Source organism: Deinococcus betulae (genome assembly GCF_020166395.1).
Classification (GTDB): domain Bacteria; phylum Deinococcota; class Deinococci; order Deinococcales; family Deinococcaceae; genus Deinococcus; species Deinococcus betulae.
This window is the reverse complement of record NZ_JAIQXU010000001.1, coordinates 1-54861: the sequence shown is the minus strand read 5'-3', so window position 1 is coordinate 54861 and position 54861 is coordinate 1. Positions and strand designations below refer to the sequence as shown.

Here is a 54861-nt window from a genome sequence, read left to right as displayed (position 1 = left end):
ACTCGGCCAGCCAGCGGGTGAGGTCGTCGGCGGGCATGGGGCGCGCAAAGAGAAACCCCTGTACCTGGTCGCAGCCCAAGGCGCGGACCATGTTGAGCTGGCGCTCCGTTTCCACCCCCTCGGCCACCACAGCCAGATTCATGGCGCGCGCCACGGAGGTAATCGCCTGAATCAGCTGCTGTCCGCCCTCGTGAAACTCGGCGTTCTCCACGAATTCGTGGTCAATCTTCAGAGCGCTGATGGGCAATTTCATCAGCGAGCTCAGCGCGGAATGGCCCGCGCCAAAGTCGTCTAGCGACACCAGAACGCCCAGGCGGCGCAGCTGCCGGATTTTGTGGGCGGCGGCCTCGATATCGCGGACGACTAGGCGCTCGGTGACTTCCAGTTCCAGCCACTCGCCGCGCAGGTGGTGCCGCGTCAGGGTGCCCTGCACCCGCTCGACAAAGTCACTCTGGGCAAATTCGCGGGGCGAGACATTGACCGCCACCCGCAGCGGGGTGCCTGCCGCCTGCCAGCGCGCGGCCTGGGCGGCGGCCTGGTCCATCACCCAGGCGCCCAGCGGCAGGATGACGGCGCTGTCCTCGGCCACCGGAATGAACTGGTCGGGCGGGACTTCCCCGAGGTCGTGGTGGGTCCAGCGCAGCAGCGCCTCCACGCCGGTCACGGCGCTGCCCCGCACCTGCGGCTGATAGTGCAGCGTAAACTCCCCACGGTCCAGCGCGCCGCGCAGGGCCGATTCAAGGCGCTCCTGGGCGTGGACGGTGGCTTCCATGTCGGGGTGAAAGACGCGGTAGCTGTTCTTGCCCTGGGTTTTGGCCTGATACATGGCCAGGTCGGCGCGGCGCTGCAGGGCGCTGGCATTCGGGGGTGGCCCCGTCTGCTCAGTTGGCGCGTGGCCGTCGTACACGCTCAGGCCAATCGACGCCGTCACCACCGCCAGTCCACTGTCCTGGCCCCCTTCGCCGGCCAACTCGAAGGGCTGGGCCAGCGCCCCAACCAGGCGACCAGCCACCAGTTCGGCATCTTCAGGTTGCCCCAGATGCGTCAGGATGACCGTGAATTCGTCGCCGCCCATGCGCGCCAGGGTGTCACTCTCGCGCAGGCAGCCCCGCATCCGGCCAGCGGCCTGCACCAGCAGTTCGTCGCCCGCCGCGTGGCCCAGCGTGTCGTTGACCAGCTTGAACCCGTCCAGGTCGAGGTACAGCACCGCCACCCGCTGGCGGTAGCGGGTGGCGGTGGTCAGCGCCTGTTCCAGCCGGTCACGGAACAGGGCGCGGTTGGGCAGCCCGGTCAGGGCGTCGTGAAACGCCTGATGGCTCAGCAGATTGCGGCTGGCCTCCAGCTTCTGGGCAAAGGTGCGCAGCTCTTGATTCAGGCGGGCGTTTTCCACAAACGACACAGCTTGACGGCACATCACCAGCGCAAACAGCGCCACTGTTCCCCAGGCCACGCCGCGCGCCGCCGGGGTTGAGGTGCCGAAGGTCAGGAGCAGCAGCCCGCAGGACAGCGCCACCGCCAGGTAGGGCAGGGCGCGCAGCAACCTCCGCAGGCCTGCGGGGGGAGGGGCGCCCGTCTCTTGAAGGGGCGCGCGGCGCAGCCACCATCCCGCCAGTGCCTGGGCTGCGGTGCCCAGCGTCCACAGAGCGTCCAGCCACTGCCCGGACTCGTAGTGGCCCCGGCTGCTGTGCAGGGCGTAAGTCAGGTCGGCGGCGGCGTAGGTGGCCAGGCCTGCGGCCAGCAGCAGCACCGGAAACCGCACGTCGCGCCCGCGCACCGCCAGCAGCACCAGGGTCAGCAGGCCCAGGTCCAGTGTGGGGTAGGCCAGGGCCACCAGGCGCTGGGACAGCGGGGTGCTGGTGTCGGTCGCCAGCTCGCCCAAAAAGCCGTACCAGGCGTAAATGCCCACCACCCCCACGATGATGGCACTGTCCAGCAGCAGCCCAGCCGTTTCCAGGGGCCGCAGGCTCACGCGCGCCAGGCGCAGCAGGGCCAGGCCCAGCAGCACGTAATACGCGCCGTACAGCAGGTCTGCCACCGAGATGGGCGGCACGGTGGCTGTCAGTAGTTCGGCCGCCACCCACACGCCCTCGCCCAGCGTCAGGGCCAGCAGGGCCAGGGTCAGGAGGCGCAGCCCCCCCCGTTGCGGCGCCGCGCTGCGCCGCCAGGCCAGCCCCGCCAGCGCCGCCGACAGCGCAATCACCAGCAGGTAGGGCAGGTTGATGTACCAGGCCGCCTGCTCGGGGGGGCCCCAGCGCCAGACCAGCCAGGCCACATGCAGTCCCGCCGTCAGCAGGAGGGTCAGCAGCAGTGTGGCCGGCAGGGCAGAAGCGCGCAGGGCAGGCATCGGGTGAAGCTATCGTACAGGGGCGCGGCGGGCAGTGCGGGCGCCCCTTAGCCTCCCTCCATGAATAAACCCATCGTAAGCCCCGTGCCATCTGTGTCAGACGCGGGTCTCTAGAATGGGTCCATGAAGGGCCTGCGCGAATTTGTCGAGTGGCTGCGCGAAGTGCTTCAGGGCAATCCGCAACCTCAACCCGTGCCTGTGCCTGTTCGCGTGCGCGAGCGCCGCTAGCAGAAGCAGCCGACCACCACACTTCACTGATCCCCGGCACCCACCGCCCCCGGTGGGTGCTGTGCTGAAAGGTGCGCGCCGCAGCAGCCCCAGCGCAGCCAGGCGCTATTGTGCAGGGCGTGGTCGCTGGCGAACATGGAATGGGAGAGCTGCGCGCCCTGGTCGCGTCGCGCCCGGCAGAGGACGGGGCGCGCATCGAGCGGGCCTATGAGTTTGCGCGCGACGCCCACGAGGGGGTCAACCGCAAGAGCGGCGAGCCGTATATCACGCACCCGGTGGCGGTGGCGGTCGTGCTGGCGCGGCTGGGCATGGACACCGAGAGCATCATGGCCGGGCTGCTGCACGATACGGTCGAGGATGTCGAGGGCGTCACCTTCGAGGGCATAGAGGGCCAGTTTGGCCCCGACGTGCGCCGCATCGTGGAAGGGGAAACCAAGGTCAGCAAGCTGTCCAAGCAGGGGTCGCAGACCGCCGAGGTCAGCGAGACGGGCCGCGACGTGCAGGCCGAGAACCTGCGCCAGATGCTGATTGCCATGACCGGCGACATCCGCATCATCGTGGTCAAGCTGGCTGACCGCCTGCACAACATGCGCACCCTGGGGTCCATGAAGCCCGAGAAGCAGGTGCGCATTGCGCGCGAAACGATGGACATCTTCGCGCCGCTGGCGCACCGGCTCGGGATAGGGCAGATGAAGTGGGAACTGGAAGACCTCAGTTTTCAGTACCTGCACCCCGACGATTACGCTTACCTCCAGTCGCGCCTGCGCACCCGCCAGGAAGAGCGCGAGGCCCTGATTACCCGCGCCGTGGCCGACCTGCGCGCCGCGCTGGAAGACGACCTGGAACTGCCCGAATGGGTGTCCGACATTGATATCGCCGGGCGCAGCAAGCACCTCTGGAGCATTCACAACAAGATGAAGCGCGAGGGCAAGGCCCTGGAGCAGATTTTTGACCTGCTGGCCATCCGCGTGATGCTGACCCCACGCGACCTTGTGGTGCCGCCCGGCACCGATGAAGCGAGGCGCGAACGGGCCGAAGCCACCCGCGAAAAGCGCATCTGTTACCACACGGTCTCTATCGTGCATTCCATCTGGACGCCGCTGCCGGGCCGTTTCAAGGACTACATTGCGGTGCCCAAGCCCAACGGCTACCAGTCGCTGCACACCACAGTGATCAGCCAGAGTGGCCAGCCGATTGAGGTGCAGATTCGCTCGCGGCGCATGCACGAGGTCGCGGAATACGGCATCGCCGCACACTGGATGTACAAGCAGGGCAGTCAGCTGGCCCAGAAGGACCGCGAAAACTGGATTGCCCAGCTGCGCGAGCTGCAAAACGAGATCAACGACGCCTCGGACTACATGGACGCCGTCAAGGTGGACATCCTGTCTCAGCGGGTGCGGGTCTTTACCCCCAAGGGCCTGGCCATCAGCCTGCCGGCGGGCAGCACCCCGGTGGACTTTGCGTACCACATTCATACGCGCATCGGGGAAACCACGGTGGGGTCGCGGGTCAACGGCTCGATTGTGCCGCTGTCTCACAAACTGGGCAACGGCGACATGGTGGAAATTGTGACCAGCAAGAACGGTCACCCCAGCAAGGACTGGCTGAACTTTGCGGTCACCCGCAGCGCGCGCGCCAAGATTCGCCATCACTTCCGGCAGCAGGAACGCAGCGAGGCGCTGCAACACGGCCACGACCTGCTGGAACGGTATCTGCGTAAGCGCCAGCTGGCCGTGCGGCAACTGATGCGCACCAAACTGCTTGAAGACGCCACCCAGAAGTTGCTGGGCACCCGCAACCCCGACGACCTGTATCAGGCGCTGCACGCGGGCAAGCTGACCCCCAGCGGCGTGGGCCGAGTGCTGTCGCCGCAACTGGCCCAGGAACAGGCGGCGGCCACCAGCCGGCGCGTGCCGGTGCCCCGCACCCCCGAACCGGGCGGCGTGTACGTGGAAGGCTTTACCACGACGACCAAGCTCAGCCAGTGCTGCAACCCCATTCGCGGCGATCAGGTGATGGGCTACCTCACGCGCGGGCGCGGCGTCTCGGTTCACCGCATTGACTGCCCCAACATGATTCGCCTGCTCAAGGACGAACCCGAGCGCTGCGTGGCGGCCTCCTGGGAGGCGGGTACGCCCGGCACCACACTGATAGATGTGGACGTGATTGGACCTGACCGCGCGGGCCTCCTGGCCGACGTGCTGGGTGTCCTGGCCCGCGAGAAACACAGCCCCACGAAGGTCGAAGCGGTGGTGGGACAAGAGGAGGTCGCCGTGATTCACCTGCGCCTGCATGTCACGGGCCAAAGCGACCTGGAAGCGGTGCGCCGCGCCATCCTGGGCGTGCCGGGCGTCAGTGACGTGGTGCGCGTGGGCGGGCGCAAACGCAACGGGGCGGGCGCCTGACCGTGCTGACCCTGGTGCCTGACCTGGGTGACCTGCTGCGCCTCCAGCCGCAGTTCAATGCAGGCACCGTGGTCGAAGTGCTGCGTGAACTGGGTGCCCCTCAGGTGCTGTGGGCCTCTGGCCCCGACCCGGACCACCCGCTGCGGGACGCGCTGCCGGCGGCCCGCATTGCGGTTCAGGACGGCCTGGCCCCCGAGTGGCACTGGGCTGACGCCGAACACGAAGCGCTGGTGGGCTTTCTGAGCCAGTACCCCCAGGGCCGCGAGCGGCTGAAGGCGGCGGCGCAGGCCCAGTCGGCGCTGGCTGCCCTGGTCACCGCCCCGCTCAGCCTGTCTGGCGCCCTGGCCCCTGATTTTCTGGCCCAGCTTCAGTCGCAGGCCACGGCCGAACGCGCCGTTCTGGATGAAGGCCCCGGCACCCGCTGGCGGGCGCGTCGCCTGACCGAGCTGGCTGCTGCGCTGGCTGGCCAAAGCGGCGCCGTTCTGGTGCCTCTTGATGATCTGCCCGACCTGCTGCGCCTGCTGCCTCAGGCCAGCCTGCCCGACATCACCTCGTTTGTCCCTGGTGACCTCAGCCGCCGCCGCGCGCTGGCCGACCGCGCCTGGCAACTGCGCGAGGAAGATGACCTGTCCGCCCTGCTGGCGGCCCTGGAACGCGAGAGCGGTGACGAGATCACTCCGCGCGCCGAACTGGACGCCGCCGCCGCTGGGGTGTATCTGGCTGTGGGCGAGCTGGCACCGGCCCGCGCGCTGCTGGAACAGGCCGCCCACGCCCTGACCGACGACCTGCCGCGCAGCCTGGCAGGGCTGGTGCTGGCCCGGCTGGGGCAGGTGCGCGACGCCCAGGGCAACCGCAACTTGGCGCAGCGCACCTACCGCGCGGTGCTGGCGCTGAATTACGCCCCCCAGGTGGCGCGCGAAGCGGCGCAGGCAGGCCTGGAGACACCATTTGCGCTGACCCTCCAGTGAGACAGGATTAGGGCGCATCGAAGTCGCAGAGTGTATGAACTGACCAGGCGGCGAAACAGGCGGGAGAGCACCCAGAATAGGTCGCTGAGGTGGCGCGGTCCTCCGACTAAAGGCGCCCCAGCTAAGGGCTGTTCTCCTCGGAATGGAAGGCTCCCTCGTTCCCTATGCTGCCAAGGCATCTGTTTTCAAGCAGGCACTTGCCTCAGTATCGGGCGCTCATTTCCTCCTGGCGCTAAGTCCCGGTATGGAGCCAGAGCAGCACGCTCTTCTGAATGTTGAATGGGTCCTCTGATCTGGTCACTGGATAAATTTCTCTTGCTCCTCGCCTCATTACGTCAGCCGGTCTCTCCACCATGCCCGCACCTCAAGGCGCTCGGCGTGCAGGGCGTGGGGTGGGCCGTCCAGGGTCAGGCCCAGCGGCTGCGCCAGTGTGTTGACGCGCACCTCAGCCTCGGCGCGGCGCAGGGGCCAGGGGTGATGGTGAATGCGGCCCCGGTAGAGGTGACCTGCACGGTCGGCGCTGAACAGCCGCAGGTGATCGGTCAGCCAATGCTCCAGACTGTCTGCGGCGGGCCTCAGGGGTTGGCCCACCGGGCGGTAGGCCCCGGCAAAAGCCCCGGCGCCCGTTCGCTCATCGGTACGGACGCTGGCATAGCGGGTCACGTCGCCTTCCCGGCTGACCCACATGCGCGCCTCGCGGTAGGGCAGATGAAACAGGCGGCGCGCCAGGGCGGCGGCCAGCGGCTGCGTCACGTCCAGGCTGTAAAACCAGACGCCGCGTTCGCCGTTCACCTTTACGTAGGTGCGCAGGTTTAGCTCAGGAAAGGCGCTCAGGCCCGGCACCGCTGGGCAGCCACGCGGGGCCACGTCTTCCATTCGGAACGGCACCACGCCCAGGTAGGCCTGACCCTGCCAGGTGTCGACCTCCACCCCGGCCGGCAGGCTGGCCTGAATGGTCTCAGCCGGCACCGCCCAGTGCAGAAAACAGAGGTCTAGCCAGCGCATCCTCAGAAGCCAGGGCGTCATGACGGCAGCAGAGCACGTCCGGCGGGGCCAGATGTGAGATGGGGCAAGCCTGCGCCAACTGACGGTAAAGGACGCCTTGGCCGAACTGTCAGGTGGCAAGCGGGGCCGCCCCCTACGCTGGGGCCGTTCAACCTTGCGGCGCCTGCGCAAGCCGCGCGGCAGACCCCATCACACCCCCATATCAGACTGGAGGATGCACCCATGACCATGAACAACGAGACTGTGCTGGACAAATTGCAGTACCTGCTGGGCACCCTGCGTGACGGCGAGAAGGGCTTTAAGGACGCGGCCGAACACGCCACCGACGCTGGCCTACGCAGCCTCTTTATGGAGCGCAGCGTGCAGCGGGCCCAGATGGCCGGCGACGTGGAGTCACACATCAGCCGCCTGGGCGACAAGCCCCGCGAGAGTGGCAGCGTGGGCGCGGCCCTGCACCGCACCTGGCTGAACGTGCGTGACGCCCTGACCGGCCGCGACGACTATCAGGTGGTGGCCGAGTGCGAGCGTGGCGAGGACGTGGCCGTCGAGAACTATCAGGATGTCCTGAAAGAAGCCGAGCTGCCCGCCGATATCCGCTCCTTCGTGGAAGGGCAGTACGCGCAGGTCAAGGCCAGTCACGACCAGATTCGTGACATGAAGCACAGCATGCAGGCCAGCTGAGCGTCATCACAGCAAAGCGTTGGGCCGCCCTTTGCGGGGCGGCCCAGTTTGCTGTGTCGCTTAGCCTCGGCGGCGGCGGCGCAGACGCTCCATCGCCGAGTCCAGGCTCAGGCGCATGCGCTCCAGGGCCTGGGCCAGGTCACCGATCTCGTCGTTGCGCTCGGCCTGCACGGGGCGCGACAGGTCACCCATGCTGATGGCGTCGGCGATTTTCACCAGTTGCTCGATGGGCTCCACCACGCGGCGGGCGGCGCGCAGCGCCAGGTAGGCGGCCAGACCCAGCGCCAGCAGCGACACGAACAGCACCAGGAAAATGGTGTTGCGCAGCTGCGCCTGCTGCTGGGCATTGGACACGCCCACGGCCACGGTATAGAGCAGGTTGTCGTTGCCTTCGACGTTGCGCCCGGTCTCCACCACGCGGCGCCCGTTCTGCTCCGAGACGGTGATTTGCTGCACGATGTAGTTGATGGCCGTCTTCTGCTGGTTCTTGGGGTCATTGGCCTGCGCCTGCAACTTCTCCACGTCGTTGGCCGTGCCGCCCAGTTCCTTCAGTTCGTCGGCGCGGGCCTGGTAGACGCTGGCCGGCGAGATGCTGCCCACGTAGTTGTTCTTGGTGGGGTTGTCGGTCAGCCAGTTGCTGACTTCGGCGTTCAGAATGTCGTTGATGTCGGGCGTCTGGCTGGAGAAGAAGCGCGAGCCGTCGCGCAGTTCCACCTGTACAAAGCCCACGCTGGAGCTATTGACCAGCGACTCGATTTGCGGTGCGATGTTGCCGTACCCACGGTTGGGGTCAATGTTGCCGCTGACGGCCACGGCCACGGCCTGCGCGTTGCTCTGAATCTGATTTTGTTGCAGGCGTGGCAGGGTCAGGGACAGCACGGTCAGGGTCAGCAGGCTGGACACGCCCAGCGGCACCAGTGCGCCCAGGGCCATCCGCTGCCCCAGGCTGGTGCGCCGGGCGCTGGCCTTGGGCGCCTCGTCGGTCAGGGGCGTGACCACCATGGTGTCCAGAGGCTGCTGCGGCACCTCGGCGGCTGTGGCCGTTTTGGTGGGGGTCGAGTCGTGGATGGTCAGGGCGCCAGTAAAGTCCGACCACACGTCGGCCCCGGCCTCAGGCGCCGCCGGGAGGGGTGCGGGCGCCACCACCGGGTCAAGCACTGCTGTTCCCGCGCCGCCGCTGCTGCCCCAGCCGCCCGGTGTGGTGTCCAGATTCCCCAGGGCGCTGGCCAGACTGCTGTCCATGCCTCCCGCGCTGGCGCCAGGTGCCGCAAACGGATCGTTCAGGGCCGCGAAGGGATTGGCGGCGCTGGCGTCGTCAGCGCCAAAGGGCACGGCGGGCCAGATGGCCGAGGCGCGCAGGTCGGCCATGTCCTGCGAGGCGGTGGCCTGCGTCTGCAGAGGGGCCAGCGGCGCGTCGTCGGCGGCAAAGGGGGTAGGCGCCGGGCGGCTGGGGGCGGGAGTGACGCCCTGAAACGGCTCGCTGACCAGGTCGGTTTCGTCGCGCACCTCTTCCAGGGCCACGCTGGCACCCACCTGCTGAAACATGGACATCAGCAGTTCGGCGCGCGGGCGCCCTGTGGGCTTCATCAGCCGGCCTGAACGGCGGCTGCCCAGGCGCTGCGCCTGCTCGGCGTTCAGCCCAAACCGCTCCTGCAACAGGGCCTCAAGCGTGGCCCGTTTGTCCTGCGCGACAGCTTCTCGGATGACAACGGTGTACTTCATGTGTGGGCTCCCAGGGTGAGGGGGGTCGTAGGGCGGCGGGTCAGGGCGGCGCAGCGGGGCCGGGCGGTCATGCCAGGCCCCTGGCGCGGAGGTTACGGGCAAACTGCTGCACCCGTTCAGGCGTGAGCTGGCGGGCCACATGAGACAGCAGGGCGTTCAGGGTGGCGCCGTCGCCCAGGTCGTCCAGGGCCTCGTCCACCATCACGGCGGCCATCGGGCCCACCACGGGGGTCAGACAGGCGGTTACGGCGTCGGCGGTGTCATCCGAGACCTGCTGGTGGTTCTGGTTGGCGCGCTTGACCCACTCGCCGGCGGTGCGCAGGCGCTCCTGGGCGTCAGGCACCGTCATGCCGGCCAGGCGCGCTACCTCGGTCAGGTCACGCAGACCATCCACATGCGTCATGACGCGCCAGATGTTGAATGGCAGCGGCGTCTGGTCGGTCAGGCCGTCGGGCCAGGTGGGGGCAGTCAGGGTCATGAGGTCTCCAGGCCAGAGGCGGCCCACTCGGGGCGCTGGCGCAGGGCGTCCAGCGGCAGGTCACCCAGCCGCACGCCCAGACGGGACAGGCTGGCGCGCAGGGCGGCGTTCAGGGCCGGCCGGAATTCCCGGACCGGCACTCCCTCTTCGATAGTCAGGACGCCGTCACGGAAGCTGACATCCTGCGCGAACGGGTCCAGGCAGGGGTGGTCGCCCACCAGCCGCACCGTGACCTGTTGCCAGACGGTATCCAGCGGCTGGGCGCGGTGAACAGTGGTCAGCAGCTCCTGCCAGAAGCTGGCAAACTGGGCGCGGTTGTCCTCGGCATTGGTGGCGAAGAGCGCGCACGGTGCCCCCTGGTCAGGCAGCCCGCCCCCGATAAAGCGGCCATACGACCAGAAGCTGCAGTTCAGCCCCGAGACCAACAGGCCGTGAAAAGACTCCTGCTCCAAGAGGGGGCGCAGCGCGGGCCAGGGGGCCGGGGCCGCCTGGCCGGGCGCGGCGCGTGTGGCCCACAGCAACTCGGCCAGATTGGGCTGCAGCGCCGCCAGGCTCACGCGGGCGCGCGGCACACCCTGCATCGCCACGTGCCAGGGAACGGCCTGGCCGCCGTGCGTGTACCCGCCCAGCAGCGCGCCGCGCGACCACACAAACCGCACCCAGCGTCCTTTTTGCCAGGCGTCGAAGGTGCCGGTGAAGCCCTGCGTCTGCCGCAGGGTCAGGTCCGTCATGACCTCGGTCCAGGGATAGTGGTCCGTGCTGAGGCCGGCGTAGACAGCGTCACCTTGCGGCACGGCAACGGCGTGGTTCAGGGGGGGCATCTGGGGGGCTGTGGGTTCTGGCATGGAGGTTCCGGTGAGTCTAACGTGAGGGCGCACAGAGCGTGCAGTGGGCAGGGCGAAGCTCGGGAAACACCCCCATGACACCCCATACCCTCTTACGGGCCGCTTACACAAATGCAAAACCTCACGCGCAGGGCCCGGAGGCCGCGTGAGGTTGGTCTGAGAAAGGGGTCAGAGGGTCAGGAATTACAGCTCGTCCAGCAGCGCCTGAACCCGGTCGCGCAGGTCACCGCGTTCCTGCGGTGCGCCCAGCTGGTGCAGGCCGCCGTGGTAGGCGTCGGGGTCACCGAACAGGCGCGACAGCAGCTCGAATTCGCGCTGGCTGCGCAGACTGGCGTCATCACGGAACAGGTTGACGTACTGGTCCTGAAAGGCCCACTCGCTCAGGGTGCCGTCCAGGTAGGCGCGCATCAGGCGGCGGTAGGGCTCCACGTTGTCGTCGGTGGCGACGCTGGCCGTGCCCTGGCGGGCGGGCACCTGGGCCTGAAACACCGGGGTCAGGGCCTCTGGCGTGATGTCCCAGTTGTTGACCTCGTACTGCGCCTCACCGTCTTTGAACAGAATGAACTGCGGGCTGTGGTGAATCAGGCCGGTGCGCTGCGCGACGTGATTGCTGGCCGGGCGCCAGTCCACCACCCGGATGTAGCCCACGGGCAGGTCAAAACGCTGGAGGAAGGTTTCCAGCACCCCAAAGCCCTGCATGGTTTTGTGGCAGGTGCCGGCCTTGAAGACGGCGGCCAGTGGGTACTCGGTCAGGAACTGCTCGACTTCTTCTGGGGTGGTCAGAGGAACAAGCACCTGGGCCTCGGCCTGGGCGGTCTGCGGGGTCTGGGTCATGCCCACAGCATACCGCCTGCTTTAGAAAATGAAGTGAGGCGACGCTTAGTTGTCCGGCTTGCCCGGCTGCCCGCGCCACAGCATGACGGCCCACGCGGCGGCGGCCAGGGTCAGGCACAGCAGAAAGACGCTGCGGTAGCCAAATGCCTGGGCCCACGCGCCCGCCGTGACGCCGCTGAGCATGCCACCCAGGCTACTGGTGTTGGCAAAGAGGGTGGTGGCGGCGGCAAAGCGTCCTGGCATCAGTTCCTGAAAGTAGGCCATCCCCAGGCCCGCCAGCAGGGCCAGGACGACGGCGCGCAGCACCTGGGCCGCCACCAGCAGCGCCTGGCCCTGGGCCAGAAACAGCAGCGCGAAATGCACGGCAAACAGCGCCATGCCCGCCGCCACCAGCCAGGCCACCGGGGGCAGGCGCCGCCAGGTGACCAGGGCCAGCATCACCGGGATTTCCAGCAGGGCGCACAGGCCCACCAGGAAGCCCACCTGACCCCCCGTGCCGCCCAGCGTGCTGGTCACGAACAGCGGAAAGACGGTCATGCCCATGCTCATGGCCATGCCGTACAGCACAAAGGCCAGGGCGCCCCAGGCCACGGCGCGGCGCGGCGCGCTGGCGGGCGCGGTGGCCGGCACACTGGCCCTGGGGGTGCGCCCCGGCACCCGCAGCAGCGGCGCCGCCGCCAGCACGAAGCAGGCCGCTGCCGCCGCGAAGACTCCCACAAAATCAAACCCCGCCAGCACCGCCGCTCCCAGCCCTGGCCCGACCACCCACGACAGGCTGAACACCGCACGCAGCACAGTCAGGGCGCGCTCGGCCAGTTCGGCTGGCACGTCCTGCAACGTGGCGCGGGCAAAGGAGAACACCTGTGGAAAAGCCGCCGCCCCCGTGGCCAGAAACACCGCCCCCGTGACCAGCAGCGCCGGGTAGGACCGCGTGACGCACAGCAGGCCGTAGCCCAGGCCGCCGGCCAGCAGGGTCAGCAGCACCAGCGGCTTGCGGTTGGTCCAGCGGTCCGACCATCGCGCCAGTCGTGTGGCGATCAGCACGGCGGCCACCGCGTTGCTGGTGAGGAACAGACCCAGTTGTAAGGGGGTCAAGCCCACCTCGCCCACGGCAAACAGCGCCATATACGGCACGGCCAGCGAGAGCCCAAAGCCCAGCAGGAAGACGCTCAGGGCCAGCCCCGCCGCGTGGGGCAGCCGAAAGACGGCGGGCAACACCGCCGCCGGGGACAGGGAAGAGGTGGTCAGGGGGGCCGGGCCATTCATGCCGCTTCACTGTACTGCGCGGGCGACTGAATCGGTTCAGATGCGGCCAGGAATGCTAGCCTCCGGTATGACGGCCTCACAGTCCAGCGCACCATCTCCCGCCGCCCTGCCCCGCCGCGCCGACGCCCCCCGCGAACAGACCTGGGACACCGAGGCCCTGTTTGCCACCACCGACGCCTGGACGGCCGAGGCCGGCGCGCTCCCCGCCGCCATTGACGCCCTGGCCGAATATGCCGGCCAACTGAACACCCCCGCCGGTCTGCTGGCCTACCTGAAGGCCGCCGATGAGGTGGAGCTGCGCCTGACCCGTCTGGTGTCCTACGCGGGCATGGGGGCCAGTGTGGACGGCCGCGACGCCGAGGCCGCCGCCCGCCGCGACCAGGCGGTCAGCCTGACCTCCCGCCTGAGCAGCGTGACGGCCTTTTACCGGCCTGAGGTGCTGGCGCTGGACGAGGCCACCCTGAAAGGCTGGCTGACCCAGCCCGATTTTGCCGAGCAGCGCGTGCGCCTGGAGCGCATCGTGCGGGGCCGTCCCCATGTGCGTAGCGCCGAAGTGGAGGCCCTGTTGGGCGCAGTGCAGGCCCCCTTTGCCGCCGAGCGGGGCATTCACCCCGCGCTGGCCAACATGGACCTGCGCTTTGGCACGGCGGGCGACACGACCATCACTCAGGGCAATGTGGACCGCCTGACCGCCCATCCCGACCGCGAGGTGCGGCGCGAGGCCTGGGAGCACTACGCCGACGCCCACCTGGCGGCCCAGCATTCGCAGGCGGCCATGTACGCGGCCAACGTGCGTCAGAACGTTTTCCTGGCCCGCGCCCGCCATTATCCGGACAGCATCACGGCCAGCCTTTCGCCCGACCGCATTCCCACAGCGGTCGTGACCACCCTGCTGGAAACTTACCGCGCCAACACGCCCGTCTGGCAGCGCTACTGGAAAGTTCGCCGCGCTTGGCTGGGCCTAGACACCCTGCGCGAATACGACGTAAAGGCTGCTCTCGTGCCGCCGCGCGAGGTCAGTTACGAGCAGGCTGTGGACTGGATTGCAGACGGCATGGCCCCCCTGGGCGAAGACTACGTGCGCGAGATGCGCGCGGGCCTGACCACCGAACGCTGGGTGGACTATGTCGAAAACGAGGGCAAGCGTCAGGGGGCTTACAGCAACGGCGGCGGGCGCGTTAAACCCTTCATCTTCATGACCTGGAACGGCACCATGAACTCGTACTCCACCCTGGCGCACGAGATCGGTCACTCTATGCACTCGCTGCTTTCACAGCGTGAGCACCCGTACTCAGTGCCGCGCTACACGCTGTTTCATGCCGAGGTGGCCAGCAACTTCGATCAGGCGATGGTCCGCCAGCACCTGCTGCAACAGGCCCGCGCTGAGGGCGACACCACCTTTGAAGTGCAGATTATCGAAGAGGCGCTGTCGAACTTTCACCGCTACTTTTTCATCATGCCGACCCTGGCGGCCTTTGAGCTGGAAGCCTACCGCCGGATTGAGGCGGGCGGGACCCTCAGCGCCCCCGACCTGAACACCCTGACCGCCGACCTGCTGGCCGAGGGCTATGGCGACGGCGTGACGATGGACCGGGAGCGCAGCGGCATCCTGTGGGCACAGTTTTCCACCCACCTGTACGCCAACTTCTATGCCTACCAGTACGCGACTGGCATCAGCGCGGCCCACCAGATTCTGGAGCAGTTTGCCGCTGATCCGGAAGCCGCCCGTGAGCGCTATCTGCGCTTCCTGAAATCCGGCGGCAGCCTGGACCCCATTGACGCCCTGAAAGAAGCCGGTGTGGACATGCTGAGCCCCGAGCCGGTGCAGGCCACCTTCCGCACCCTGGAAGGCTACGTGGCCCGCCTGGAAGAATTACTGGCCCAGCGGCAGTAGGGCAGATCTGCTGGCGCGCGTGTGGGGCGGCGGTCATGCTGTAGGAATGACTGCTGCCTTACCTGCGCTGGCTCCCGAAGCGTCGCCCCCGGTGCAGGTCTGGCCGCTGTGGCGGCGCTTCCTGCTGCATTTCGGCGCCGCGTACCTGGCCCTGTACTTTCTGGCTGGGGTGCAGGGCTTTCTTCCAGCGGAGACCGTCTGGCCTGTGGCCGATGCTGTAAGCCGCGCCCTATTCGGCACGCCACTCCCACCTCTGGGTGAAGCCACCGGCAGTGGGGACACCGCCCTGCTGTGGGCCTGGACGCTGTGCCTCCTGCTGGCCTCCCTGATGGCGGGTGTGGCGTGGACGGCGCTGGCCCCCTCGCTCCTTCGCCCACAGGTGCTGACGACGCTTGGCCGGTTCCTGCGTGTGGTTTTAATCGTCTGGCTCACGGTCTACGGCATGGCCAAGTTCAATCTTGGGCAGTTTGACCTGCTGTCGTCCGCGCAACTGGGCACCACCTACGCCGAGTCCAGTCCGATGGGCCTGCTGTGGCGCTTCATGGCTGCCAGCCCCGGCTACCAGTGGGTGGCGGGTGTGGCCGAGGTACTGCCGGCCCTGCTGCTGCTGCACCGCCGGACGGTGACGCTGGGCGCCCTGGTGGCTGCCATAACTATGAGCAATGTGCTGGCCCTGAACCTGTTTTACGACGTGCCGGTCAAGAATTTCAGCGCCCATCTGCTCCTGGCAGCTGTGGTCCTGCTGGCGATGGATGCCCGCCGCCTGCGCGCCCTAGTAACAGGCGAGGCCGTACCGGCCCGTTCGGGGAGGCCCCAATCGGGGCTGACGACTGCCGCCGCCTGGGTGATGACTCTGCTCCTGCTTGTGGCAGTGGCCTTTAACGTCCGGACTGGTCTAGCGGCCCTGAACACGGACCGTCAGCGTACCCAGGTCAGCGGGGAACCGCTTAAAACGCGCGGCTTTCATTGGGTCAACGAGAAGCCGTACAACAGATAGATGTGCTCTAAATGCCCAGGCCAGAGGCAACAGGTGATTCCAGGCTCTGTACCGCAACGACACGAAACCAAAAAGGGGAGAGGCGCCGCTATGGACGCCTCTCCCGCTGTGTTGAGCCTGGCTTACGCCTGTTCCACTTCCACCATTTCGCTGGCTTCGATGATGTCGCCTTCCATCACGTCGTTCCAGTCCAGGTTGATCCCGCACTCGTAGCCGGTCTGCACTTCACGGACATCGTCCTTAAAGCGCTTGAGACCCACGACCGTACCCTCATAGACGACCTGCTTGCCGCGCGTGACCTTGGCCTTGGCGTTGCGCTTGAACATGCCGTCCGTGATGTACGACCCGGCGATGTTGCCGCTCTTGGGGTGGCGAATGACCATGCGCACTTCGGCGCGGCCGAGGTATTTCTCCTCGAACACCGGCTCGACATTGCCCTTGATCAGGCGGTCCACTTCGTCAATGAGCTCGTAGATGATGCGGTAGGACTTGATATCCACGCCCTTGCTGTCGGCCACCTTCTTCACGCCGCCCGAGGGGGTCACGCTGAAGCACAGGATGGTCGCTTCGGCGGTGGACGCCAGCAGCACGTCGCCTTCGGTGGGGGCGCCGATACCGGCCAGCATGACGTTGATCTTCACGTCGTCGCTTTCCTTGCGGGCCAGGATGCCCTGCAGGGCTTCGACGCTGCCCTGAGTGTCGGCACGCAGAATCAGGTTGACGGTGCGCACGCTGCCCAGCGGTCCCATCATCTCTTCCAGGGTCAGGCGGCGCTGCACGCGGGCGTTCTCGGCGTCGCGGCGGGTGTCCACGCGCTGCGCCACCACCTCGCGCGCGGCGTGTTCGTTCTTGGCCGAGCTGACCGTTTCGCCGCTGCTGGGCACCTCACTGAAGCCCAGAATCTGCACCGGCGTGCTGGGGCCCGCGTCCTTGATGCGCGCGCCTGCGCTGTCACTCATGGCCTTGATCTTGCCGTAGCCTTCGCCCACGACCAGGAAGTCGCCCACATGCAGCGTGCCTTCCTGCACCATGACGGTCGCCAGCACGCCGGCCTGCTTGTCCACCTTGCCTTCAATCACCACGCCGCTGAACTTGCCCTTGGGGTCAGCGCGCAGGTCTTCAAGTTCGGCCGTCAGGCTGATGTATTCCAGCAGGTCTTCCACGCCCTCGCCGGTCTTGGCGCTGACCGGCACGACCACGAGGTCCCCGCCGTACTCTTCGGGCACGAGGTTGAGCTGGGTCAGGTCGGTCTTGACGCGCTCGGGGTCAGCCTGGGGCAGGTCCACCTTGTTGATGGCCACGATCATGGGCACCTTGGCGGCCTGCGCGTGGGCGATGGCCTCGCGGGTCTGGGGCATCAGCGAGTCGTCGGCGGCAATCACGATGATGGCGATGTCGGCCACGTTGGCGCCGCGCGCCCGGATGGTCGTAAACGCTTCGTGGCCGGGCGTGTCGATAAAGACGATCTTGCCCTTGCTCGTCTTGGCTTCAAAGGCCCCGACGTGCTGGGTAATGCCGCCCGCTTCCTTGGCTGCAACCTTCGTTTTGCGGATGTAGTCCAGCAGGCTGGTCTTGCCGTGGTCCACGTGACCCATGATGGTCACGACGGGCGCGCGGTGGGGGACTTCCGATTCAGCCTCAGGATCGGCCACAGCGGTGGAGGCTTCGGCCGCCTTGGGCGCGGCACTGGACTGGGCCGTGGCTGCCGGTGCCGACTGAACAGTGGTGGGCTGTGCTGCCGCCGGGGTGGCCGTTTCCGGCTCGGCGGCGGCGGTGGGCGCTTCGCCGCCCTGCTCCTCGGCCAGAATCTGCTTAATCAGCTCGACAGTGTCTTCTTCGATGGTGCTGCTGACGCTCTTGTACGACACGCCCAGGCCATCGAGAATTTCCAGCATTCTTGCGTTTTCGACGCCAAGGTCCTTGGCGAGGGTATAGATACGAACTTTCGACATGCTCACCTCCGGTGAGTCCTGCTCTGCGCCATAGGCGCAAAACGCATTATGAATCGGGGGCGCCCGGCGTGACCGTGCGCTGTGCCAGTTCGGCCACAGTCGTCGCCTGAGCGCCAAAAGCCCGCCGCAGCCGCTTGTCTTGCCAGCAGGTGGGTGTATCTGCGCACAGGTAAGCCCCCCGGCCCTGTCTGGGCCGCTGCCCCAGTTGCCACGCGCCGTCCACCTTGGTCAGGCGTAGAAATTCGCCTTGCGGCCGTTTGCGGCGGCACGCCACGCAGGTGCGCTCGGGGACATGCTTCAGGGTCTGGGGGCCGGTCAAGGATTACTCCACGTCGTCGGGGCTGGCGGTGGCGACCGACTTACTGTCCTTAAACAGTGCGTCGAAGGCCGACTGGGCGGCGCCGCTGTTCTGGCCATCCTGCTCGTCTTGCAGGGCTTGCTGCATGGCGGCGTCCAAGTCGCTGATGGCGGCGGTTTCGCGTAGGTCAATCTTGAAGCCGGTCAGCTTGGCCGCCAGGCGCACGTTCTGGCCGCCCTTGCCGATGGCCAGCGACAGCTGGTCGGGCGTCACGGTCACGGTGGCCTCGCGGCGCTCCGGCTGCACCTCAATCAGGCCGACTTTAGCGGGGGACAGCGCGTTGCGAATGAAGTCGCGGGTGTTGCCGTCCCACAGAATGACGTCCACGCGCTCGCGGCCCAGTTCGCCAGTGACGGCCTGGATGCGGTTCCCGCGGTGCCCGATGCAGGCGCCGATGGGGTCCACGTTGCTGTTGTGCGAGAACACGGCGACCTTGCTGCGCTGCCCAGCCTCGCGCGAAATGGCCTTGACCTCCACGATGCCATTGGCGACTTCGGGGATTTCCTGACGCAGCAGGTAGTCCAGCAGCCGCTCGTCGGCGCGGCTGGCCAGAATGGTCGGCCCCTTGGGCGTCTTGCGCACTTCCTTGAGGTAAATCTTGACGCGGTTGCCGGGGGTCAGCTTCTCGCCGGGAATCTGCTCGCGGGGGGGCAGAATGGCCTCGCCGGCGCCCAGTTCCACGAACCAGTTGCCCTTGTTGTCGCTGCGGACCACCTGGGCCGTCAGCACCTGGCCCTCGCGGTCCTTGTATTCGTTGAAGACCACGTTGCGCTCGGTTTCGCGCATCTTCTGGGTCAGGGTCTGCTTGGCGGCCTGCAGGGCGATGCGCGAGAACTTCTCGCGGTCGACCGGAAACTCCATCTCCATGCCGATTTCGACGCCAGGGTCCAGCTCCAGCGCGTCCGCCAGAGAGATCTGCAGGTGCTCGTCCTCAACCTTTTCCACGACCTCACGCACGACCAGCACTTCCAGTTCGCCGCTCTGGGGGTCCAGGTGCACTTCAATGCGCTTGTCGGGTTCGACGTTGCGGGTGTACGCCTGCGCGAGGCTCTGCTCGAACGCTTCAATCAGTTGCAGCTCGTTGATGTTGCGTGCCTGCGCCACTTCGCGCAGCGCATCGGCAAAATTGAATTCTGGTTGGCTCATCTCACTCTTCCTTTGCCCCCGCCCTGGGGGTGCAGCCTTGATTAACGGTGACGGTCAGGGAACTCGGCCAGGTTGGCCTGAAAGGTGCCGACCGTCAGGATCTGTGCCTCGCCGCCCACCATGAAGGTCACGCGGTCACCCTCGACTGCCTGAATAGGGGCCGTGAAAGCCACGCCGCCCTCGCCGCGCACCCGCGCTTTCAGCCCCAGCATGCGCTCGAAATGGCGCGCCCGCAGCAGGGGCCGCTTGCCGCCCGGCGACTCGAATTCCAGGCGGTACTCGCCGGCAATCGGGTCGGCCTGGTCAAACTCGACCTCGGCAGCGCGGCTGGCTTTCGTCAGGTCGTCCACCGTGACCGGCTGCTCGTCAAGGCGGTCAATGCGAATCAGGACAATCGGTTGTCCGCCCAGATTCTGCACCTGAACTTCCAGCACCTCGTATCCCAGGGGATCGAGGGCCGTGCGGGCCAGCTGCTCCAGATTGTGTGTTGCGTTGTTATTCATATTGTCTCGGCCAGCGCAGAGCCAGCCTGTTCAACCACCCCCTCCACGAAAAAAGGTGGGTCTGTTCACCCACCCCTCGTTCGAGGAACGGCCCCCAGTATACCCCAGCAGGTGTGCCAGACCGGCATGCGCTCACAAAGCCTGCCCTGCCGCGCCCCTCCCCCTTGCGCCGGGCGCCCGGAGCCTTTACGATGTCAGGCCGCGTGGGCGGTTAGCTCAGCGGTAGAGCTTTCGCCTTACAAGCGACGGGTCGGGGGTTCAAATCCCTCACCGCCCACCACAGAAAATCCCCGCCTGGCGCGGGGGTTTCTCTTTTGGCTGTGGGGGGCTCCTTACTCCCCGAATTCCAGCAGCATCCGGTGGGCCAGCCCGCGTCCTGAAGCGACCTGCCAGGCCCGGCGCGCATCCCCAGCGGCAACGGCCGCCATGAACTTGGCGTCGGCGGCCAGCGTGGTCAGCAGCCAGAAGTCGCCCCAGACCTCTAGGCCCCACTCGCGGCGCATGGCGCGGGCAGCGGCCGCCCACACCGGCTCCGAGAGGTGTTCCAGAGGGGCAATAAAGTGCAGTTCGCCGTCGGTGCCGGGCGTGCGGGCCACCTCGCGGCGGTACTCGGCCTGCTCCCGGCGGCTCATGCGCTCCCAGGTCTCGGCCTCGCAGTAGTGGGCCGGAAAAGCGCTGTAGGTGTCGCGGCAGCGTGTGGGCCGCGCCTCATAGCGGCTGCAACTGCCGGTCTCGCGGTCCAGAATGGGGCAGAACCCCAATTCCAGGCGGTGGCGGCGCACATATTCATCGTCGTCGCGCGCGGTGCGGGCGTTCTGAACGGCGGCGCGGGCGTGGGTCTCGACGGCGCTGGCCTGCGCCTCGTCCACTGCCCTGGCCATCAGCAGCGCCTCGGCCAGGCTCACCCGGATGGGCATGGTGCAGCACGCACTGCACCCCGCGCCGCAAAACACCCGTCCGCCGCGCTGCGCGTAGCCGGTCAGCCAGCTTTTGGCCTGGCGCTCGTAGCGGGCATAGGCCTGTTGAACGGGCGCCGTGACCGACTCGTGGGGAAAGGGAGAGGCCGTCATGCGGGGCAGGGTAGCGCGGGTATACTACCGGCAACGTGTTCAGGCGCCCCCGCACCCCCCAGCAGACGCCCAGCCCTGCCGACCCGCGCGGGTCCGGTACGCCAGCGGGTGAGAGCCTCGACGCCACCAGGGTCATCGCTGACCTGCTGGCCCGCCCCAGCCAGGAGGGCATTTTGGAAGGCGCTCTGTCGCACGCTGCGGCCCTGATGGGCGGGGGCGTGCAGGGCTTTGCGGTGGTGCGCCGGGGCCAGGACCGGGTGGCGGCGGTGCTGGGCTACCCCAAGGCGCTGCTGGGCGTGGCCCTGGGCGGGCCGTGGGCCTCTATGCGCCCGCGCATCCTGGCCGACGGCGCCCGGGAATTGTACGAGGGCAGCCCGTCTGAGGTGACGGCGCTGCTGGACGAGGCGGGCATGCGCGCGGTCACCGTGTCGCTGGTCGTGCCGCTGACGGTGCGCGGCCGCAATCTGGGCGCGCTGGTGCTGGACCGCACAGGCCCCGAGGGCCTGGCCCCCGCCACCCAGGAAGCTGTGACCAAATGGGCGGCGGCCGTGGCACCCCTGCTGGGCGTCCTCGAAAGCCGCGAGGAGTGGCGCGCGGCCTCCCGGCACCTGACGAGCGCTCTGGTCGAGGCCGTCGAGAGCGGCGAATTTGATGCCCTGGGGCATTCCCAGTCGGTGGCGGACGTGAGCGTCAAGTTGGGCAAGCTGGTCGGCCTGACCGAGCGCGAGCAGGAAGAGGTCTGGTACGCCGCCATGCTGCACGACATCGGCAAGATTCACGGCGAGCAGGGGCACGCACAGGTGGGGGCTAACTTTCTGCATGGGGTGCCGCATCTCAGTGAGGCCATGAAGGCTGTGCGACACCACCACGAGCGCTGGGACGGCCAGGGTGAACCTGACCGCCTGGCCGCCGAGGATATCCCGCTGTACGCCCGCATTCTGGCGGTGGCCAACGCCTACGTGCGGCTGGGGGACGCGGACCGCGTGCGCGCCCAGGCGGGCAAGGCGCTTGATCCCCGGCTGACGGGGCTGCTGGAGAAACTGCCGCAGTGAGTGCGCCGCTGTGGGGGGGGGCGTGACCCTGCGGCCCGCCCAGCCCGGTGACGCGCCCCCGGCCCGGTTTCCGGTGCTCGAAGCGCAGTACGGCCCGCTGACCCCGATGGATTCGGGGATGCAAAGCCGCGTGTATGCCACGGCCGACGGGCAGACCGTGGTCAAGGTTTACCGCAACCACCAGGGCGACCACCGCACCGAGGCCCGCAACATGCGCCGCGCGGGCCTGGGGGCCTGGGTGCAGGACGCCACCGAGGCCGACGGAATTGAGGCCCTGATTCTGCGCCGTTTTCCCGGCCGGCCTCTGCGCGCCGCAGACGTGCCGCGCGCCCTGCCCCAGCTGCGCGACCAACTGGCCGGGCTGCACCGCGAGCGGGCCGGCCACGTGGACCTGCGGCGGGTGCAGGAGCGGCTGCGCCGGTTTCGCAGCGCCCTGGCCGCCTACCCGCTGGGCGACCTGTTTGACGCTGTGGAGGTTCCGCTGGAACGCGGCCTGCTGGCGGGCCCGGCCGCCTTTTGCCATCTGGACCTGTGGCACGACAACATCCTGATGAATCCAGAGAGCGGCGAGGTGCTGGTCATTGACTGGACCAAAGCCGCCTGGGACGACCCCCTGCGGGACCTGGCGCTGCTGAAAACCGGCACCCTCGACCTGCTGCCCCCCGATGAGAGTCTTCAGGCGGCCCTGTCTCTGCTGCCGGACCAGGACCGCGCCACGCTGACCCGTTACCGCGCTTACCTGGCCATGACGACCCTGCATGACCTGTACTGGTTTCTGATGAACGAGCCGTATGAATTCGAGGGCCAGCGTGACGCCAAGGTGCCGCGTGCCCGGCACGTCCTGGCCCGGCTGCCCGGCTAGGCGCATGGGCGCGGGGCGGCGGTATGGTGGGGCACATGGTTACGGTCGTGACTCACCCCCTCGTTCAACACAAGCTGTCCATCATGCGCGATGTGCGCACGGGCGTCAAAGAATTCCGCGAGCTGGCCGGCGAACTGAGCCTGCTGCTGGCCTACGAGGCCATGCGCGACCTCGACCTGGCCCCTGAGCGCCTGCACACCCCTATCGTGGAAGACGATTTTCCGATGCTGAGCGGCAAAAAGCTGGCCCTGGTGGCCATCTTGCGCGCCGGGCTGGTCATGACAGACGCCATTGTGCAGCTGGTGCCGGCTGCCAAAGTGGGGCATATCGGCCTGTACCGTGACCCCCAGACCCTCGCGCCTGTGGCCTACTACAACAAGCTGCCTGCCGACATTGCCGAGCGCCGCGTCTTTCTAACCGACCCCATGCTGGCCACAGGGGGCAGTGCCAGCGCGGCCATTGCCTTTTTGAAGGAGGCTGGGGCCACCACCATCAAGCTGATGTGTATCCTTGCGGCTCCTGAGGGCATCCAGGTTATCGAGCGCGACCACCCGGACGTGGAAATCGTGGTGGCGGCGGTGGACAGCCACCTGAACGACCACGGCTATATCGTGCCGGGCCTGGGCGACGCAGGCGACCGCATCTACGGCACCAAGTAGGCTGCAGGACATAAGCGCCGGCATTCAGTCACAGCTATAGGGGTGAATGCCGATTCCTATCCAGACAATCCAGAGCCACTTCGGGATGAATCTGAGGTGGCTCTGGGTTCATCACCCGTCAGAATATTCGGCGAAACAGAAGAGCTAGAGACCGGATGATGTCGGCCGGGCCAATCTTGCGCATCATGCTGAATGTTGCGCACCACGAGCGGCCTGACCTGCTCCTTTTGTCAGCGTAGCCCGGCCTCCGCTCCGACGCTTGGGTAGTGCGTACTTGATGCCGCCAACCTACTGGCCATTAACCCTGCACCAGGCGGCGACCTGAACCCTAGCAATTGGTGCCGAAACTGTGTGAGTTCAACGAAGCCCGCCTGTAGAGCAGCTGGCCATTGGAAAGCAAGGTGATCTCCACGCCCTTAGCACCGCTGATGTTGGTGTGGGTAACCTCATACAGTTCGCTACTGGTTCCACTGTCGGCCAACTGCTGGAAGGAGCAGCGGCCCCCGGCCCAGCTCGTGGCGAACATCGCAGAGCCCTAGATGGCGGTGTGTTGCTCAGCGCGCCGCACCCCTCCTTCTGGTTGACGTCCCCCCATGTTCCAGCCGTTACACTTGGGGCCGTTTATGGACGCATTGCAGGCGCTGGCCGCACAACTGGGAATAGCCGACCTCCGTGGCCGGGGCTTTCTCAGCGTACTCATTACCTTTCTGGCTGCCGGGGTCTTTACCTGGTTTTTTATTCCGCGCCTGCGCGCCTTTGCCATTCAGGCGGGCTGGGCCGACCAGCCCAACGAGCGCCGCCTGAACAAAGAGCCTCTGCCCAATGCCGGCGGCCTGGCCATCTACGGCGGCTTTCTGGTCAGCATCGTCCTGGCGTGGGCGCTGCGGCCCATTGCCGTAGAGATCGTGAATATTCAGGTGCTGGCGATTCTGCTGGGGGCCACGCTGCTGGTGCTGGTGGGCTTTATTGACGACCAGTACGGTTTGTCGCCCCTGGCCCGGCTGGTGGTGCAAACGCTGGCCGCCGCGCTGCTGCTCGTCAACGGCCTGCGGGTGGACTTGAACGCCATTCCCTTCTTGCCCTCGCTGCCCGAAGCGGTCAACCAACCGCTCAGCTCGCTGGTTACGATTCTCTGGGTGGTGGGCCTGACGAACGCCGTCAACCTGCTAGACGGGGTAGACGGCGTGGTGGGCGGCGTGGCTTTTGTCGCCAGCTTCGTGCTGCTGGCCACCGCCGCCCAGTTTCCAGACCGTGCGGCGGCTGTGGTGCTGCTCGCCGGGCTGTCGGGCGCCGCCCTGGGCTACTTGCGCCATAACTTCAACCCCAGCCGCATCATCATGGGCGACGCGGGCAGCACCCTCTTTGGCTACACGCTGGCGGCCGTCAGTCTGCTGGGTACCCTGAAGGTCAGCGCCGGGGCCAGCCTGCTGGTGCCGCTGATCGTGCTGGCCTTGCCCCTCCTGGACACGACCCAGGTCGTGATTGGCCGCCTGGCACGCGGGATTCGTAACCCACTGCGACACCCCGACAAGACCCATATTCACCACCGCGTGCTGGCTCGCACCGCCAGTGCCCGGCAAACAGCTGTGATTCTGTGGCTGGTGGCCCTGGCTTGCGGCGCCGCTGGCATGTCGCTGCAAGGGCTGCGGCCCGAAGCCATTGGGGGCACCGTCCTGGCGGCGTCGCTGTGTCTGTTTTTTGTCGCTTACCGCCGCATTCGCGCGCAGAACCTGGAAGCGGCGCGGGAAGGACAAATCTGATGCATACCACCAAACACGTTGTTCTGGCCTTTGGCACCCGCCCCGAAGCCACCAAAATGGCTCCTGTGTACGCCGCCGTTCAGGCACAAGCCGGGCTTCACGCGTCCATCCTGTCCACTGGACAGCAGCGGCAAATGCTCGACGGCGCGCTGGCGGTCTTTGGGCTGACGCCCGACCGCGACCTGAATGTCATGACCGACCGGCAGACCCTGGCCGACCTGACCGCCCGCATCGTCCCGCAGGCCGGGCGCGTGCTGCGCGAAATGGGCGCTGACATGGTGCTGGTTCACGGCGACACCACCACCTCCTTTTGCGTGGCGCTGGCCGCCTTCTATGAGGGCATTCCGGTGGGGCACGTTGAGGCCGGACTGCGCAGCGGCAGCCTGAAGGAGCCCTTTCCTGAGGAGGCCAACCGCCGCCTGACCGGTGTCCTCTCCACCCTGGATTTTGCCCCCACTGCCGGCAGTAAGGCCAATCTGGTGCGTGAAGGCAAGTCCGAGGCGGGCATCTTTGTGACGGGTCAGACGGCGGTAGACGCGGTGCGTGAGGTCGCGGGCCGCGTCCCTCTGCGCGCCGGGTGGCGGGCGCGGGTAGAAGCTGGGCAGCCACTGGTCACCGTGACCATGCACCGCCGCGAGAACCAGCCCATGATGCGTGAGATGGCGCTGGCCCTGGCCCGCGTGGCCCAGGCCCACCCCGACCACCACTTTATTTACCCGGTTCACCTGTCGCCCGCTGTGCAGGAAGCGGTGCGCCCGGTTCTGTCGGACGTGCCCAACTTCGAGCTGGTAGACCCGCTGGATTACAGCGACATGGCGCCTCTGATGGCGGCGTCCCGCCTGCTGGCCACCGACAGCGGAGGGCTTCAGGAGGAAGGCGCGGCCCTGGGCGTTCCCGTGGCCGTGCTGCGCAACGTCACCGAGCGCCCTGAAGGTATAGAGGCGGGCGTTCTGACCCTGGCCGGCAACGACCCGGCAGGCTTGGAGGCGGTCCTGAGCGGCCTCCTGGGCAGCGCAGAGACTTTGCAGGCCATGCGCCAGGCCCGCAACCCTTACGGCGACGGCCACGCTGGAACACGGATTGCCCAGGCGATTGCCTGGCATTTTGGCCTGACCGAGCGCCCTGCCGACTGGGGGTAAGGGGGGAGGGGCCGGTCGCCCTGGCAAATGGGGAGGACAGAGTGAGATTCGGGTCTTCTCTGTTCAGTTTGGTCGTCCTTCTGGCCTTTGCGTGGCCCTTCTGTCTAAAAAGTGGACTTCATACGGACTTCGATTGAATCGAGCAGAATGCCGGGTGGAATCCGAGCGGACTTGGAAATCTGCGCAGCAGAGCGAGCAGGAAAAGATGCGGATTCCGCGATATGGAAGCGCAGACGGTGCTTTTCTCGCTGTGCTGCAATGAAGCGGAATCCGCATCAGGGGTTGAATTGGCCACTTTGCGCTCTGCTCAGACGCAGGCGTGAAAGCCGGCAGTCGTCTCACAGCCGTCCCACTCGTCAGCCGGGCTACACTGAAACTCAATGCCCGCGTTTGACACGCCTCTGGCCCTGATTGGTTACACCACCCACGCCGCCCGCGCCCTGCGTGACCTGGGCATCATTGCGCTGTCGGTGCCGACCGACGACCTGGGCAAGGTGCTAGACGCCTGCCGGCCGCTGCGCTTTACCGGCGCGCTGGTCCATCCCAGTCAGGAGGCTCACGTGTTCGAACAGGTGTCCCCTGATGCGGCGGCCCGCCGGGTGGGCCGGGTGGACGCAGTGGCGTTTTCTGGCAGCCTGCACGGCACTTTCGCCCGGGCCGACGCCCTAACGGATCTGCTGAACGACTCGGGCTACGCCTCGCGGGGGGCCAGCGCCGTGCTATTGGGTCAGCATGCGGGCGACCTGGCCCTGGCTTTGCCCCTGGCCCGGCTGGGCTTTACCGAGCTAGGTGTGGTGGCCGCCAGTGCGCCTGACGCTGAGCGGGCGGCGCGTGACGTGCCGGCTGGCGTGCGCGTCTATCCCCTCAGCCGCCGCGACCCCAGCGTGAACGACCTGGCCGGCCGCGCTGACCTGATCGTGCTGACGGCCGGAGAGTTGCCGCCCGGCCTGGTTCAGCCCTACCACACCGTCATTGACCTGACCGGCCACGCCAATGTCAGCGGCACCGGGGCAGGCAGCCTGGATCTGCGTCCCCTGCCTCTGCGCCGCCTGGCCCGTCAACTCGCCCATGCGACGGGCCAGCGCTTTCACGCGCAGGACTTGGAGGGAGCCTTACACGCGCTGGATTGAATGTGGCCCCAGGGAATATTCAGGGTGAGGCGATAGATGCAGCGCCGCAGTAAGCGGGAGCGGCTCACTGGGTGACGCCCTAGTCAGCTGGGCGCATCAAGGTCTAACGGCCATCCAGCACCGTCCTCATACCAGCAAGAAGGGCGAGACCACGCGGCTCGCCCTTCTTTACCCTCACTATCTCTTACTGCGTGCTTCTGGGGTCGAGCACGTCCCGCAGGCCGTCGCCCAGCAGGTTAAAGCCCAGCACGGTCAAGAAGATGGCCAGGCCCGGAAACACCATCGTCCACGGCGCGTCAATGTAGTACTGACGGCTGTCGCTGATCATGGTGCCCCATTCGGGGAGGGGCGGCTGCGCCCCAATGCCTAAGAAGCCCAGCGCAGCGACCTCGATGGTGGCCGTGGCGATGCTCAGGGCGCCCTGCACAATCAGCGGCGAGAGGCTGTTGGGCAGCACATGCTGGAAGATCATGCGGCCCTGGGTGGCCCCCAGCGCGCCCGCCGCCTGCACGAACTCACGCTCGCGCACCGACAGCACCACGCCGCGCGCCAGACGCAGGTACACTGGCACCTGCACCAGAGACACCGCCAGCATGGCCGTCACGAGCTGCGGGCTGTTGAGCGCGAAGAGGCGGTCCAGGCCCGCAATCAGCAGCGGTGGATTGTCGGTCGAGAAGATGCTGGCAAAACCGATGGCGAGCAGAATGCTGGGAAAGGCCAGCATCACATCCGTCAGGTAGCCCAGTGTGGAATCCAGCCAGCCGCCAAAATACCCGGCCAGCACGCCCAGCAGCGATCCTATAATGAGCGCCAGCACCGTGCTCACCACGCCCACTTTCAAGCTGATGCGGGTGCCGTGGAGCACGCGGGTCATGATGTCGCGGCCCAGGTTGTCGGTCCCAAGCGGCGCGGCCCACAGGTTCACCTTGCCCGTCACCGGGTCGGTGTAGGTCTCGGCCACCTCCTTGTCCCAGAGGGCGCTGACGCTGGGGGCTTTTAAGGTCAGGCGGTAATTGCGGTCCGTGGTGGGGTCATAGGGCTTGATGACACTGGCAAAGACCGCCAGCAGCACAAAGACCGCCACGATGATGGCCCCCACCTTGCCCGGCGTGGAGCGGCGAAAGCGGCGCCAGAAAATACTGTCCTGCTTATGTTTGGTACTGGGAAGAGTGGTTGTAGTCGTCATGTCATGGCCCTCAGCTGTACTGGATGCGCGGGTCGAGGGCGGCGTAACTCAGGTCCACGATCAGGTTGGCCACGCTGACCACCAGCGCCGCAAAGATGACCCCGCCCTGAATAATGGGATAGTCACGCTGACTGATGGCCTCGTAAACCCACGAGCCAATACCTGGCCACGAGAAGATCGTTTCGGTCAGCACGGCGCCGCCGAGCAGGGCGCCGGCTTGCAGGCCAATGACAGTGACCACGGGCAGCAGGGCATTGCGCAGCGCGTGTTTGGTGGTGACGGTCCGGTGCGTCAGCCCCTTGGCGCGGGCGGTGCGCACGTAATCCTGGCCCAGCACATCCAGCATGGAACTGCGGGTGATCCGGGCGATGATGGCCAGGGGAATGGTACCCAGGGCAATGGCTGGCAGAATCAGGTGCCGCAGAGAATCCCAGGCGGCGGCAGGCTGGCCGCGCAGCAGGGCGTCCAGAATGTTAAATCCTGTGATGGGCTGAATGTCGTAGTCGGTGCCCAGGCGGCCACTGGGCGGCAGCCAGCCCAGTTTGACGGCAAAAAAGTACGACAGCAGCAGGCCCAGCCAGAAGACGGGCATGCTGACGCCCAGCAGTGAAATGGTGGTCGCCAGATTGTCCCAGCCACTGTTGCGCCGCAGCGCCGCCAGAATACCTGCCGGCATACCGACCACCAGGGCAAACAGCAGCGCGGCAATACTCAACTCGGCGGTGGCCGGAAAGCGGGCTTTCAGGTCATCCCAGACCGGAATATTGCTCTTGATGCCTGTGCCCAGGTCGCCCTGAAGCAGCGCGGTCATGTATCTGGGGTACTGGGCGTCCAGCGGATTGGCTGGATTAAAAAACCACGGCTTGTTCAGGCCCAGCTGCTCGCGCAGAGCGGCTGCGGCTTCGGCGGTGGCGCGTTCGCCCAGCATGGCCACGGCCGGGTCGCCGGGAATAGAACGGACAAATACAAACACCACCAGGCTGATGCCCAGCATGACCAGCACGGTCCGCAGCAGGCGGCGAATCAGGTAACTGCCCAAAGCAGACCTCCAGAAGAGTGAAGGGGAAGCGGAGACGGAACGTGCGCGGCGGTTGGCTCGCGGCGCACACAGACAGGAAAAGGCGTATTGGCGCACAGTGTAGCGGGAATCACCGGCCCCGCGTCCCGCTCCGGCGAACTGTGCGGTCAGACAGCCGCGCGCCTCCCCAGACCGGAGAGGCGCGCGAGTGGGCCGGTGTTACTTCTTGCCGGTAATCGTGATGGTGTTAAAGGCCTCGCTGCCCAGGGGGCTGGGAATCCAGCCCTTGACGTAGGTGCGCGCGGCGGCCAGGGGGTTAGAGTGCACCATGGGGATGCGGTACGCGGCGTTGTAGGTGATTTCGTGCAGCTGCTGGTACACCTTGGCCTTGGCGGCCTGGGTGGCGGCGGCGCGGCCCTGCTCCAGCAGGGTCTGCACGTTGACGGGGTTCCAGTTGATGTCGTCGCTGGCGTTGCTGCCGTAGTAGGCGCCGTAGAAGTTATCCGGGTCGCCGTAGTCGCCCGTCCAGCCGATCATGTACATGTCGAAGCCGGGTTCCTTGTTGCGGTCTTCCAGGTACTTGGCCCAGTCTTCGGTCTTCAGGTTGACCTTGATGCCAATGGCGCTCAGGTCGGCGGCAATCGCCTCGGCGATGGGCTTGGGGTTGGGGAAGTAGGGGCGGCTGACGGGCATGTACCACAGGTCCAGCGAGAAGCCGTTGGCGTAGCCGGCGTCCGACAGCATCTTCTTGGCGGCGGCGGGGTCAAACTTGTAGTCGGCCGGCACCTTGCTGCTGTTGGCCCAGGCCATCACGGGCGGCACGAAGCTGGCGTTGCTGGTGCCCAGGCCGTTCCAGAAGGCAGCCACGATTTCTTTCTTATTGATGGCCATGCTGATGGCCTGGCGCACCTTCTCGTTTTTCAGGTAGGTGTTGCGGTTGTTCAGGCTGACGAAGCCCACGTTGAAGGAGGGCCGCTTGACATCCACCAGGTTGTTGTCGCCCTGAACGCTCTTGAGGCTGTCAGGGGTCAGGTCGTTGGCAAAGTCAATGGTGCCGGCCTTCAGCTCGTTCAGGCGCTGCGAGGCGTCTTTGATGGAGCGGATGACGAGCTGGTCCACCTTGGCCTTTTCGCCCCAGTAGACTTTGTTGGGCAGCAGGGTCACGCGGTCGCCGGTGCGCCAGCTCTGGAAAATAAAGGGGCCGGTGCCCATGGGCTTGCTGGCAGGCGTGCCGTACTTGGCGCCGTCTTTCTTGATGGCGGTCGGGCTGGCAATGCCGAAGTATCCGGCGGCCAGCACGTTGGGCAGCACCGAGGAGGGTTTGTTCAGTTCCACGCGCACGGTGGAGTCGTTCACCTTGACGATGTTCTTGATGACGGCCGTGGCGTCGCCCTTGTAGCCGCCCAGCAGCTCGCCCATGATTTCAAAGGTGCGGCCCTGGTCGCGGAAGCCGTAGGGGTGCGCCTTGTCCCACCAGCGGCTCAGGTTAAAGACCACGGCGTCAGCGTTAAACGCGGTGCCGTCGTGGAAACGCACGCCCTTGCGCAGCGTGAAGGTCCACTGGGTGTTGTTGGCGTTGGGTGTCCACTTGGTCGCCAGACCGGGCACCAGGTCGGTGGTGCCGTTCTTGAAGTCCACCAGAGTGTCGTAAATCTGGCGCTGCACCAGAATGGAAATGCCGTCGGTGATGTTGCCCGATTCCAGGCTGACGGGTTCGCCGTTGCCGCCGAAGACCAGCGTGGCGGCCGACGCGGCGCTGAGGGTGGAAAGCAGGGCGGTCAGAAGCAGTTTCTTCATGGAGCCTCCGCACCGTGGGCGACCGGCCAGGCTGGCGAATGCCAGGAGTGCGCGGTGCTTGCCGGTGGTGAACAAAAGGAAAACGTGCGTTTAGGGTAGGGGCCGCCCCCTGGGGTGTCAAGCGGCGGCCCCCTGGACGGCCCCGGCCGCAGCAGGCTCAGCAGTCCCGCTCTGTCCTGATCCACGAAGTGGCAACGGCTCTGGCGTGACCTCTTGGTGGTTTCGTACTCACCACCTTGCAGGTCGAGGTGTTCTTGGGGGCTAGTCATTGCTCATCTGGCGGTTGCCAGTTCAGAGCCGGCAGCCGCGCAGCTCGGCCCAGGCAGCTGCAAACCCCGCCCCCCGAAAGGTCAGGCCAGCTTGGTGCGGTGTGGGCAGCTTCAGCGCTACGTTCTGTCCTGCCTGAAGGGCCGCCAGCAGCGCCGCCGCGTCGGATTGGGCCAATGTGAACAGGTCGGGCCAGTCTGCGCGGGTGCGGGTCAGGCTTACATTTCTGGGCGGCCCACTCCCTAGGTTCGCCACCAAGGTCAGGGTGCCGGCATTCAGGGGCGTCAGCGCACTCCAGCTCAGCCGCATCTCGGTCCGTCCACTGGCCTCGCACGGTAGCAGCAGATAATCCTCGCCCAGCCGCGATTCCAAAGGCGCCAGAAAGGCAAAGCGGTTGCCCCAGGCGGTCAGCAGGGAGGCGGCGCGGCTGCCCGGCACCACCCGCAGCGACGGCCCCCAGATGCCGGGCACCACCAGCGTCGGGTCGTGGGGCAGGTCAGCGGGGGCCGCTGTGCCCTGAGCGCCCGCCCAGCTGCCCAGCCACAGGGCGATCACAGACAGAAAAGAGGCGGTGGGCCGGACAGGCCGGGTGGCGAGGACACTCTTCATGTGACTCCTTGAGGCGGGAAGACCGCAGCACAGAGGGCTGCGCGGGCCAGGGCAACAGGAAACCAGCGAAGTGAAGAAGCGGTGTGATTTGAACTGTACCGCGCTGGTGAGAGGCTATGGTGGAGGAGACCCCTGCCTTTCTTTGCTTCCCAGGCCCACAGAGCCGCCCGACCCTTCTCCCGCCGCTGTGCCGTACCCTGCGGAGCGTGACCCCTCTGCCCAAGCCCGGCGCCCTGCTGATGGTGGACATTCCTGGCCCTGTGCTGGACGACAGCACGGCGGCGCACCTGCGTGAGCACGGCATTCGGAGCGTCTGCCTGTTCGGCAAGAATGTGCAGAGTGCCGCGCAACTGCGCGCCCTGTGCGCTGACCTGCGCGCGGTCATGGGCGACGGCGCCCTGATTGCCCTGGACCACGAGGGCGGCGCGATTGTGCGCCCGGACTTCTGGCCATTCGCGCCGGGGGCCATGACCCTGGGCATGGCCGACGACCCGGCCCTAACCGAAGCTGTCAGTGCAGCCCTGGCCCGGCAGCTGCGCAGTGTGGGCATCAACTGGAACTTCGCCCCAGTGCTGGACGTCAACGTGAGCCCTGCCAACCCGGTTATAGCCGAGCGTGCCTACGGTGCCGACCCCACGCTGGTCACCCGTCAGGGCCGCGCGGCCCTCGCCGGACATGCCAGAGCCGGGGTGGCGGCCTGTGTCAAGCATTTTCCAGGCCACGGCGACACCACCCTGGACAGCCACCTGGCCCTCCCGACTGTCCACAAATCGCTGCCCGAACTGGACCAGACCGAGCTGGCCCCGTTCCGCGCGCTGCTGCATCAGGCGCCCGCTGTCATGACCGCGCACATCATCTACCCGGCGCTGGACGCCCAGCACCCTGCCACCCTCTCGCATCCTGTCCTGACCGGGTTGCTGCGTCAGGCCTGGGGCTATGAGGGCGTGATCGTGACCGACTCGATGGGCATGCAGGCCATAGACGGCCACTACGGCCGGGGCGAGGCGGCGGTGCTGGCCCTGCAGGCCGGCGCTGACCTGGTCATGGCGCTGGGGCGCCGTGAAGCCCAGGACGCCACCCTGGCGGCGGTGGCGCAGGCCCTGCAAGACGGTCGCCTGCCCCCCGAAGCCATCCAGGCCAGCCTGGGCCGCCTGGACGCGTTGGCCCGCCAGTACCCTGCCCAGGCCGACCCTAGTCTGGACCTGGCAGCCGACGCGGACCTGCTGGCCCGCGCCTGGGCTGCTGGCCTGAGCGCCTACCGTACGCCCCAGGCCCCTGTTCCCGGCTCGCGCGTGGTGCTGGTCGCACACCGGCACCCCCAGCGCCAGACCGTCAGCGAGGCGGGCGCCGACGCCGAGACCCTGGCCCGTGAACTGGGCACGGTCTACGACGTGCAGCTGCACGCCTTCGAGGACCCGGAAATGCTGGACTGGCCTGCCCTGCGCGCCCTTGGCCTGCCCGTCATCCTGGCCACCACGGCCCGGCACCGGCACCCGGCCCTGGTGGGGGTCACGCCTGACCTGCACCTGGCGCTGTACAACCCCTACGCCGCGCTGGACGTGGACGCCCCGGCCCTGGTGACGGGTGGCTTTCGCCCGGAAGCCCGCCGCGCGGTGCTGGCCTGGCTGCGCGGTGAGCAGGCGGCGACAGGTCAGCTGCCGTTCTGACGGTGGTGTTCCATTGCCCCTTGGGGTGACAGCAGGCCACTCAAGTCCACGGCGGCAGCTGCCTGGGATGCAGAACCGAGCGTGAAGCTGGCCCTACCTGCGCTTCATGCCGACGGCTCCGGGCCTCTTTACCCTCGGGGCATGACCATCAGTGCTGCCATGTCTCTTGACCCCATCCTGGCCCGCATGGGCCACCAGGCTGCCACTCTGCGAGAAGCCGAATTGATGCGCCAGGTGCTGAACGAAGCGCACGCTGGCCAGGAGATAGACGACCTCGACGAAACCACCTGGCTCGGTCTGGTGGGCCGCATGGAGCAGCTCAAGCTGGCCAGCGACCCCGGCATGAAGTAAGAGGGGAGAGCCGGCCCTTCTGGCTGTTCTCGCGGTCTGCCTTCAGCGCAGTTCCAGGTCGTTCATGGCCTCAATCGCTTTCAGGGCGGCTGTGTGATCAGCCTCGGCGCCCACCGTACGGGCTGCGCCGCGCAGCAGGGCCGCCACCTGGGCGAGCACGGGCGCGCTGCCTCCGACTGCCTGCGTGAGTTCGCTGGCAATCCCCGCGTCCTTGGCCAGCAGGCCCAGGGCAAAGGTGGCGGGAAACTCGCGGGTCAGCACCCGCTGACCAATCAGGTTCTCGGTGGCGTTGCTGCGGCCACTGCTGGCGTTAATCACGTCCAGGGCTGCGCCCAGCTGCACGCCTGCGCGGCCCAGGACCGCCAGCCCTTCACCCGCCGCCCACAGGTTGACGGCCAGCAGCGCGTTGTTCACGGCCTTGACGGCAAACCCCGCCCCGGTGCCCCCCACATGCACCACCTTGCGGGCAAAGGTCAGAGCCGGCTGAACCTGTGCCAGCGTGGCCGCGTCGCCGCCTACCATGACCGTCAGGGTGCCGGTCTGTGCGCCCAATGTGCCGCCGCTGACGGGGGCGTCCAGAAAGGGGATACCCCGCGCGGCCAGCGTCTCCTGCTGGCGCCGCGCGGCGTCTGGGTGGCCACTGGTGCAGTCCACCCAGACGGTGCCGGGCCGCAGGTGCGGCAGCAGGGTCTGCATCACCTCGTCCACCTCACTGCTGGTGGGCAGGCAGGTCAGCAGCAGGTCGGCCTGCGCGGTGTCGGTCAGGGCAACCGCCAAGCTGCCGTGCTGCTCGGCGTGGGCCTCGGCGCGGCCAGGTGTGCGGTTCCACACCAGCGCCTGTTCGCCCTGCGCCTGTGCCTGCTGCGCCAGATGTGCTGCCATCGGAAAGCCCATCGCGCCGAGTCCCAGAAAAGCCGTTCGTATCATGTCCGCAGGCTAAGGGATGGAGGGGGCGTGTCAGCCGGGTGAACTGGACCAGCACCCGCTTAGGGCTAAAGGTGTGACACAGCCTGACGGTGGCAAGTGTGCTGGCCTTGCCAACATCACACCCGCTAAAAGCTCCCATTGTTCCTAGCCATAGGCATAGGGTCATAGAACGTCTGCGACTGATCTACGCAAGTGTCCGTTGGCGTGAGAGGGCCATGGTGCGCAGCTGAGCATTGGTGTTCCCCTCCTTGCCTGCTCGTCGCGGCGGGTTACTCAGCACAGGGAAGCCCACTGCTCAGCCCTATCTCCAGTTCCTAAAACCAGAAGTTACTTCTCAGGGTCTGGCGCCTTTGCCAGTACCAGTTCTCCAGCACCAAAGCGCTCGCGCAGAAAGCGGCCCTGGGTCAGCAGGCGGTCGGCGGCCGCGTGGTCGCGGCGCAGGGCCTCGCGCACGCCATCTTCCAGCAGGGTCAGCTGCTCGGCCAGCAGCACTTCGGCCGGCTGGCCCTGCTGGCGCAGCGTGGCCTGGGCTTCCGGGGTCAGGGCCAGGTAGGCGTGCAGGGTGTCGGGGAGGTAGCGCTCCTGGGTTTGGGTCAGCAGGTAGCGGCTGCGGGGGTCGGTCTCGCCAGTGGCCAGCGCGTCTCTGACCCCGCACAGCAGCGCCCACGCGCGGGCGCGCGCCGGCTCGGGCAGACGCAAGGCCAGCGTCTCGGGGCCAGGGAGAACGGCGGGTGGCGGCGCGGGCAGCGCGTCTGAACGCCGTTCTGGCGGGAGGGCGCGCACCCGTTTGGTCGTGTTGTCCACATACACGATGCCGATTACGCCCGCAAAAATAACGATGAGCAGCAAGACCACCATGCGTTCAGTTGCCGGTCTTGGGCTTGGTCAGGTTGGCCACGTCCAGTAGAAAGTTGCCGTCACTGGGCAGCATGACGGTTTGAATGCCGGGTGAGAGCTTCTCGGCGACTGTCAGCTGAATCAGCTGCGGGTTTTCGCGCAGCGCCCGGCCGCGCAGCGACAGCGCCTCGGCCTCGCCGCGCGCCTTGGCCACCGAAGCTTTGGCCGCGCCTTCGGCCTCCACCACCGCCCGCTGCGCGCTGATATTGGCCTGCTGCAAACGATTTTTTTCGACGGCCACCTGCTGCTCGGCCGTCTGCTTCTGCTCGATGGCCTTGGCCACGCTGTCGGGAATCCGCAGTTCGCGCAGCAGCACGCTGTCCAGCACGAGATTATTGCGCTCGAAGACCTGACGCAGCGCTGTAGTGATGCTCGCCTCCACCGCCTGCCGCTGCGTGCTGATCAGGTCGGCGGCGCTAAACTGCCCGATGGCGTCGCGCACCTTGCTGCGCACCTGGGGCCGAATGACCGTTTGCAGGTAGTTGCGCCCTAGTTCTTTGTGTAAGATGGCGGCCTTGGCGCGGTCAATCCGGAACTGCACGGTCACGTCCGCCGTGATGTCCAGGCCCTCCTGGCTGCGCGCCCGGATGGCGCCTTCGTCGCCGTCGTTGATGTTGTGGGCGAGCGTGACTTCCTGCAGGCGGGCGTCGTAGAGGTTCACGCGGTCCACAAACGGCATCAGCAAATGGATGCCTTCCTGCCGCACGCCCGACTTCACACCGCTGAAGGCGCTGAAGACCACGCCCACATAGCCGGCTGGAATGACCTTGAGGCTCTGACTCAGCAGCAGCGCGGCGGCCACCACCCCGCCGATGGCCCACGCCGCCCGCCGGCCTGGCGGGCGCACCTGAAGCGGCCTGGTGGTGTTGCGGGTGGTCTGGCTGTCCGTCATGCCTCATGCTACGCGCTGGCCTGGCGGGCGGTTCCCGGCTTACGTCTCCTCGACCCCGCGCAGGTACAGCCACTGTTCGCCGTCCTGCCGAAAGAGGCTGCGTTCCCGGAAGCTGTAGCGCTCGCCACCTTCCAGTTTCAGCTGCGCCGTAAAGTCCACCTCGTTTCCCTGGGCACTGTGGACCCGCAGGCCCACGTAGCGGGTGCCGCCCTGGAGGTTCAGGGTGTCTGGCCGGGTGTCAGGGTGCCAGGTGCGCAGGACATACGCGGCGTCGCCCAGCGCGTAGGCCGAGTACCGAGAGCGCATCAGGGCTTCGGGGCTGGGGGCCGGGGCGCCCGCGTGCAGTGGCGAGCAGCAGTGCGCGTAGCTGCGGCTCGATCCACAGGGGCATGACTTGAAGGGGGGATACGCCAGCGCCATGCGCCCACCCTAGAGCATCTGCCCCCCGCCGGCATCAGCCCAGAATCAAGGTGCCGCCTTCTTCGGTGGCCAGCTCACTGCTGCCCGGAGGCCGGCTGCTCTGAAGCCGCTGCCTGCGGCCTGGGCCATGCACCTCGTCTCGCCACTGCCCCAGCAGGTCACGGCGCAGCCACTCGGCTTCAACGGCGGCCACCTCGCTTAGCAGCTGGGTCAAGTCGGCTGGGCGGCTGAGCTTCAGCCCACTGGCGTAAGCCCCCGAAAGCAGCGGCAGCCCCAGGTCAGCGGCAACCGAGGCATAAAATCCCCCGAAAAGACCGTCAGAAGCGGTGGGGGTCTCAAAATGCACCAGCGTTTCTGCGCCGGCCCCTGGCTCTTTGATCTGGGTGTCCCTGTCCTGGGGCGGGCGAACACTCTGGACAGAGACAGAAACACTCATGACGGGCGCCGGGCAGAGGAGAACATGACCCGGCATAATGACAGGTCATGAGTGTGCCGGAAGCCATCACCTCCCTGCAAAATCCGCAGGTCAAGCGGCTCGTGCGTCTGCGCGAGCGCCGCGAACGCGAGCGGGACGGCGTTCTGCTCATTGAGGGCGCCCGCGAACTGTCCCGCGCCCTGCAGGCCGGCCTGCAACCCGAAACCGTCTACCTGTGCCCGGCCCTGTACAGCCCCGACGCCACCCAGCTGGCCCCGACCCTGCCGGGTGCGACGGGGCTGAGCCGCGCCGCCTTTGAAAAGGTCAGTGGCCGCGAGCATCCCGACGGCGTGCTGGCGGTGGTGTCTGCGCCGCGACCCACGCTGCCTGAACCCGGCCCCGACGCCGTGGTGGTGGTGCTGCACGGCCTGGAAAAACCCGGCAACGTGGGCGCCATTCTGCGTAGTGCCGACGCTGCCGGCGCCCAGAGTGTGCTGGTGCTGGGGCGCGGCGCTGACCCCTACGGCCCCAATGTCATCCGGGCCTCTCAGGGCAGCGTGTTTACCCTGCCGGTGGCCGCCCTGCCCGAGGACGAGGCGCTCGCGTGGCTGAGTGAGCGCGGCTTTACGACCTTCGCCTGCACCCCCGACGCCCCGCGCAGCTACTGGGACGCGCCCCTGACTGGCCGGGTGGCGCTGCTGCTGGGCACCGAGCACGAGGGCCTGCCCGCCCACTGGCGCGCCGCTGACCAGGCCATCGGGATTCCCATGCACGGGGCGCGGGGCGCCGATTCCCTGAACGTGGCCACCGCCGCCGCGCTGGTGCTGTACGAATGTGCCCGGCAGCGCCGCGCCGCGCCGGCCGGGCTGGCAGCGTCATGAGCGCCGACCCCTACCGCGACTGGCTCAAAGCCCGCCTGAGCGTCGAATTGGGCGTGCGGGAAGCCGAGCAGGCCGTGCAGGGCGCCATTCAGCGCCGGGGCTGGCCCGCGCTTAGGGCACTGGGCCCCCGCGATGTGGTGGCCGTCTTGCAGGACGTCTACACCCTGATGCGTGATGAGTACGGCGACGCCCGCGCCGACAAATGGCTGGAAGGCACCACGCTGGACCTGGCCCGCTTCGCCGAAACCATGCCGGTGCCGGCCCAGCCCACGCCTGGCCCGATTGCGCCCGCCCCCAGGGCGGTCAAGTGGGGCCGCCGCGCCCACGACCTGCCGCTGCTGCTGGCCCGGTCCCACGCCGAGATTGCCGGGCGCAGTCTGGCCGCCATTCGCCAGAACCCTGATCTGCGCGCCCTGGAACGCGCCGCTGAGTGGGACTGCCAGGCCACGCAGGCCGAGGTCCGGCGCTGGGAAACCGAGGAAATGCTGAGCAAGCTGCGCGCCGACCACGCCCGCCTGGAGGTGGCCGATCAGGTGGCCGCCGCCGCCGCCCAGAGTGAGCTGCTGGGCCTGAACGTGGCCGAGCTGGAAGAGGCGGCTCAGGCCGGGCAGCCCGTGGCCGGTCAACTGGCCCATACCCGCCTGATGGCCGGGCAGACCGCCGCCTTTCTGGAAGCCTTCACGCCTCTGATTGACCTGAACGACGCCGATACGCCTCTGACCATGCTCAGCGTGGACCTGAACACAGCCCGCTTCTCGCTGGGGGTGCCCCTGCACCCAAATGTGCTGCGCGCCCGCCACGCCCTGAATTACGCCCAGTGGCAGGCCGGCGACGCCAGCGAGAACGCCCCCCAGGTGGTTCAGGCCGGGCGGGCGCTGCACGCTGCGCAGCAGGAAGCCCAGGCTCAGCTGGACGGCACCCTGGGCGCCGCCCGCGCCCATCAGGCCGCGCTGCGGGACCTGGCCGCCCAGGTGGAAGCTCTGGAACGCCGCGCCCTACAGCTGTCTCAGCTGGGCAGCGACGCCCTCAGTCTGGCCCGCGTGCGCTTGGAATGGCGTCAGGTCCGCACCGCCGCCCGCGTGCAGGCTCACCGCCTGGAAGAAGCCCTGCGGCTCCTTGAAGCGCTGGTCAGCGAGTAGGGGACCTCTCCCCAGGCACTAGGCCGAGCGCTGCTTGGCCAGCGGCCCCTGTGGCCCCGGCACCCGCACAATCGTGACCATATAGCGCCCCAACGCCTGAATAGCGGCGTAAAAGCGGCTGAATTCCACGGGCTTGACCACATAGCTGGCCGCAAAGGCTTCATAGGAGCGCAGGATGTCTTCTTCGGCTTCACTGGTGGTCAGCATGATGACGGGAATGGTCATCAGGGCGGGGTCGCGCTTGATTTCCCTCAGCGTTTCCAGGCCGTTCATGCGGGGCATATTGATGTCGAGCAGAATCACGTCGGGGCGGGGCATGTTGCCGGGCGTCCGCAGCCTTTCAAGCGCCTCGACACCGTCGCGGGCGACATGCAGTTCATTGGTGATGCCCGCCTCGGCAAACGCTTCCTGGGTCAGCAGGATATCGGGTTCGCTGTCTTCTACCAGCAGAATCTGAATGGCAGTGGAGCGGGTGGGGTCGGCATGCGTCATGGGAATCCTTGTCTGGGTGAGCTGAAACAAAGATTGCCCCCCTCTGAACGGTAGTGTGGCAGCCCCGCCTGAGCGCTGCCCCCGGCTGAGCTTTAGGGTCTCAGGACGTGCCCTTGAGGCACCCTTGAGACCTGCGTCAGGCTGGCGCCGCCTGGCAGCAGGCCGCCTGTTACCCTGGGTCCCATGAACGTGCTGCAATTCTCACTGCTAGGCGGCGCGGCTTTCGCATCGGCGGCCGATCTGCTAGCGGGTCTGACCTTTGCCGAAGCGACCCGCCCAGTACCGGGCGTTCCCTATACCCTGGCCGAGGTGCTGAGTCACCTCAGCATCACCCAGCGCGCCAGCCTCGACCTGGCGTCCGGGCGCGCCCAGGCGTGGCCCGAGAACCTGGCGGTCTGGCCCGACACCCCGCCCACCGAAGCCGAATTTGGTGCCCTGCTGGCCGAACTCCACGCTGGCCTGGCCGAAGCGCAGGTGCTGGCCGGAGACCCATCCAGCCGCGCCCGCGACGTGCTAACTGACCTGGCGGTTCACAGCGCCTACCACTGGGGTCAGGTGGCCCTGCTGCGCCGCCTGCAAGGCACCTGGCCAGCAGTGGACCAGACGTAAAGTGACAGCTGAATCTTAGCCTGTCGCCATCCGGCCTCTCACCTGGCCTGTGAGAAGAACAGTCTCGCGCTCCTTCTTGACGGACCGCACCCAGAACAAACGTCTGTTAGCCTGCGGCCCATGACTTGGCATCAGCAGCGGCAGATCGGTGACGTGACCGTCCATTCCCTCACCGACGGGCAATTCCGATTGGACGGCGGCGCCATGTTCGGCAGCGTCCCCAAGACCCTCTGGGAGCGCGTAGCCCCGGCCGACGACCTCAACCGCATTCGGCTGCGCACCAATCCCCTGCTGATTCAGCTCAGCGGCGAGAACATTCTGGTCGAGACCGGTTTCTGGGACCAGGGCGGCGAGAAATTTGAAGCCATTTACGGCCTGGAACGCGACGAGACGGTCTTTCGTGGTCTGGACGCTCTGGGCCTGCGCCCAGAGGACATTCACCTCGTCATCAACACCCACCTGCACTTTGACCACGCCGGGCGCAACGTGACCCTGACGGGCGACCCCACCTTTCCGAACGCCCGCTACGTGGTGCAGCGCCAGGAACTGCACGACGCCCGCCACACCCACGAACGCAACCGCGCCAGTTACCTGGCGGCCTACATCGATCCCATAGCCGACGCGGGCCTGTTTGACGTGGTGGACGGCGAACACGAGCTGCGCCCCGGCCTGAGCGTGCTGCCGCTACCGGGCCACAACCTGGGCCAGCAGGGCGTGGTGCTGCGGGCCGGCGGGCAGACCCTGGTGTATGTGGCGGACCTGATTGCCACCCTGGCGCACGCCCCCACTGCGTACATCATGGGTTACGACCTTTATCCGGTGACCACACTAGAGACCCGCAAGCAGTACCTGGGTCAGTGGTTCGAGGAAGGCGCGGTGATCTGCACGCCGCACGACCCCGACGTGGCCTTCGCGCAGTTGCAGGCCAACCCCAAAGGCGGCTTTGTGCTCAAAGGCCTGTAGGCCGTGGGGTGCCGGGTGGAGGAGCGGCAAGTTCCTCCACCCTCTCATCTGCCTACGCTGGATGCAGCCCCGTGAACTCCAGCCCCGCCGTCTCGGGCCAGTCAAACGCAATGTTCAGGCTCTGAATGGCGTGGCCCGCCGTACCCTTGACCAGGTTGTCGATGGCGCTCATCAGCACCACGCGGCCGGTGTCGAGGTCCATCTCGAAGCCCAGGTCGCAGTAGTTGGTGCCGTCCAGCAGCATGGGGTCGGGGTAGCGGTGAATCCCCTTGGCAACCTTGACGATGCGGATAAAGGGTTCCTGACTGTAGACCTCGCGGTAGGCACTCCAGACATCGCGGTCGCTGTAGCCATCAGGAATCCAGGCGTGCGCCGTGGTCAGAATGCCGCGCACGCGCGGGGTGGAAATGGCCGTCAGGTGCAGCGGAAAATGCCCCGGCAGTTCCTGCTGCGCTTCGGCCGTGTGGCGGTGGCCCACCGGCTTGTAGACCCGCAGGGACCCGGCCCGCTCCGGGTGGTGGCTGCCGTCGGTGGCACTGGCCCCAGCGGCGCTGGACCCCACCAGACCGGTGGCAATGATGTCCTTGGGCAGCAGCACCCCCAGCTTCAGCAGTGGGTACAACGCCAGAATCACGCTGGTGGCAAAGCAACCGGCGCAGGCGATGCGGGTGGCGCCCCGCAGGTCCTCGCGGTGCAGTTCCGGGTTGCCGTACACCCAGTTCGCCAGGGCGTCGGGTGTGGGGTGCGCCTCGCCGTAGGTCGCCTGATACACCTCGGGGTCTTTCAGCCGGAAATCGGCCGAGAGGTCCACGATCACCCTGGCCTTGCCTTCAAACTCTCCAATCCTTTTGGCGGCGTGACCATGCGGCAGTGCCAGCACGATGATGTCGGCCTCATCCAGTTCAGCGGCCTTGCGAAATTTGAGGGTGGTGCGGCCACGCAAGTTGGGGTGCACCAGGCTGACCGGCGTGCCCGCATGGCGTTCACTCGTCACCTGGGTGACGTTCAGGTGCGGATGCCCCAGCGCCAGGCGCAGGAATTCGCCGCCCGCGTAGCCACTGCCGCCGACAATGGCGACCCTCTTCTGTTCGTGCAGACTCATCGGCAGGCAGCATAGCGCACAGCGGGCTACATCTTATTCATTTGCAAATAACACGGCTCAATTTATTACCAAACGAAAACACCCCCACCGGTTAGGCAGGGGTGCGGGGAAGCGGGCTCCGGTCAGACCTTGGCGGCTTGGCCCCCGGCCCGGCGGCGGCGGTTCCACTCCTCGAAGTAGACCACCAGCGGCGCCACGATGTAGATGCTTGAATAGGTCCCGATCAGAATCCCGACCAGCAGCACCAGGCTGAAGTCCCGCAGCACGGGGCCGCCGAAAATCAGCAGGCTCAGGAGGGGCAGCATGGTGCTGACCGAGGTCATGATGGTGCGCGACAGTGTCTGGTTGATGGAGGTGTTCACGATGTCGCGGTAGGACTTGCCGCGCATCTCCTTAATGTTCTCGCGGATACGGTCCGATACGATAATCGAGTCGTTGAGCGAGTAGCCGATCAGGGTCAGCAGCGCCGCTACGCTGGCAATCGAGAACTCCAGCCCCAGCAGCGAGTACAGGCCCATCACGATGGCCACGTCGTGCAGCACCGCCAGAATGCTGCCCATCCCCATGATGAAGTCGAAGCGGAAGCCCACGTAAATCAGAATCAGGCCCATGCCCAGGAGAACCGCGTACAGGGTCTTCTGGGTCAGCTCCTGGCCGACGGCGGGGCCGACCGTTTCGTCGGACTGCTTGGACCCCTGGGGCAGCTTCTCGATGGCCGCCGCCACACGGTTGATCTCGTCGCGCGTCAGTTCGGGCACCTTGATGGTGTAGGACGCACCGGTCAGACCCGGCGTGACGGTGCGCTGAATGATGGTGCTTTGCGGCGTGACCTTATCCACACCCGCGCCCGCGGCGGCGGCGCGCACCTGTTCGGTGCTGGTCTCGGCGCTGGTCTTGATGGCAATGGTCGTGCCGCTGGTAAAGTCCACCCCGAAGTTCAGGCCCTTGACCGCCAGCACTGCGCCCCCGGCAATCGCCAGCAGCACGCTGAGGGTCGTGATAATCGTCGCTGGCCTGATGAAGTCAATGCGCGTGTCTTTGATCCACTGCGGGGCGCTCATGGTGGGGCGGCGCTCCGAGAGCCACTGGATAAACCACTTGGCGAACACCAGGTTCGAGAAGGTGGACGCCACCACGCCGATAATCAGCGTGACCGCAAAGCCTTTGACGGCCCCCGTGGAGTAGTTGTAGAGCGCCAGGGCCGACAGCAGGTGCGAGGCGTTCACGTCCAGAATGGCGGCCGTCGAGTGGTCGTACCCGGCCCGGATGGAATTCTTGATGCCCTTGCCCCGGAACAGCTCTTCCTTGATGCGCTCGAAGGAAATCACGTTGCCGTCCACGGCCGCGCCGATGGTCAGCACCAGACCGGCGATGCCCGGCAGGGTCAACGTGGCACCGAAGCCCGCCAGCAGGCCCAGAATCACCACGCTGGAAAACAGCAGGCCCAGCGCGCCCACCAGGCCAAACCAGAAGCCGTAGTAGGCGAACAGCATCACGAACACCAGGGCAATACCCACCAGCGCGGCAATGGCGCCGCTACGAATGGCGTCGGCGCCCAGCGTCGGCCCAATCGAGCGCTCGGCCTCGGTCTTGATCTTGATCGGCAGCGCGCCGCTCTTCAGCACCAGGGCCAGCTGGTTGGCTTCCTCGGGGCTGAAGTTGCCGGTGATCTGCACGTCGCGGAACAGGCGAACCTGAATGGTGGCCACCGACTGAATCTGGTCGTCCAGCACCACGGCCATCAGTTTGCCCACGTTCTTGCCGGTAAAGTCGCCGAAGGTCTGGGCGCCCTTGTCGGTGTTCTGGAAGGTCACGACCCAGCGCCCGCTCTGGGGGTCGGTGCCGGCCTGGGCGTCCTGAATGACTTCCCCGGTGGCCTGTACTGGCCCCAGTTGCGCCAGGGTGTAGCCCCCGGTGCGCGGGTTGCTCTGCTGGAGGGCGGGGTCCGGCTGCGCCCCGTCCTGCACGACACGGAATTCCAGCCGCGCCGTCTGCTTGATGATGTTGCGTGCCCGGTCCTGCACGGCGGGGGTGGCGCCGGGGATCTCCACGACCACGCGCTTGCCGCCCGCGATGGTCACGGTGGGCTCGGCCACGCCCAGCGCGTTGATGCGGTTCTCGATCACCGTTTTGACGCGGTCAAGTTCGGCGCGGGAGGCGGTGCCACTTTCGGGGGCCAGCTCGATGCGCAGGCCGCCCTTGAGGTCCAGGCCCAAGGTCATGAATTGGAACTTGTCGTTCCACAGCGTCCAGGGCGCGTCGCGGTGTTCCCAGGGACGCCAGATGTACGCCAGGCTGGCCAGCAGTGTGAGCAGCAGCAGGAGGCCTGTCCAGAGGTTCGGTTTGCTGGCGGTGGGGGCGCTGCGCCGGGGGGGCGTGCGCCGGCCATTTTTGTTGTTGTTGCGGTTGCCGTAGGTCACAGAAAAGCTCCGTGGAAAGAAAGAAGACGAAAAGTTGGGGGAGGCGGCGGGCCGTCTGTAGGGCCACGCGGCGCGACCGGGCGGCTGAGGGCAGGTCCCTCAGCCGCCGTCGGTTTGCCGCCGCCCCAGCAGACTCAGGGAAGGGCGGGGCGCCGGCTCGGTCCACCTGGGCTGAACCGCCACAGCGCTGTGGTGGAGGCGCGGCAGCCAGATGGGTTCGGGCGGTGTCCCCGGCACCAAGGGCACAGGAGACGCTGGGGCGGCGGGCGGGCGCAGTTCGGGCAGGGCCGGCGTCAGGCGCCCGGCAGCGGCGGTCTCAGGGCCGGGGCTGGGCAGGCTGGGGGCAGTGCCCAGCAGCACCGCCAGCAGCGACACCAGGGTCACCAGGCCAGGCCACGCGGTCAGCCCACGCTGCCACGCCCCTGACCACCACGCCCGGTCTCGCAAAGCGGTGCAGTCTAGCGCACTGGCTTTAGCCGCGACTTAACACCCTGGCCCCACACTGCGCGCGTGGTGAAGCACTCGCACGCCATACAAGGAGCGTACCTATGAAGAGACTGCCCCTCATTGCCCTGGCCGCCCTGCCCCTGACCCTCGGTCTCGTCCTGGCCCAGCAAACGGCCAGCTCGGCCCAGACGGCCCAGCGGACCCAACCGGCCCAGTCGGGGCCGCGCACACCCGGCACCCAGCCCCAGCCTGCTCCCCGCCCCCAGGGCGCCGCTCCCCAGAACACGGACACCAACTACGCCGACGTGTTCCTGCAAAAGCTGGCGGCGCAACTGGGCACCACCGCCGCCAAACTCAAGGCCGCCGCCGTGACTGCGGGCGGCGCCACCCTGGACCAGGCCGTGAAAGCGGGCGACCTTCCCAGTGACCGCGCGGCCGAGATCAAAGGGCGCCTCCAGACCAGTCCCTTCTCGCTTGGTGGCCGCGGCTTCGGTGGACCTGGCGGCCCCGGCATGCGCGGTGACCACGACCACCGTGGCCCCGGTGGCCCGCGCGGCGAAGCGCCAGAGGGCCAGGGGCCAGCCACCCAGGGCCAGGCTGCACCGACTGACGAATCGGCTGCCAGCGGCACCTGATATGGATTCCGATTGAATCGAGCAGGAACAGATGCGGATTCCGCTTCATTGCAGCACAGCCGGACAGGCACCGTCTGCGCTTCCATATCGCGAAATCCGTATGAGCGCAGCACAACAAGGGAACCGCCCAGAGATGTGGCGGTTCCCTGTTGACAGCCTGGTTACTTGAGGAGGGTGCGGCTGATGACCACGCGCTGAATCTCGTTGGTGCCCTCGTAAATCTGGTTCAGCTTCACGTCGCGCAGCAGCTTCTCGACCGGGTACTCACCCACGTAGCCGTAGCCTCCATGCACCTGAATGCCCTCGTTGGCGGCGTCAAAGGCCATCTCGCTGCAGTAGGCCTTGGCAATGGCACTCTCGAAGCCGTGCGGCTGCCCCTGGTCCACCAGCCACGCCGCTTTCTGGTACATCAGGCGGCCGGTTTCGATGCCAATGGCCATCTCGGCCAGCTTGAACTGAATCGCCTGGAAGCTGCTAATGGGCTTCCCAAATGCCTCGCGCTCCTTGGCGTATTTGACGCTCTCGTCCAGGGCGCGGCGGGCAATGCCCACAGACCCGGCGGCGACCGGAATGCGCGTCTTGTCCAGCGTCTTCATGGCAATCTTGAAGCCGTCGCCCAGGCCGCCCAGCTGGTTGTCACGCGGCACCCGGACGTTCTCGAACACCAGTTCGCTGGTCAGGCTGGCGCGCTGGCCCATCTTGTGCTTGATCTTATTCCAGGTAAAGCCCGGCGCGTCTTTGGGCACCACCAGCGCCACCGTGGCCCGGTGCCCGCCCCCCTTGTCGGTGGTGGCAAAGACCACCGTGATCTCGGCCAGGCCGCCGTTGGAAATCCACATCTTGGTGCCGTTGATGACCCACTCGTCGCCGTCCAGCACGGCTGTGGTGCCCATGGCGGCGGCGTCCGATCCGTTGTTCGGTTCGCTCAGCGCGAAAGCCGCCAGGCCTGCTTTCTCCGTCAGAGGCGTCAGGAACCGCTGCTGCTGCTCCTCGGTGCCGCCAATCAGAATCGGGGCAATGCCCAGTTCGCTGGCCATCAGGACGGTGTAGATGCCCATGCAGCCGTAGGCGAGTTCCTCACCAATCAGGCACTCGTCAAACATGCCCAGCCCCAGGCCGCCCGCGTGCTCAGGAATAGACGGGTTGAGCAGGCCCACTTCAAACGCCTTTTGCACGACCTGCCAGGGCAGTTCCTCTTTCTGATCGTATTCGGCGGCAATCGGCATAATTTCCTTGCGCGCAAAGTCGCGCGCCAGCTGCTGCAACTGACGTTGCTCGTCGGACAGGGTGAAATCCATGCAAAGCTCCTTTTGGTGCGTGCGCCCTGGTCGGCGCCACAGGTTTAGACTGGGTCTAATCTTATCAGGGAGAGGACGAACAGCAGAAATAGCTAGGAGACAAAAATTTCACGGTCTAGAATTATCGTGAAACAAATCACTTAATGGCATTGAAAAGAAGCGGGCCTGAACCCGCCTCCCCTTTACGCCTGAGGCTGCTGAACTTGCATGCCGCCCTGGGGCACAAAGCCTTCCAGCGCCGCGTAGTCGTCCTGGAAGTGCATCAGGACGCCGCCAAACAGCGTGTCGAAGGTTTCCTGGGGCATCTCGGCCAGGGTGGGGTAGAAGCCCACATACTCCAGCCAGACGTTGCCGTCGGCGTCGATGCTGCGGGCGAAGGCGCGCTCGCGGTTGCGGTCGTTGAGCATGTACACGACTTCCTCACGGCGGTCACCGTACTGCTTCTGGGTCACGCAGGTGACTTCCAGGCGGCTGGTGTTGTTTGGGCCGTCGTTGACGCTGACCAGCACGGCCGCGTCGCCCATCTCGAAGCGCCAGCCCATGCGAATAAAGCGCTGACCATTGTTCTCTTCCATATCCAGCTGGACTTCCTTGTCCTTCAGGTACTTGGCCAGGGTGTCCAGGGTCAGCAGCGCCGTTTCCATCGTCATTGAAACCATCCTCCTCGGTGGGTGAAGCACATCAGCATGTCTGTGTGTGGTTGAAACCCGAACGATTCTATCACCCTGCACCCCTGAGGCGGGCCTTATCAGGTCCCAGCCGAATCCGAAAGTTCTCTTAAATCCGGCCTGACGGGCAGGGAGAAGGAACACATTCGGAAGTTCAGAAGTGCAGGAAATCCAGATCAGGGGCGGCGCAGAACCGTCAGAGTCACGGGCGCCACGCCCTCACTGACCATCCCCAGCGCGGCCGCCGCCTCGTCCGAGAGGTCAATGACGCGCGCGCTGTTGCCAAAGGGCCCCCGGTCGTTAATCAGCACGTCCACGCTGCGCCCGGTGCGGGTGTGCGTCACGCGCACCCAGGTGCCAAAGGGCAGGGTCAAGTGGGCGGCCGTCATCACGGTGCGGGCGTCGCGCCTTCCCCCGTAGTACACCGCCTGGCCGCGCTGAAACACGCTGGCCGGGCTCGGGCTGGCGGGGGCCACACTGGCCGCCCGCAGCACCGGCCGCGCCGGAATATCGGCCGCGCTGCCGCCCGGCAGCTGCACCACCTCACCCGCCCGCAGCAGGCGGTCACCGCCATTGACGCGCTGCAACTCAGCCACGCTGACCCCCGCCTGGCGCGCGAGGCTCCACCACGTCTCGCCGGCCTGGACCCGGTGGGGCGCCGCCTGGGCCGTGCCCAGCAGCGCGCAGAGCAGCAGCAGTCCTGGCCTGCTCAAAGGCGCTCCTTTTCGCTGTGGCTGAGGACCTCATACCCGTCCTCGGTGACCAGCACGAGGTCTTCAATACGCACGCCGCCCACACCCGGCAGATACGCCCCCGGCTCAATGGTGATGACCATGCCGGCTTGCAGCACGTCCGGGCTGGGTTGGTGCAGGCTGCGCAGGCCCGGCGCCTCGTGGACCTCCAGGCCGATGCCGTGGCCCAGGGAGTGCGCGAACGCCTCGCCCAGGCCGTGCCCGGTCAGGATGTCGCGCGCCAGAGTGTCGAGGTCAGCGGCGCGCACGCCCGGCCGCACCGCCTGGACAGCGGCCTCCTCGGCTTCCAGCACTGCGCGGTAGACGCGGCGCAGATCCTCGCCCGGCTCGCCCACGGCCACCGTGCGCGTCATGTCGCTGTTGTACCCGCGCAGCCGCGCGCCCATGTCTACCGTCACCAGGTCTCCGTCCTCAATAACCCGCTCGGACGCGACCCCGTGCGGCATGGCCCCGCGCGGCCCGCTCGCCACGATGATGTCAAAAGCACTCGCCGCGCCCGCTCGGCGCAGGCGCAGTTCGATCTCCAGGGCGATGTCCAGTTCGCGCACCCCGGCCCGAATCAGGGGGCGCACTTCAGCAAACACCTGGTCGGCCAGCACCTGTGCATCCCGGATGGCCTCGATTTCCGCCGCGTCCTTGACCGTGCGGATGTCGCGCAGCAGGGTGCCCAGCGGTTCTAAGGTCGTGCCGGGCCAGTGCGCGTGAAGTTCGTCCAGCGCCGCCACGGTCAGGTGGTCGGCCTCGAACCCCAGGCGCAGCCCGTCCACCTGCGCGGCGGCGTGCTCCAGGGTGGCGGGCGGGCGCGCAATAAAGGAGGGCAGGCGCGTTTCTTCCCCGGCCTGCACCTCGTAGCGCGCGTCGGTGTAGAGCGTGACGCCTCCCGGCGTGACCAGCAGCTTGGCGTCGGCGCCGCTGCTAAAGCCGCTGAGCAGCCGGATGTTGGCCGGACTGCTCAGCCACGCGCCGTCCAGGCCCGCCCGCGACAGCCCCGCACGCAACTGTTCAAGTTGAGTCATGACGGGCACGGTAACACGGCCCGGCCAGCCGCCTCATTTGTCCCCGGTCTGGGGACAGGCGTGCGGCGGCATGAGCTGCTGCGCTTATACTCATCTCTTGGGACAAACGAAGTCAGGGCCTCACCGCAGGCTCCCCACTCCCCCAAGGAGGGAACAGCCGTGAAACTTCACGAGTATCAGGGTAAGGAAATTCTGCGCCAGTTCGGCGTGAACGTTCAGGAAGGTAAAGTCGCCCGCACCCCCGACGAGGTGCGCCAGATTGCGCGCGACTATGGGCAGCCCGTGGTCGTCAAGGCCCAGGTGCATGTGGGCGGACGCGGCAAGGCCGGCGGTGTGAAGTTCAGCCCCACCGAAGACAAGGCCTATGAAAACGGCGAAAAGATTCTCGGCATGGACATCAAGGGCCTGACCGTGAACAAGGTGCTGGTCACCAAGGCCGTGGACATTGACGCTGGCACCGAGTACTACGTCGGCATGATCGTGGACCGCAACGTCCAGAGCTACACCCTGATGGCCTCCGCCGAGGGCGGCATGGAAATCGAGGAAGTGGCGGAAGCCACCCCCGAGAAGATCATCAAGCACCGCGTGGACCCCGTGACGGGCCTGCGCCCCTACGAGGCGCGCGAAGTCGCCATCAAGGCCGGGTTCAAGGGCAACCTGAACAAGATTGCCGACATGATGGTCAAGATGAGCGAGGCCGCCCTGAAGCGCGACGCCGTGCTCGTCGAGATCAACCCCCTGTTCGTGGACGAGAGCGGTACGCCGCTGGCCCTGGACACCAAGTTCGAGATTGACGACAACGCCATGTACCGTCACAAGGACCTGGCCGACTGGCGCGAACTGGAAGCCGAGCACCCCCTGGAAATCGAGGCCAGCAAGTACGGCTTTGCCTACGTCAAGCTGGACGACGGCAACGTGGGCGTGCTGGGCAACGGTGCAGGCATCGTGATGACCTCGCTGGACGTGGTCAACCGCGCCGGCGCCAAGCCCGCCAACTTCCTCGATATCGGCGGCGGCGCCAAGGCTGAGGTCGTCTACAACGCGGTCAAGCTGGTCAGCAAGGACACCGATGTCAAGGCCATCTTCATCAACATCTTCGGCGGCATCACCCGCGCCGACGAAGTGGCCAAGGGCGTCATTCAGGCGCTGAACGAGGGCATCCTGACCAAGCCTGTGCGCATGCGCATCGCGGGCACGGCGGAAGACGAAGCCAAGGCGCTGCTCGCAGAAGTCAACAGCCCCCTGATTCAGATGTACCCCACCATGTTTGAGGCCGCCGACGAGGCCGCCCAGGAGGCGAATAAGTAATGGGCATCCTCGTCAATAAAGACAGCATGGTCATCGTGCAGGGCATGACGGGCCGCGAAGGCGCCTCGCACAGCCGCGCCATGAAAGAGTTCGGCACCCAGGTCGTCGCGGGCGTGACCCCCGGCAAGGGTGGCACCGACTTTGAAGGCTGGCCGATCTACAACTCCGTGGCCGAAGCCAAGGAGAAGCACGGCGCGAACGTCTCCATTATCTTCGTGCCCCCGGCGGGCGCGGCCGACGCGGTGCTGGAAGCCGCCCACGCCGGCATGCCCCTGATTGTCCTGATTACCGAGGGCGTGCCCACGGTGGACATGATGCGCGCCGTGCAGGAAGTCAAGGCCCTGGACGCCGAGAACCGCGCGGCCGGCGGCGAGGGCATTCGCCTGATCGGCGGCAACTGCCCCGGTCTGGTCACCAACGGCGAAGCCAAGATTGGCATCATGCCCAACAAGATCTACGCCAAGCCGGGCCGTATCGGTCTGATCAGCCGCTCGGGCACGCTGACCTACGAAGCCGCCAAGCTGCTGAACGACGCCGGCATGGGCACCAGCACCACGGTGGGCATCGGTGGCGACCCCGTGATTGGCACGACCTTTGCCGACGTGCTGCCCCTGTTTGAAGCCGATGAAGGCACCGACGCTGTGGTGGTCATCGGTGAAATCGGCGGCGCTGACGAAGAAGCCGCCGCCGAGTACATTGCTGCCAACATGAAAAAGCCCGTCGTGGCGTTTATCTCGGGCCGCAGTGCGCCTGCGGGCAAGCGCATGGGCCACGCCGGCGCCATCATCATGGGCAACGTGGGCACCCCCGAAAGCAAGCTGGCCGCCTTTGGGGCCGCTAATGTCCCGGTGGCCGACACCATGCCCGAGATTATCGAGCTGGTCAAGCAGGCCCTGAACAAGTAAGGGGCAGCTCTAATAGATCTGCTGGCAACGGCTCTACTTGAGTGAAGTGGTAGGTCAGACGGCGCCGCCACGCAAAAGCCTGAAAGCCTCGAAGATGGCGCAGGTCACTCTGTAGGTTGTTCAGAAACCAGGCGATCTGCGCCAAGGGTCGTGCCCAGAAGGCGGTCATTCCAAACGGAATGGCCGCCTTCTGCGCCTAGTTGCCGGGCGCAGGGCAGAACGACTGTCATGCGGATTCCGCGCGATGGAATCTACAACTGTTCCCTCTCGCTCTCCTGCGGCGCTTCTCAAGTCTGCCGCGCCGCTTTCCAGGTTCGCTCGGATTCCACCCGGCAGGCTGCTCGATTCAATCGGAATCCGTCTCACACGGGGCCGGTTAAACTGCTCTATGGCGGAGAACAACAACGGGCAGCCGCTGCCGCAGAGCCCACACCCAGCCCTGCGGCAGTTGGAGCCCCTGGTCGGCACTTGGCAGATTTCTGGGCCGGAGGTCTCTGGCACCGTCACCTACGCCTGGATGGAAGGGGGCTTTTTTCTGATTCAGACCTTTGACTTGCACCAGGGCGGCGGTCATCAGAAGGGGGTGGAGTACACGGGGTTTGACCCCGACACCCAGACCCTGCGCTCTCGCCTGATGGGCACAGATGGCAGTAACTACACCTACACCTATCAGGTTGACGAGGGCGGATTCTGGTACTGGTACGGCGAGAAAGGCTCCGAGGACTTCAGTTACTCCACTTTCAACGTAGACCGCACCGCCTACGAGGGGCGCTGGCACTTCCGGCAGCCAGGCGGCACCCCAGGGGGCTACACCTACCGGGCCACGCGCCTGCCAGATTTCCTGCCAGAGGAGACCTGATGACCCGTTGCCGTGCGGCTCAGTGCTGATAGCTTGAGTAGGTCAGGTACCCACGCCGGTCGCCCTGGTAATAGGCGTCCTGTTCAGCTTCAGCCAGCGGGAGCCCCTGGCGCAGCCGCTCCACCAGATCGGGGTTGGCGATAAACGCCCGGCCATAGCTGATGAGGTCCGCCCCCCTGCGGAGCCACGCCTCACCCACCGCCAGACTGGCAGGCTGCGTGTCTTGCGGGTGAGCCGGATTAATGATGAGTGGGCCTGGCCACGTCCGGCGCAGGCTCATCAAAGTGTCCTCATCGGTCGTCAGACCCAGATGCACATACGCCAGCCCCAGCGGCGCCAGTTCGCGCAGCAGGGCGGTATACAGCGCCGGCACGTCCTCCTCCTGAACGCTCCAGATGCCCGCGCCCGGCGATAGCCGCAGCCCCACCCGCTCCGGCCCGATGGCAGCCGCCGTGGCCTCGGCAACCTCGACAGCAAAGCGAATGCGCCCCGCCACCGAGCCTCCGTAGGCGTCGGTGCGCTGATTCACGTTCGATGACAGGAACTGCTGAATAAAGTAGCCGTGTGCGCCGTGCAGCTCGGTGCCGTCGAAACCAGCCTGCACGGCGCGGCGGGCCGCATTGGCAAAGACCTCCACCTCGTCACGCACCTCGGCGGTACTCAGGGCGCGCGGCACGGGCGCTGGCAGGAGCCCTTTCGGGCCGGTGTACAGCTGGGCGTCCAGCCTCACGGCCGACGGCGCCACCGGCGTCAGGCCGGCCACTTCTGGGTGGCCCACCCGCCCGGCGTGCATCAGCTGGGCAAAGATGCGCCCGCCGTTGGCATGGACTGCGCCCGTCACCTCGCGCCAGGCGGTCACCTGTTCGTCGGTGTGCAGACCTGGCGTGCCGGGGTTCGACTGGCCCTGCAAGCTGGGCTGCACGCCTTCAGACACGATCAGGCCAGCAGTGGCCCGCTGGGCGTAGTAGGCCGCCATGGCGGCGTTGGCCAGGCCACCGGCCGACGCGCGGGCGCGGGTCATCGGGGCCATCACAAGGCGGTTGGGCAGGGTCAGCTCACCGAGCTGGGTGCGGTCAAACAGTGTGGTCATACGTCCTCCGGGCCGAGGTCAAGGGACACTGTGGCACCTCTTCCCCTCGGCCGCCGCTAGCCTAAACCCTGACATTGACGTCAGAGGCAAGTGCTAGGCTGCAAGCTATGCGAATAGGAGACCTGGCCCAGCAGTCGGGCGTCAGTGTGCGCTCGTTGCGCTACTACGAAGAACAGGGGCTGCTCTACAGCAGCCGCAGCGACAGCGGCCAGCGCCTCTACGCGGGCTCGGCGGTGGCGCGCGTGCGCCTCATTCAGCAGCTGTACGCGGCTGGGCTGTCCAGCCGCACCCTGAAAGAGCTGCTGCCGTGCCTGGAGGCGCCAGTCGAAACCTACACCCCACTGTTGCTGGGCCGCCTGCACGCTGAACGCGACCGCATCAGCACCCAGATTGCCGCGCTGACCGAAACGCGGGATCGGCTGGACGCCGTCATGGCCACAGCCGGGCAAGCCACTTAAGAGAGCTTTGCTTCTGCGGAAGGTACCGGTTTGTTCGGGTCGCCTTCGTGTCAGTAACAGCGTGTGGAGGTTCGC

General features: G+C 66.8%; 52 protein-coding genes and 1 tRNA gene (1 of these 53 only partly in view). 23 read left to right on the top strand and 30 right to left on the bottom strand.

Translation table 11 applies throughout. The annotated features are described in order from the left end of the window. Nucleotides 1-2344 carry the 5' portion of a putative bifunctional diguanylate cyclase/phosphodiesterase gene (locus tag K7W42_RS00265; RefSeq protein WP_224571362.1) on the bottom strand. Its footprint begins 32 nt before the window's first position, so only the first 2344 of its 2376 coding nucleotides appear in the window; it begins with the start codon at nt 2342-2344; its stop codon lies beyond the left edge, outside the window. Nucleotides 2345-2712: 368 nt separating this feature from the next. Between K7W42_RS00265 and K7W42_RS00260 the strand changes: the two genes are divergently transcribed. Together K7W42_RS00260 and K7W42_RS00255 are read left to right on the top strand one after the other, a co-directional pair. Next, nucleotides 2713-4977, top strand: coding sequence for a RelA/SpoT family protein (locus K7W42_RS00260; RefSeq protein WP_224571941.1), 2265 nt, complete (start codon nt 2713-2715; stop codon nt 4975-4977). Nucleotides 4978-4979: 2 nt separating this feature from the next. Further along, nucleotides 4980-5945 carry a hypothetical protein gene (locus K7W42_RS00255; protein ID WP_224571360.1) on the top strand — a complete coding sequence of 322 codons (966 nt, stop codon included), beginning with the start codon at nt 4980-4982 and terminating at the stop codon, nt 5943-5945. A 330-nt stretch (nt 5946-6275) separates the two neighbouring features. On the opposite strand, the gene K7W42_RS00250 is transcribed toward K7W42_RS00255, so the two are convergent. Continuing rightward, complete coding sequence (locus tag K7W42_RS00250; RefSeq protein ID WP_224571358.1) at nt 6276-6971, bottom strand: YqjF family protein; 696 nt, start codon at nt 6969-6971, stop codon at nt 6276-6278. Between the two features lie 207 nt (nt 6972-7178). Between K7W42_RS00250 and K7W42_RS00245 the strand changes: the two genes are divergently transcribed. After that, complete coding sequence (locus K7W42_RS00245) at nt 7179-7631, top strand: PA2169 family four-helix-bundle protein (RefSeq protein ID WP_224571356.1); 453 nt, start codon at nt 7179-7181, stop codon at nt 7629-7631. A gap of 60 nt (nt 7632-7691) precedes the next feature. Here K7W42_RS00245 and K7W42_RS00240 read toward each other — a convergent pair whose 3' ends face one another. The 5 genes from K7W42_RS00240 to K7W42_RS00220 form a co-directional block, all read right to left on the bottom strand. Beyond that, nucleotides 7692-9353, bottom strand: coding sequence for a HAMP domain-containing protein (locus tag K7W42_RS00240; RefSeq protein ID WP_224571354.1), 1662 nt, complete (start codon nt 9351-9353; stop codon nt 7692-7694). Between the two features lie 67 nt (nt 9354-9420). After that, nucleotides 9421-9831 (bottom strand): DUF8082 domain-containing protein, encoded by a 411-nt coding sequence (locus K7W42_RS00235; RefSeq protein WP_157458238.1) that lies wholly within the window; start codon nt 9829-9831, stop codon nt 9421-9423. After that, nucleotides 9828-10676, bottom strand: coding sequence for a hypothetical protein (locus tag K7W42_RS00230; RefSeq protein WP_198170422.1), 849 nt, complete (start codon nt 10674-10676; stop codon nt 9828-9830). The genes K7W42_RS00235 and K7W42_RS00230 overlap by 4 nt, the downstream gene beginning before the upstream one ends. A gap of 183 nt (nt 10677-10859) precedes the next feature. After that, nucleotides 10860-11510, bottom strand: coding sequence for a monothiol bacilliredoxin AbxC (gene abxC, locus K7W42_RS00225; RefSeq protein ID WP_224571353.1), 651 nt, complete (start codon nt 11508-11510; stop codon nt 10860-10862). Between the two features lie 45 nt (nt 11511-11555). Then, nucleotides 11556-12776, bottom strand: a complete 1221-nt coding sequence (locus K7W42_RS00220; RefSeq protein WP_224571352.1) for a sugar efflux transporter — start codon at nt 12774-12776, stop codon at nt 11556-11558. Nucleotides 12777-12843: 67 nt separating this feature from the next. Between K7W42_RS00220 and pepF the strand changes: the two genes are divergently transcribed. After that, on the top strand, nt 12844-14670 hold the full coding sequence (gene pepF, locus K7W42_RS00215; protein WP_224571351.1) for an oligoendopeptidase F: 1827 nt from the start codon (nt 12844-12846) through the stop codon (nt 14668-14670). Between the two features lie 46 nt (nt 14671-14716). After that, nucleotides 14717-15667, top strand: a complete 951-nt coding sequence (locus tag K7W42_RS00210; RefSeq protein WP_224571349.1) for a hypothetical protein — start codon at nt 14717-14719, stop codon at nt 15665-15667. A 122-nt stretch (nt 15668-15789) separates the two neighbouring features. Here the strand turns inward: K7W42_RS00210 and infB are convergent, their stop codons facing one another. Genes infB through rimP form a run of 4 tightly spaced genes read right to left on the bottom strand, consistent with a single transcriptional unit; the run spans nt 15790 to nt 19626 of the window. Continuing rightward, entirely contained in the window at nt 15790-17619 is a 1830-nt protein-coding gene (gene infB, locus K7W42_RS00205) for a translation initiation factor IF-2 (RefSeq protein ID WP_224571347.1), read from the bottom strand. Between the two features lie 46 nt (nt 17620-17665). Continuing rightward, nucleotides 17666-17938, bottom strand: coding sequence for a YlxR family protein (locus K7W42_RS00200; protein WP_224571345.1), 273 nt, complete (start codon nt 17936-17938; stop codon nt 17666-17668). A gap of 3 nt (nt 17939-17941) precedes the next feature. Further along, a complete protein-coding gene (nusA, locus tag K7W42_RS00195) occupies nt 17942-19123 on the bottom strand; it encodes a transcription termination factor NusA (protein WP_224571343.1) in 1182 nt (393 codons plus the stop codon). A 41-nt stretch (nt 19124-19164) separates the two neighbouring features. Continuing rightward, nucleotides 19165-19626: a ribosome maturation factor RimP gene (gene rimP / locus K7W42_RS00190; RefSeq protein ID WP_224571341.1), complete on the bottom strand. Its 462-nt coding sequence runs from the start codon at nt 19624-19626 to the stop codon at nt 19165-19167. 205 nt (nt 19627-19831) lie between these two features. Here rimP and K7W42_RS00185 point away from each other — a divergent pair. Then, nucleotides 19832-19906 (top strand) — tRNA-Val (locus K7W42_RS00185). Nucleotides 19907-19958: 52 nt separating this feature from the next. Here K7W42_RS00185 and K7W42_RS00180 read toward each other — a convergent pair. Then, the gene (locus K7W42_RS00180) at nt 19959-20696 is read right to left on the bottom strand and encodes a YkgJ family cysteine cluster protein (RefSeq protein ID WP_224571340.1); all 738 of its coding nucleotides are present in this window, start codon (nt 20694-20696) and stop codon (nt 19959-19961) included. Between the two features lie 35 nt (nt 20697-20731). Between K7W42_RS00180 and K7W42_RS00175 the strand changes: the two genes are divergently transcribed. From K7W42_RS00175 to K7W42_RS00150, 6 genes are all read left to right on the top strand, one after another. Beyond that, the gene (locus tag K7W42_RS00175; RefSeq protein ID WP_224571339.1) at nt 20732-21748 is read left to right on the top strand and encodes an HD-GYP domain-containing protein; all 1017 of its coding nucleotides are present in this window, start codon (nt 20732-20734) and stop codon (nt 21746-21748) included. A 22-nt stretch (nt 21749-21770) separates the two neighbouring features. Further along, complete coding sequence (locus tag K7W42_RS00170) at nt 21771-22610, top strand: phosphotransferase (protein WP_224571338.1); 840 nt, start codon at nt 21771-21773, stop codon at nt 22608-22610. A gap of 35 nt (nt 22611-22645) precedes the next feature. After that, nucleotides 22646-23269 (top strand): uracil phosphoribosyltransferase, encoded by a 624-nt coding sequence (gene upp, locus K7W42_RS00165; RefSeq protein ID WP_157458229.1) that lies wholly within the window; start codon nt 22646-22648, stop codon nt 23267-23269. A 623-nt stretch (nt 23270-23892) separates the two neighbouring features. Continuing rightward, on the top strand, nt 23893-25029 hold the full coding sequence (locus K7W42_RS00160; RefSeq protein ID WP_224571337.1) for an MraY family glycosyltransferase: 1137 nt from the start codon (nt 23893-23895) through the stop codon (nt 25027-25029). Then, complete coding sequence (gene wecB, locus K7W42_RS00155; protein WP_224571336.1) at nt 25029-26168, top strand: non-hydrolyzing UDP-N-acetylglucosamine 2-epimerase; 1140 nt, start codon at nt 25029-25031, stop codon at nt 26166-26168. The genes K7W42_RS00160 and wecB overlap by 1 nt, the downstream gene beginning before the upstream one ends. Nucleotides 26169-26548: 380 nt before the next feature. Continuing rightward, on the top strand, nt 26549-27298 hold the full coding sequence (locus K7W42_RS00150) for a shikimate dehydrogenase (RefSeq protein ID WP_224571334.1): 750 nt from the start codon (nt 26549-26551) through the stop codon (nt 27296-27298). 184 nt (nt 27299-27482) lie between these two features. On the opposite strand, the gene K7W42_RS00145 is transcribed toward K7W42_RS00150, so the two are convergent. The 4 genes from K7W42_RS00145 to K7W42_RS00130 form a co-directional block, all read right to left on the bottom strand. Beyond that, the gene (locus K7W42_RS00145; protein WP_224571332.1) at nt 27483-28484 is read right to left on the bottom strand and encodes an ABC transporter permease; all 1002 of its coding nucleotides are present in this window, start codon (nt 28482-28484) and stop codon (nt 27483-27485) included. A 10-nt stretch (nt 28485-28494) separates the two neighbouring features. Beyond that, a complete protein-coding gene (locus tag K7W42_RS00140; protein WP_224571331.1) occupies nt 28495-29523 on the bottom strand; it encodes an ABC transporter permease in 1029 nt (342 codons plus the stop codon). Between the two features lie 198 nt (nt 29524-29721). Then, the gene (locus tag K7W42_RS00135; protein WP_224571329.1) at nt 29722-31299 is read right to left on the bottom strand and encodes an ABC transporter substrate-binding protein; all 1578 of its coding nucleotides are present in this window, start codon (nt 31297-31299) and stop codon (nt 29722-29724) included. A 291-nt stretch (nt 31300-31590) separates the two neighbouring features. Then, nucleotides 31591-32175: a hypothetical protein gene (locus K7W42_RS00130; protein ID WP_224571327.1), complete on the bottom strand. Its 585-nt coding sequence runs from the start codon at nt 32173-32175 to the stop codon at nt 31591-31593. Between the two features lie 206 nt (nt 32176-32381). Between K7W42_RS00130 and K7W42_RS00125 the strand changes: the two genes are divergently transcribed. Both K7W42_RS00125 and K7W42_RS00120 read left to right on the top strand, forming a co-directional pair. Next, nucleotides 32382-33842: a glycoside hydrolase family 3 protein gene (locus K7W42_RS00125; protein WP_369411300.1), complete on the top strand. Its 1461-nt coding sequence runs from the start codon at nt 32382-32384 to the stop codon at nt 33840-33842. Nucleotides 33843-33983: 141 nt separating this feature from the next. Further along, nucleotides 33984-34193: a hypothetical protein gene (locus tag K7W42_RS00120; protein ID WP_224571326.1), complete on the top strand. Its 210-nt coding sequence runs from the start codon at nt 33984-33986 to the stop codon at nt 34191-34193. A 42-nt stretch (nt 34194-34235) separates the two neighbouring features. Here the strand turns inward: K7W42_RS00120 and K7W42_RS00115 are convergent, their stop codons facing one another. The 5 genes from K7W42_RS00115 to K7W42_RS00095 form a co-directional block, all read right to left on the bottom strand. Beyond that, complete coding sequence (locus K7W42_RS00115; protein ID WP_224571325.1) at nt 34236-35120, bottom strand: NAD(P)-dependent oxidoreductase; 885 nt, start codon at nt 35118-35120, stop codon at nt 34236-34238. Nucleotides 35121-35447: 327 nt separating this feature from the next. Next, nucleotides 35448-35978 carry a hypothetical protein gene (locus K7W42_RS00110; protein WP_224571324.1) on the bottom strand — a complete coding sequence of 177 codons (531 nt, stop codon included), beginning with the start codon at nt 35976-35978 and terminating at the stop codon, nt 35448-35450. A gap of 4 nt (nt 35979-35982) precedes the next feature. Beyond that, the gene (locus tag K7W42_RS00105; RefSeq protein WP_157460715.1) at nt 35983-36909 is read right to left on the bottom strand and encodes a prohibitin family protein; all 927 of its coding nucleotides are present in this window, start codon (nt 36907-36909) and stop codon (nt 35983-35985) included. 39 nt (nt 36910-36948) lie between these two features. Beyond that, nucleotides 36949-37329, bottom strand: coding sequence for a YchJ family protein (locus K7W42_RS00100; RefSeq protein WP_224571323.1), 381 nt, complete (start codon nt 37327-37329; stop codon nt 36949-36951). Between the two features lie 34 nt (nt 37330-37363). Then, complete coding sequence (locus tag K7W42_RS00095; protein WP_224571322.1) at nt 37364-37765, bottom strand: hypothetical protein; 402 nt, start codon at nt 37763-37765, stop codon at nt 37364-37366. A gap of 47 nt (nt 37766-37812) precedes the next feature. Here K7W42_RS00095 and K7W42_RS00090 point away from each other — a divergent pair, with 47 nt between their 5' ends. Together K7W42_RS00090 and K7W42_RS00085 are read left to right on the top strand one after the other, a co-directional pair. Further along, a complete protein-coding gene (locus K7W42_RS00090) occupies nt 37813-38625 on the top strand; it encodes a TrmH family RNA methyltransferase (protein WP_224571321.1) in 813 nt (270 codons plus the stop codon). Then, on the top strand, nt 38622-39764 hold the full coding sequence (locus tag K7W42_RS00085) for a hypothetical protein (RefSeq protein WP_157460757.1): 1143 nt from the start codon (nt 38622-38624) through the stop codon (nt 39762-39764). The genes K7W42_RS00090 and K7W42_RS00085 overlap by 4 nt, the downstream gene beginning before the upstream one ends. An 18-nt stretch (nt 39765-39782) precedes the next feature. On the opposite strand, the gene K7W42_RS00080 is transcribed toward K7W42_RS00085, so the two are convergent. Further along, nucleotides 39783-40256 carry a response regulator gene (locus K7W42_RS00080; protein WP_157460719.1) on the bottom strand — a complete coding sequence of 158 codons (474 nt, stop codon included), beginning with the start codon at nt 40254-40256 and terminating at the stop codon, nt 39783-39785. Between the two features lie 183 nt (nt 40257-40439). Between K7W42_RS00080 and K7W42_RS00075 the strand changes: the two genes are divergently transcribed. Both K7W42_RS00075 and K7W42_RS00070 read left to right on the top strand, forming a co-directional pair. Further along, nucleotides 40440-40865, top strand: a complete 426-nt coding sequence (locus tag K7W42_RS00075) for a maleylpyruvate isomerase N-terminal domain-containing protein (protein ID WP_157460720.1) — start codon at nt 40440-40442, stop codon at nt 40863-40865. A gap of 120 nt (nt 40866-40985) precedes the next feature. After that, complete coding sequence (locus K7W42_RS00070) at nt 40986-41828, top strand: MBL fold metallo-hydrolase (RefSeq protein ID WP_224571320.1); 843 nt, start codon at nt 40986-40988, stop codon at nt 41826-41828. 52 nt (nt 41829-41880) lie between these two features. On the opposite strand, the gene argC is transcribed toward K7W42_RS00070, so the two are convergent. The 3 genes from argC to K7W42_RS00055 all read right to left on the bottom strand — a co-directional run bounded on the left by argC (nt 41881) and on the right by K7W42_RS00055 (nt 45797). Continuing rightward, complete coding sequence (gene argC / locus K7W42_RS00065; protein ID WP_224571319.1) at nt 41881-42930, bottom strand: N-acetyl-gamma-glutamyl-phosphate reductase; 1050 nt, start codon at nt 42928-42930, stop codon at nt 41881-41883. Nucleotides 42931-43052: 122 nt separating this feature from the next. Then, nucleotides 43053-45350, bottom strand: a complete 2298-nt coding sequence (secD, locus tag K7W42_RS00060; protein WP_224571317.1) for a protein translocase subunit SecD — start codon at nt 45348-45350, stop codon at nt 43053-43055. A gap of 99 nt (nt 45351-45449) precedes the next feature. Then, complete coding sequence (locus K7W42_RS00055) at nt 45450-45797, bottom strand: hypothetical protein (RefSeq protein ID WP_224571316.1); 348 nt, start codon at nt 45795-45797, stop codon at nt 45450-45452. A 101-nt stretch (nt 45798-45898) separates the two neighbouring features. On the opposite strand from K7W42_RS00055, the gene K7W42_RS00050 reads away from it, so the two are divergent. Next, on the top strand, nt 45899-46432 hold the full coding sequence (locus tag K7W42_RS00050; RefSeq protein ID WP_224571315.1) for a hypothetical protein: 534 nt from the start codon (nt 45899-45901) through the stop codon (nt 46430-46432). A gap of 161 nt (nt 46433-46593) precedes the next feature. On the opposite strand, the gene K7W42_RS00045 is transcribed toward K7W42_RS00050, so the two are convergent. The 4 genes from K7W42_RS00045 to K7W42_RS00030 all read right to left on the bottom strand — a co-directional run bounded on the left by K7W42_RS00045 (nt 46594) and on the right by K7W42_RS00030 (nt 50166). Further along, nucleotides 46594-47730, bottom strand: coding sequence for an acyl-CoA dehydrogenase family protein (locus K7W42_RS00045; protein WP_224571314.1), 1137 nt, complete (start codon nt 47728-47730; stop codon nt 46594-46596). Nucleotides 47731-47912: 182 nt separating this feature from the next. After that, complete coding sequence (locus tag K7W42_RS00040) at nt 47913-48380, bottom strand: type III secretion system chaperone family protein (RefSeq protein WP_157460725.1); 468 nt, start codon at nt 48378-48380, stop codon at nt 47913-47915. 194 nt (nt 48381-48574) lie between these two features. Next, nucleotides 48575-49111 (bottom strand): septal ring lytic transglycosylase RlpA family protein, encoded by a 537-nt coding sequence (locus K7W42_RS23100; protein WP_224571312.1) that lies wholly within the window; start codon nt 49109-49111, stop codon nt 48575-48577. Beyond that, nucleotides 49108-50166, bottom strand: coding sequence for a M24 family metallopeptidase (locus K7W42_RS00030; protein WP_224571311.1), 1059 nt, complete (start codon nt 50164-50166; stop codon nt 49108-49110). The genes K7W42_RS23100 and K7W42_RS00030 overlap by 4 nt, the downstream gene beginning before the upstream one ends. A gap of 159 nt (nt 50167-50325) precedes the next feature. Here K7W42_RS00030 and sucC point away from each other — a divergent pair, with 159 nt between their 5' ends. The 3 genes from sucC to K7W42_RS00015 all read left to right on the top strand — a co-directional run bounded on the left by sucC (nt 50326) and on the right by K7W42_RS00015 (nt 53238). Continuing rightward, nucleotides 50326-51474, top strand: a complete 1149-nt coding sequence (gene sucC / locus K7W42_RS00025; protein ID WP_224571308.1) for an ADP-forming succinate--CoA ligase subunit beta — start codon at nt 50326-50328, stop codon at nt 51472-51474. After that, on the top strand, nt 51474-52379 hold the full coding sequence (gene sucD, locus K7W42_RS00020) for a succinate--CoA ligase subunit alpha (protein ID WP_224571307.1): 906 nt from the start codon (nt 51474-51476) through the stop codon (nt 52377-52379). Before sucC ends, sucD begins: the two co-directional genes overlap by 1 nt. 388 nt (nt 52380-52767) lie before the next feature. After that, nucleotides 52768-53238 carry a DUF1579 domain-containing protein gene (locus K7W42_RS00015; RefSeq protein WP_224571306.1) on the top strand — a complete coding sequence of 157 codons (471 nt, stop codon included), beginning with the start codon at nt 52768-52770 and terminating at the stop codon, nt 53236-53238. Nucleotides 53239-53257: 19 nt separating this feature from the next. Here the strand turns inward: K7W42_RS00015 and K7W42_RS00010 are convergent, their stop codons facing one another. Further along, nucleotides 53258-54328 carry an alkene reductase gene (locus K7W42_RS00010; protein WP_224571305.1) on the bottom strand — a complete coding sequence of 357 codons (1071 nt, stop codon included), beginning with the start codon at nt 54326-54328 and terminating at the stop codon, nt 53258-53260. A gap of 107 nt (nt 54329-54435) precedes the next feature. Between K7W42_RS00010 and K7W42_RS00005 the strand changes: the two genes are divergently transcribed. Further along, nucleotides 54436-54786, top strand: coding sequence for a MerR family transcriptional regulator (locus tag K7W42_RS00005; RefSeq protein ID WP_224571303.1), 351 nt, complete (start codon nt 54436-54438; stop codon nt 54784-54786). Nucleotides 54787-54861: the final 75 nt, after the last annotated feature.

What these genes read in the sequence shown, in the direction of transcription:
- K7W42_RS00210 (WP_224571349.1), top strand. Translation starts at nt 14,717, where the DNA reads ATGACTGCTGCCTTACCTGCGCTGGCTCCCGAAGCGTCGCCCCCGGTG.
- K7W42_RS00005 (WP_224571303.1), top strand. Translation starts at nt 54,436, where the DNA reads ATGCGAATAGGAGACCTGGCCCAGCAGTCGGGCGTCAGTGTGCGCTCG.
- K7W42_RS00250 (WP_224571358.1), bottom strand. Translation starts at nt 6,971, where the DNA reads ATGACGCCCTGGCTTCTGAGGATGCGCTGGCTAGACCTCTGTTTTCTG.
- upp (WP_157458229.1), top strand. Translation starts at nt 22,646, where the DNA reads ATGGTTACGGTCGTGACTCACCCCCTCGTTCAACACAAGCTGTCCATC.
- K7W42_RS00090 (WP_224571321.1), top strand. Translation starts at nt 37,813, where the DNA reads ATGAGTGTGCCGGAAGCCATCACCTCCCTGCAAAATCCGCAGGTCAAG.
- K7W42_RS00240 (WP_224571354.1), bottom strand. Translation starts at nt 9,353, where the DNA reads ATGAAGTACACCGTTGTCATCCGAGAAGCTGTCGCGCAGGACAAACGG.
- K7W42_RS00160 (WP_224571337.1), top strand. Translation starts at nt 23,893, where the DNA reads ATGGACGCATTGCAGGCGCTGGCCGCACAACTGGGAATAGCCGACCTC.
- K7W42_RS00110 (WP_224571324.1), bottom strand. Translation starts at nt 35,978, where the DNA reads ATGGTGGTCTTGCTGCTCATCGTTATTTTTGCGGGCGTAATCGGCATC.
- K7W42_RS00070 (WP_224571320.1), top strand. Translation starts at nt 40,986, where the DNA reads ATGACTTGGCATCAGCAGCGGCAGATCGGTGACGTGACCGTCCATTCC.
- pepF (WP_224571351.1), top strand. Translation starts at nt 12,844, where the DNA reads ATGACGGCCTCACAGTCCAGCGCACCATCTCCCGCCGCCCTGCCCCGC.
- K7W42_RS00230 (WP_198170422.1), bottom strand. Translation starts at nt 10,676, where the DNA reads ATGCCAGAACCCACAGCCCCCCAGATGCCCCCCCTGAACCACGCCGTT.
- K7W42_RS00120 (WP_224571326.1), top strand. Translation starts at nt 33,984, where the DNA reads ATGACCATCAGTGCTGCCATGTCTCTTGACCCCATCCTGGCCCGCATG.
- K7W42_RS00150 (WP_224571334.1), top strand. Translation starts at nt 26,549, where the DNA reads ATGCCCGCGTTTGACACGCCTCTGGCCCTGATTGGTTACACCACCCAC.
- K7W42_RS00045 (WP_224571314.1), bottom strand. Translation starts at nt 47,730, where the DNA reads ATGGATTTCACCCTGTCCGACGAGCAACGTCAGTTGCAGCAGCTGGCG.
- K7W42_RS00080 (WP_157460719.1), bottom strand. Translation starts at nt 40,256, where the DNA reads ATGACGCATGCCGACCCCACCCGCTCCACTGCCATTCAGATTCTGCTG.
- K7W42_RS00235 (WP_157458238.1), bottom strand. Translation starts at nt 9,831, where the DNA reads ATGACCCTGACTGCCCCCACCTGGCCCGACGGCCTGACCGACCAGACG.
- nusA (WP_224571343.1), bottom strand. Translation starts at nt 19,123, where the DNA reads ATGAGCCAACCAGAATTCAATTTTGCCGATGCGCTGCGCGAAGTGGCG.
- K7W42_RS00100 (WP_224571323.1), bottom strand. Translation starts at nt 37,329, where the DNA reads ATGGCGCTGGCGTATCCCCCCTTCAAGTCATGCCCCTGTGGATCGAGC.
- infB (WP_224571347.1), bottom strand. Translation starts at nt 17,619, where the DNA reads ATGTCGAAAGTTCGTATCTATACCCTCGCCAAGGACCTTGGCGTCGAA.
- K7W42_RS00010 (WP_224571305.1), bottom strand. Translation starts at nt 54,328, where the DNA reads ATGACCACACTGTTTGACCGCACCCAGCTCGGTGAGCTGACCCTGCCC.
- K7W42_RS00040 (WP_157460725.1), bottom strand. Translation starts at nt 48,380, where the DNA reads ATGACGATGGAAACGGCGCTGCTGACCCTGGACACCCTGGCCAAGTAC.
- K7W42_RS00115 (WP_224571325.1), bottom strand. Translation starts at nt 35,120, where the DNA reads ATGATACGAACGGCTTTTCTGGGACTCGGCGCGATGGGCTTTCCGATG.
- K7W42_RS00180 (WP_224571340.1), bottom strand. Translation starts at nt 20,696, where the DNA reads ATGACGGCCTCTCCCTTTCCCCACGAGTCGGTCACGGCGCCCGTTCAA.
- K7W42_RS00075 (WP_157460720.1), top strand. Translation starts at nt 40,440, where the DNA reads ATGAACGTGCTGCAATTCTCACTGCTAGGCGGCGCGGCTTTCGCATCG.
- sucD (WP_224571307.1), top strand. Translation starts at nt 51,474, where the DNA reads ATGGGCATCCTCGTCAATAAAGACAGCATGGTCATCGTGCAGGGCATG.
- K7W42_RS00105 (WP_157460715.1), bottom strand. Translation starts at nt 36,909, where the DNA reads ATGACGGACAGCCAGACCACCCGCAACACCACCAGGCCGCTTCAGGTG.
- abxC (WP_224571353.1), bottom strand. Translation starts at nt 11,510, where the DNA reads ATGACCCAGACCCCGCAGACCGCCCAGGCCGAGGCCCAGGTGCTTGTT.
- K7W42_RS00220 (WP_224571352.1), bottom strand. Translation starts at nt 12,776, where the DNA reads ATGAATGGCCCGGCCCCCCTGACCACCTCTTCCCTGTCCCCGGCGGCG.
- K7W42_RS00050 (WP_224571315.1), top strand. Translation starts at nt 45,899, where the DNA reads ATGAAGAGACTGCCCCTCATTGCCCTGGCCGCCCTGCCCCTGACCCTC.
- rimP (WP_224571341.1), bottom strand. Translation starts at nt 19,626, where the DNA reads ATGAATAACAACGCAACACACAATCTGGAGCAGCTGGCCCGCACGGCC.
- K7W42_RS00145 (WP_224571332.1), bottom strand. Translation starts at nt 28,484, where the DNA reads ATGACGACTACAACCACTCTTCCCAGTACCAAACATAAGCAGGACAGT.
- K7W42_RS00030 (WP_224571311.1), bottom strand. Translation starts at nt 50,166, where the DNA reads ATGACTCAACTTGAACAGTTGCGTGCGGGGCTGTCGCGGGCGGGCCTG.
- wecB (WP_224571336.1), top strand. Translation starts at nt 25,029, where the DNA reads ATGCATACCACCAAACACGTTGTTCTGGCCTTTGGCACCCGCCCCGAA.
- K7W42_RS00245 (WP_224571356.1), top strand. Translation starts at nt 7,179, where the DNA reads ATGAACAACGAGACTGTGCTGGACAAATTGCAGTACCTGCTGGGCACC.
- K7W42_RS00085 (WP_157460757.1), top strand. Translation starts at nt 38,622, where the DNA reads ATGAGCGCCGACCCCTACCGCGACTGGCTCAAAGCCCGCCTGAGCGTC.
- K7W42_RS00095 (WP_224571322.1), bottom strand. Translation starts at nt 37,765, where the DNA reads ATGAGTGTTTCTGTCTCTGTCCAGAGTGTTCGCCCGCCCCAGGACAGG.
- K7W42_RS00135 (WP_224571329.1), bottom strand. Translation starts at nt 31,299, where the DNA reads ATGAAGAAACTGCTTCTGACCGCCCTGCTTTCCACCCTCAGCGCCGCG.
- K7W42_RS00260 (WP_224571941.1), top strand. Translation starts at nt 2,713, where the DNA reads ATGGGAGAGCTGCGCGCCCTGGTCGCGTCGCGCCCGGCAGAGGACGGG.
- argC (WP_224571319.1), bottom strand. Translation starts at nt 42,930, where the DNA reads ATGAGTCTGCACGAACAGAAGAGGGTCGCCATTGTCGGCGGCAGTGGC.
- K7W42_RS00130 (WP_224571327.1), bottom strand. Translation starts at nt 32,175, where the DNA reads ATGAAGAGTGTCCTCGCCACCCGGCCTGTCCGGCCCACCGCCTCTTTT.
- K7W42_RS00015 (WP_224571306.1), top strand. Translation starts at nt 52,768, where the DNA reads ATGGCGGAGAACAACAACGGGCAGCCGCTGCCGCAGAGCCCACACCCA.